The organism is Photobacterium atrarenae (assembly GCF_024380015.1).
Lineage (GTDB): Bacteria > Pseudomonadota > Gammaproteobacteria > Enterobacterales > Vibrionaceae > Photobacterium > Photobacterium atrarenae.
On the sequence record NZ_CP101508.1, the window covers coordinates 1 to 57,671 of the forward strand.

Annotated in this window: 36 protein-coding genes, 14 tRNA genes, 6 rRNA genes and 1 riboswitch (1 of these 57 running past the window's edge); of the genes, 40 read left to right on the top strand and 16 right to left on the bottom strand. The window is 53.3% G+C overall.

The features are described 5' to 3' along the window. The 5 genes from dnaA to NNL38_RS00025 all read left to right on the top strand — a co-directional run bounded on the left by dnaA (window position 1) and on the right by NNL38_RS00025 (window position 6,853). A complete protein-coding gene (dnaA, locus tag NNL38_RS00005; RefSeq protein WP_255389014.1) occupies window positions 1-1,404 on the top strand; it encodes a chromosomal replication initiator protein DnaA in 1,404 nt (467 codons plus the stop codon). 1 nt (window position 1,405) lies between these two features. Further along, window positions 1,406-2,506, top strand: coding sequence for a DNA polymerase III subunit beta (dnaN, locus tag NNL38_RS00010; protein WP_255389015.1), 1,101 nt, complete (start codon window positions 1,406-1,408; stop codon window positions 2,504-2,506). A gap of 3 nt (window positions 2,507-2,509) precedes the next feature. Continuing rightward, a complete protein-coding gene (gene recF, locus NNL38_RS00015; RefSeq protein WP_255389017.1) occupies window positions 2,510-3,589 on the top strand; it encodes a DNA replication/repair protein RecF in 1,080 nt (359 codons plus the stop codon). A 19-nt stretch (window positions 3,590-3,608) separates the two neighbouring features. Beyond that, a complete protein-coding gene (gene gyrB / locus NNL38_RS00020; protein ID WP_255389018.1) occupies window positions 3,609-6,023 on the top strand; it encodes a DNA topoisomerase (ATP-hydrolyzing) subunit B in 2,415 nt (804 codons plus the stop codon). A gap of 386 nt (window positions 6,024-6,409) precedes the next feature. After that, the gene (locus NNL38_RS00025) at window positions 6,410-6,853 is read left to right on the top strand and encodes an Hsp20 family protein (protein ID WP_255389019.1); all 444 of its coding nucleotides are present in this window, start codon (window positions 6,410-6,412) and stop codon (window positions 6,851-6,853) included. A gap of 266 nt (window positions 6,854-7,119) precedes the next feature. Here NNL38_RS00025 and NNL38_RS00030 read toward each other — a convergent pair whose 3' ends face one another. The 3 genes from NNL38_RS00030 to glyQ form a co-directional block, all read right to left on the bottom strand. Further along, window positions 7,120-8,370 (bottom strand): valine--pyruvate transaminase, encoded by a 1,251-nt coding sequence (locus NNL38_RS00030; RefSeq protein WP_255389020.1) that lies wholly within the window; start codon window positions 8,368-8,370, stop codon window positions 7,120-7,122. 308 nt (window positions 8,371-8,678) lie between these two features. Then, window positions 8,679-10,748 carry a glycine--tRNA ligase subunit beta gene (gene glyS, locus NNL38_RS00035; RefSeq protein WP_255389022.1) on the bottom strand — a complete coding sequence of 690 codons (2,070 nt, stop codon included), beginning with the start codon at window positions 10,746-10,748 and terminating at the stop codon, window positions 8,679-8,681. A 9-nt stretch (window positions 10,749-10,757) separates the two neighbouring features. Continuing rightward, complete coding sequence (gene glyQ, locus NNL38_RS00040; protein ID WP_255389023.1) at window positions 10,758-11,669, bottom strand: glycine--tRNA ligase subunit alpha; 912 nt, start codon at window positions 11,667-11,669, stop codon at window positions 10,758-10,760. 288 nt (window positions 11,670-11,957) lie between these two features. On the opposite strand from glyQ, the gene NNL38_RS00045 reads away from it, so the two are divergent. From NNL38_RS00045 to NNL38_RS00055, 3 genes are all read left to right on the top strand, one after another. Beyond that, entirely contained in the window at window positions 11,958-12,647 is a 690-nt protein-coding gene (locus NNL38_RS00045) for a YiaD family glycine zipper/OmpA-like lipoprotein (protein ID WP_255389024.1), read from the top strand. Window positions 12,648-12,771: 124 nt separating this feature from the next. After that, window positions 12,772-12,872, top strand: a riboswitch (yybP-ykoY riboswitch). Between the two features lie 90 nt (window positions 12,873-12,962). Beyond that, window positions 12,963-13,520 (top strand): TMEM165/GDT1 family protein, encoded by a 558-nt coding sequence (locus NNL38_RS00050; RefSeq protein WP_255389025.1) that lies wholly within the window; start codon window positions 12,963-12,965, stop codon window positions 13,518-13,520. 162 nt (window positions 13,521-13,682) lie between these two features. Further along, the gene (locus tag NNL38_RS00055) at window positions 13,683-13,928 is read left to right on the top strand and encodes a hypothetical protein (protein WP_255389026.1); all 246 of its coding nucleotides are present in this window, start codon (window positions 13,683-13,685) and stop codon (window positions 13,926-13,928) included. A gap of 45 nt (window positions 13,929-13,973) precedes the next feature. Here NNL38_RS00055 and tusA read toward each other — a convergent pair whose 3' ends face one another. Next, window positions 13,974-14,222: a sulfurtransferase TusA gene (gene tusA / locus NNL38_RS00060; protein ID WP_255389027.1), complete on the bottom strand. Its 249-nt coding sequence runs from the start codon at window positions 14,220-14,222 to the stop codon at window positions 13,974-13,976. Window positions 14,223-14,361: 139 nt separating this feature from the next. Here tusA and NNL38_RS00065 point away from each other — a divergent pair, with 139 nt between their 5' ends. Both NNL38_RS00065 and NNL38_RS00070 read left to right on the top strand, forming a co-directional pair. Further along, window positions 14,362-14,541, top strand: a complete 180-nt coding sequence (locus NNL38_RS00065) for a hypothetical protein (protein ID WP_255389028.1) — start codon at window positions 14,362-14,364, stop codon at window positions 14,539-14,541. Between the two features lie 114 nt (window positions 14,542-14,655). Further along, on the top strand, window positions 14,656-15,630 hold the full coding sequence (locus NNL38_RS00070; protein ID WP_255389029.1) for a LysR family transcriptional regulator: 975 nt from the start codon (window positions 14,656-14,658) through the stop codon (window positions 15,628-15,630). Window positions 15,631-15,699: 69 nt separating this feature from the next. Here NNL38_RS00070 and acuI read toward each other — a convergent pair whose 3' ends face one another. The 3 genes from acuI to fadB form a co-directional block, all read right to left on the bottom strand. Then, a complete protein-coding gene (gene acuI / locus NNL38_RS00075) occupies window positions 15,700-16,680 on the bottom strand; it encodes an acrylyl-CoA reductase (NADPH) (RefSeq protein WP_255389030.1) in 981 nt (326 codons plus the stop codon). Between the two features lie 163 nt (window positions 16,681-16,843). Beyond that, a complete protein-coding gene (gene fadA / locus NNL38_RS00080; protein WP_255389031.1) occupies window positions 16,844-18,010 on the bottom strand; it encodes an acetyl-CoA C-acyltransferase FadA in 1,167 nt (388 codons plus the stop codon). A gap of 16 nt (window positions 18,011-18,026) precedes the next feature. Continuing rightward, window positions 18,027-20,189, bottom strand: a complete 2,163-nt coding sequence (gene fadB / locus NNL38_RS00085) for a fatty acid oxidation complex subunit alpha FadB (RefSeq protein ID WP_255389032.1) — start codon at window positions 20,187-20,189, stop codon at window positions 18,027-18,029. 234 nt (window positions 20,190-20,423) lie between these two features. On the opposite strand from fadB, the gene NNL38_RS00090 reads away from it, so the two are divergent. The 18 genes from NNL38_RS00090 (at window position 20,424) to NNL38_RS00175 (ending at window position 35,082) form a co-directional block, all read left to right on the top strand. Continuing rightward, window positions 20,424-21,065, top strand: a complete 642-nt coding sequence (locus NNL38_RS00090) for a YigZ family protein (protein ID WP_255389033.1) — start codon at window positions 20,424-20,426, stop codon at window positions 21,063-21,065. Window positions 21,066-21,088: 23 nt separating this feature from the next. Continuing rightward, window positions 21,089-22,546, top strand: coding sequence for a TrkH family potassium uptake protein (locus NNL38_RS00095; protein ID WP_255389034.1), 1,458 nt, complete (start codon window positions 21,089-21,091; stop codon window positions 22,544-22,546). 9 nt (window positions 22,547-22,555) lie between these two features. Continuing rightward, window positions 22,556-23,080: a menaquinone-dependent protoporphyrinogen IX dehydrogenase gene (gene hemG / locus NNL38_RS00100; protein WP_255389035.1), complete on the top strand. Its 525-nt coding sequence runs from the start codon at window positions 22,556-22,558 to the stop codon at window positions 23,078-23,080. A gap of 310 nt (window positions 23,081-23,390) precedes the next feature. Further along, window positions 23,391-24,942: ribosomal RNA gene (locus NNL38_RS00105) — 16S ribosomal RNA — on the top strand. Window positions 24,943-25,038: 96 nt separating this feature from the next. Next, window positions 25,039-25,114 (top strand) — tRNA-Glu (locus NNL38_RS00110). 1 nt (window position 25,115) lies between these two features. Further along, window positions 25,116-25,191 (top strand) — tRNA-Lys (locus tag NNL38_RS00115). A gap of 133 nt (window positions 25,192-25,324) precedes the next feature. Next, window positions 25,325-25,400: transfer RNA gene (locus NNL38_RS00120), tRNA-Val, on the top strand. Window positions 25,401-25,489: 89 nt separating this feature from the next. Continuing rightward, a tRNA-Ala gene (locus NNL38_RS00125) sits at window positions 25,490-25,565 on the top strand. A gap of 317 nt (window positions 25,566-25,882) precedes the next feature. Then, window positions 25,883-28,767: ribosomal RNA gene (locus tag NNL38_RS00130) — 23S ribosomal RNA — on the top strand. A gap of 127 nt (window positions 28,768-28,894) precedes the next feature. After that, window positions 28,895-29,010, top strand: a 5S ribosomal RNA gene (gene rrf / locus NNL38_RS00135). Between the two features lie 361 nt (window positions 29,011-29,371). After that, a 16S ribosomal RNA gene (locus NNL38_RS00140) occupies window positions 29,372-30,923 on the top strand. Window positions 30,924-31,019: 96 nt separating this feature from the next. Then, window positions 31,020-31,095, top strand: a tRNA-Glu gene (locus NNL38_RS00145). 1 nt (window position 31,096) lies between these two features. Next, window positions 31,097-31,172, top strand: a tRNA-Lys gene (locus tag NNL38_RS00150). A 133-nt stretch (window positions 31,173-31,305) separates the two neighbouring features. Then, window positions 31,306-31,381 (top strand) — tRNA-Val (locus tag NNL38_RS00155). Between the two features lie 89 nt (window positions 31,382-31,470). Beyond that, window positions 31,471-31,546: transfer RNA gene (locus NNL38_RS00160), tRNA-Ala, on the top strand. A gap of 317 nt (window positions 31,547-31,863) precedes the next feature. Beyond that, a 23S ribosomal RNA gene (locus NNL38_RS00165) occupies window positions 31,864-34,748 on the top strand. Window positions 34,749-34,875: 127 nt separating this feature from the next. Then, a 5S ribosomal RNA gene (gene rrf, locus NNL38_RS00170) occupies window positions 34,876-34,991 on the top strand. The 16S, 23S and 5S rRNA genes sit together here with 9 tRNA genes alongside, the layout of an rRNA operon. Window positions 34,992-35,005: 14 nt before the next feature. Next, window positions 35,006-35,082: transfer RNA gene (locus tag NNL38_RS00175), tRNA-Asp, on the top strand. A 434-nt stretch (window positions 35,083-35,516) separates the two neighbouring features. Here the strand turns inward: NNL38_RS00175 and ilvY are convergent. Then, on the bottom strand, window positions 35,517-36,386 hold the full coding sequence (gene ilvY / locus NNL38_RS00180) for an HTH-type transcriptional activator IlvY (RefSeq protein WP_255389036.1): 870 nt from the start codon (window positions 36,384-36,386) through the stop codon (window positions 35,517-35,519). Window positions 36,387-36,526: 140 nt separating this feature from the next. Between ilvY and ilvC the strand changes: the two genes are divergently transcribed. Further along, window positions 36,527-38,011 carry a ketol-acid reductoisomerase gene (ilvC, locus tag NNL38_RS00185; protein ID WP_255389038.1) on the top strand — a complete coding sequence of 495 codons (1,485 nt, stop codon included), beginning with the start codon at window positions 36,527-36,529 and terminating at the stop codon, window positions 38,009-38,011. 104 nt (window positions 38,012-38,115) lie between these two features. Here the strand turns inward: ilvC and ubiK are convergent, their stop codons facing one another. The 4 genes from ubiK to NNL38_RS00205 form a co-directional block, all read right to left on the bottom strand. Beyond that, a complete protein-coding gene (ubiK, locus tag NNL38_RS00190; protein ID WP_255389039.1) occupies window positions 38,116-38,376 on the bottom strand; it encodes a ubiquinone biosynthesis accessory factor UbiK in 261 nt (86 codons plus the stop codon). A gap of 125 nt (window positions 38,377-38,501) precedes the next feature. Further along, a complete protein-coding gene (locus NNL38_RS00195; RefSeq protein ID WP_255389040.1) occupies window positions 38,502-41,621 on the bottom strand; it encodes a multidrug efflux RND transporter permease subunit in 3,120 nt (1,039 codons plus the stop codon). A 12-nt stretch (window positions 41,622-41,633) separates the two neighbouring features. Then, window positions 41,634-42,740: an efflux RND transporter periplasmic adaptor subunit gene (locus tag NNL38_RS00200; protein ID WP_255389041.1), complete on the bottom strand. Its 1,107-nt coding sequence runs from the start codon at window positions 42,738-42,740 to the stop codon at window positions 41,634-41,636. Window positions 42,741-42,764: 24 nt separating this feature from the next. Next, window positions 42,765-43,310, bottom strand: a complete 546-nt coding sequence (locus NNL38_RS00205) for a TetR/AcrR family transcriptional regulator (RefSeq protein ID WP_255389042.1) — start codon at window positions 43,308-43,310, stop codon at window positions 42,765-42,767. Between the two features lie 236 nt (window positions 43,311-43,546). Here NNL38_RS00205 and rep point away from each other — a divergent pair, with 236 nt between their 5' ends. After that, a complete protein-coding gene (gene rep, locus NNL38_RS00210) occupies window positions 43,547-45,562 on the top strand; it encodes a DNA helicase Rep (protein ID WP_255389043.1) in 2,016 nt (671 codons plus the stop codon). 99 nt (window positions 45,563-45,661) lie between these two features. Here the strand turns inward: rep and NNL38_RS00215 are convergent, their stop codons facing one another. Beyond that, a complete protein-coding gene (locus NNL38_RS00215; protein WP_255389044.1) occupies window positions 45,662-46,072 on the bottom strand; it encodes a c-type cytochrome in 411 nt (136 codons plus the stop codon). Between the two features lie 293 nt (window positions 46,073-46,365). Between NNL38_RS00215 and NNL38_RS00220 the strand changes: the two genes are divergently transcribed. From NNL38_RS00220 to NNL38_RS00260, 9 genes are all read left to right on the top strand, one after another. Next, a tRNA-Arg gene (locus NNL38_RS00220) sits at window positions 46,366-46,442 on the top strand. 29 nt (window positions 46,443-46,471) lie between these two features. After that, a tRNA-His gene (locus NNL38_RS00225) sits at window positions 46,472-46,547 on the top strand. 65 nt (window positions 46,548-46,612) lie between these two features. Further along, window positions 46,613-46,689: transfer RNA gene (locus tag NNL38_RS00230), tRNA-Pro, on the top strand. A gap of 9 nt (window positions 46,690-46,698) precedes the next feature. After that, window positions 46,699-46,774 (top strand) — tRNA-His (locus NNL38_RS00235). Between the two features lie 124 nt (window positions 46,775-46,898). After that, window positions 46,899-46,975: transfer RNA gene (locus NNL38_RS00240), tRNA-Pro, on the top strand. 970 nt (window positions 46,976-47,945) lie between these two features. Beyond that, a complete protein-coding gene (locus tag NNL38_RS00245; protein WP_255389045.1) occupies window positions 47,946-49,664 on the top strand; it encodes a dipeptide ABC transporter ATP-binding protein in 1,719 nt (572 codons plus the stop codon). Between the two features lie 92 nt (window positions 49,665-49,756). Next, the gene (locus NNL38_RS00250) at window positions 49,757-51,313 is read left to right on the top strand and encodes an ABC transporter substrate-binding protein (RefSeq protein ID WP_255389046.1); all 1,557 of its coding nucleotides are present in this window, start codon (window positions 49,757-49,759) and stop codon (window positions 51,311-51,313) included. A gap of 88 nt (window positions 51,314-51,401) precedes the next feature. After that, window positions 51,402-52,379, top strand: coding sequence for an ABC transporter permease (locus tag NNL38_RS00255; protein ID WP_255389048.1), 978 nt, complete (start codon window positions 51,402-51,404; stop codon window positions 52,377-52,379). Between the two features lie 3 nt (window positions 52,380-52,382). Next, window positions 52,383-53,324, top strand: a complete 942-nt coding sequence (locus NNL38_RS00260) for an ABC transporter permease (RefSeq protein WP_255389050.1) — start codon at window positions 52,383-52,385, stop codon at window positions 53,322-53,324. Window positions 53,325-53,765: 441 nt separating this feature from the next. Here the strand turns inward: NNL38_RS00260 and NNL38_RS00265 are convergent, their stop codons facing one another. After that, window positions 53,766-55,133 (bottom strand): YjiH family protein, encoded by a 1,368-nt coding sequence (locus tag NNL38_RS00265; protein ID WP_255389051.1) that lies wholly within the window; start codon window positions 55,131-55,133, stop codon window positions 53,766-53,768. Between the two features lie 436 nt (window positions 55,134-55,569). Here NNL38_RS00265 and NNL38_RS00270 point away from each other — a divergent pair, with 436 nt between their 5' ends. Further along, complete coding sequence (locus tag NNL38_RS00270; protein WP_255389052.1) at window positions 55,570-55,737, top strand: hypothetical protein; 168 nt, start codon at window positions 55,570-55,572, stop codon at window positions 55,735-55,737. Window positions 55,738-55,779: 42 nt separating this feature from the next. On the opposite strand, the gene gorA is transcribed toward NNL38_RS00270, so the two are convergent. Beyond that, window positions 55,780-57,135: a glutathione-disulfide reductase gene (gene gorA, locus NNL38_RS00275; RefSeq protein WP_255389053.1), complete on the bottom strand. Its 1,356-nt coding sequence runs from the start codon at window positions 57,133-57,135 to the stop codon at window positions 55,780-55,782. 157 nt (window positions 57,136-57,292) lie between these two features. After that, on the bottom strand, window positions 57,293-57,671 hold the 3' portion of the coding sequence (locus tag NNL38_RS00280; protein WP_255389054.1) for a 23S rRNA (adenine(2030)-N(6))-methyltransferase RlmJ. 461 nt of this gene lie beyond the right edge of the window; the window shows 379 of its 840 coding nt (coding positions 462-840); its start codon lies off the right edge, out of view; it ends in the stop codon at window positions 57,293-57,295.

A 57,671-nucleotide genomic window follows, 5' to 3' on the forward strand; every position in this document is an offset into this window, starting at 1 on the left:
TTGTCATCTTCGCTTTGGTTGCAGTGCCTTCAACGCCTTCAGGAAGAACTCCCTGCGACAGAATTCAGTATGTGGGTTCGACCGCTTCAGGCCGAGCTTACCGATAATACGCTGACCTTATTTGCGCCGAACCGGTTTGTCTTAGATTGGGTCCGGGATAAGTACCTCAACAATATCAACCGACTGCTCAATGAATTTTGCGGCAATGACGTGCCGATCCTGCGTTTTGAAGTCGGCAGCCGCCCGGTGACGGCGCCGCCGCCACCGCAGCCGGTTGCTGCCGCGCCTGTCGCCCAGCCGGCGCCGGCGATGGCTGACGACGCTCCGTCGCGCCACTGGGAGCCTGCCCCGTCACCGGTACAGCCGGAGTCGCAGTCCGGTTATCGCTCCAACGTCAATCCCAAGCACAACTTCAACAACTTCGTTGAAGGTAAGTCGAACCAGCTGGGGCTGGCGGCCTGTCGCCAGGTGGCCGATAATCCGGGGGCAGCTTATAACCCACTGTTTTTATATGGGGGTACCGGCCTGGGTAAAACGCACTTGCTGCACGCGGTGGGTAATGCCATTGCCGATCGCAAGCCCAATGCCCGGGTGGTGTATATGCACTCGGAGCGTTTTGTTCAGGATATGGTCAAAGCGCTGCAGAACAATGCCATTGAAGAGTTTAAGCGCTACTACCGTAGTGTTGATGCGCTGCTGATCGATGACATCCAGTTCTTCGCCAACAAAGAGCGTTCGCAGGAAGAATTCTTCCACACTTTTAATGCCCTGCTGGAAGGCAACCAGCAAATCATCCTGACTTCAGACCGTTATCCTCGGGAGATCAGCGGGGTGGAGGATCGCCTCAAGTCACGCTTCGGCTGGGGGTTGACCGTGGCCATTGAGCCACCGGAGCTGGAAACCCGGGTCGCGATCCTGATGAAAAAGGCCGAAGACCACAATATCCGCCTGGCGGATGAAGTCGCCTTCTTTATTGCCAAACGCCTGCGCTCGAATGTCCGCGAGCTGGAAGGGGCATTGAACCGGGTGATCGCCAACGCCAACTTTACCGGTCGGGCAATCACCATTGATTTTGTCCGAGAAGCGCTGCGTGATTTGCTGGCATTGCAGGAAAAGCTGGTCACCATCGATAATATTCAGAAGACGGTCGCGGAATACTATAAAATCAAGATGGCTGATATGCTGTCCAAGCGTCGCTCACGCTCAGTGGCCCGGCCGCGTCAGATGGCGATGGCCCTGGCCAAAGAGCTGACCAATCACAGCTTGCCGGAAATCGGCGATGCCTTTGGGGGCCGCGACCATACCACGGTGCTGCACGCCTGCCGGAAAATTGAGCAGCTGCGTGAAGAGAGCCACGATATTAAAGAAGATTATTCCAACCTGATTAGAACCTTGTCGTCCTGATATGAAATTTACCGTTGAACGCGAATATTTATTAAAGCCGTTGCAGCAGGTCTCTGGCGCCCTGGGCGGCCGACCTTCTCTGCCGATCCTGGGCAACATTCTGTTGCAGGTTGAAGCGGGCTGCCTGTCGATGACCGGCACCGATCTGGAAGTAGAGCTGATCGCCAAAATCGCCCTGGAAGGGGATTTTGAACCCGGAGCGGTGACCGTCCCGTCACGGAAGTTTCTCGATATCTGCCGCGGGCTGCCCGATGGCGCCCCGATTGCGATTAGTCTGGAAGGCGATCGGGTGATGATCCGCTCCGGCCGCAGTCGCTATTCCCTGACGACGCTGCCGGCAGCAGATTTCCCCAATATTGATGACTGGCAAAGTGACGTCGAGCTGACCTTGCCACAGGGCCAGTTGCGCCAGCTGATCGACAGCACCCAGTTCTCCATGGCACACCAGGATGTCCGCTATTACCTCAACGGCATGCTGTTTGAAACGGACGGCCAGCACCTGCGCTCGGTGGCGACGGACGGTCACCGGATGGCGGTGTGTGCGACGGATACCGGGCAGGCGCTGCCTGAGAAACAGATCATTCTGCCGCGCAAAGGGGTGCTAGAGCTGGTACGTCTGCTCGACACCCCGGACGCCGAAGTGGCGATCCAGATCGGTAGCTCGAACTTGCGTGCGGTGGTCCACAACTTCGTCTTTACCTCCAAGCTGGTTGATGGCCGCTTCCCGGATTATCGCCGGGTGCTGCCAAAAGGCAGCAATAAGTTTGTCGAGGCCAGCTGTGATGAGCTGCGCAAGGCGTTTTCCCGGGCGGCGATTTTGTCGAACGAGAAGTTCCGCGGGGTGCGGGTCAACCTGTCGTCGGGTGAGATGCGGATCACCGCCAACAACCCGGAGCAGGAAGAAGCGGAAGAGTTCCTGGATGTTGATTACCAAGGCGAGCCGCTGGAGATCGGCTTTAACGTCAGCTATGTGCTGGATGTACTCAATACCCTCAAGTGTGAGCAGGTCCGCTGGTCGCTGACCGATGCCACCGCCAGTGCCTTGCTGGAAGACAGTGCCCAGGACGACGCCATGTATGTCGTCATGCCGATCCGACTCTAAGGTATGGTACTGACACGGCTGATGGTCAAGGACTTCAGGAATATTGAAGATTGCGACCTGACTTTGTCACCGGGCTTTAACTTTCTGGTGGGGGCGAATGGCAGCGGCAAGACCAGTGTGCTTGAGGCGATCCACTACCTCGGCCACGGCCGCTCGTTTCGCAGTCATCTGACCGGCCGGGTGATTCGTCATGAGCAGCAAGAACTGTTTGTTCATGGCAGGATGCGGACCGATGCTGGTCTGGTGTTGCCGCTTGGGATCCAAAAAAAGCGCGACGGTACCACCGAGGTCAAAATTGGGGGCGAAGGGGGACAGAAGCTGGCCCAGCTGGCGCAAATTCTGCCGCTGCAGCTGATCACCCCGGAAGGATTTGAGCTGCTTATTGGCGGGCCCAAGTATCGCCGGGCCTTTATTGACTGGGGCGTATTTCATGTCGAGCCCCAGTTCTATCATGCCTGGAGCCGGGTCAAGCGGCTGACCAAACAGCGCAATGCCTTGTTGAAAACGGCACGCAGTTACCGTGAGCTCAGCTACTGGGATCAGGAGCTGGCGGTGTTGGCGGAAGAGATCAGCCAATGGCGCGGCCAGTACCTTGATGCCGTGAAGCAGAAGGCGGCGGAAATATGCCAGCACTTCCTGCCCGAATATGATATCCAGCTGGGTTATTACCGCGGCTGGGAAAAAGATACCCCGTATGCCGAGCTGCTCCAGCGTAATTTTGAGCGCGACTGCCAGCTTGGTTATACCGCAAGCGGCCCGCATAAGGCCGACTTGCGTTTGAAAGTGGCCGGGACACCGGTCGAAGACGTGTTATCTCGGGGGCAGCTCAAACTCATGGTCTGCGCATTGCGTCTGGCCCAGGGGCTGCACCTGACGGAATCAACCGGTAAACCGTGTCTCTATCTCATCGATGATTTTGCCTCCGAGCTTGATAGCCACCGGCGTGCGCTGTTGGCGCAACGGTTAAAGGAAACCGGCGCTCAGGTGTTCATCAGTGCTATCAGCGGCGATCAGATTGCCGATATGCATGATGAAAATGGCAAGATGTTTCATGTGGAACACGGTAAAATAACCGCAGGATAATTTAAGCGAGAGTAACTCAATGTCCAACAACTACGATTCATCAAGTATCAAGGTTCTCAAAGGCCTCGATGCGGTACGTAAGCGCCCAGGGATGTACATTGGCGATACCGATGACGGTACTGGCTTACACCATATGGTGTTTGAGGTCGTCGATAACTCCATCGACGAAGCTCTTGCTGGCCATTGTGAAGATATCATTGTCACCATCCATGAAGATGGTTCGGTGTCGGTGAGCGATGATGGCCGTGGTATTCCGACTGAAATGCACCCGGAAGAAGGGGTGTCGGCGGCGGAAGTCATTATGACCGTACTGCACGCCGGCGGTAAGTTTGACGATAACTCGTACAAGGTATCCGGGGGACTGCACGGGGTCGGGGTCTCCGTGGTGAACGCCCTGTCCGAGAAAGTCGAGTTGACTATCCACCGTGGCGGCCAGATCCATCAGCAGATTTATCACCATGGTGAGCCGCAGGCACCACTGAGCGTGATTGGTGACACCGAGCGGACCGGAACCCGGATCCGCTTCTGGCCGAGCAGCGAGACGTTCAGCAACATTGAATTCCATTACGAGATCCTGGCCAAGCGTCTGCGCGAGCTGTCATTCCTGAACTCCGGTGTGTCGATCAAGCTGATCGACGAGCGCGAGGAAGACAAGCAGGATCACTACATGTACGAAGGCGGGATCCGGGCGTTTGTCGAGCACCTGAACCGCAATAAAACACCGATCCATCCGAAAGTGTTCCACTTTGAATTTACCCGCGAAGACGGGATCGGGGTGGAAGTGGCGATGCAATGGAATGACGGGTTCCAGGAAAACATCTACTGTTTTACCAACAACATCCCACAGCGCGACGGCGGGACCCACCTGGCCGGTTTCCGGGCAGCGCTGACGCGGACCCTGAACAACTTCATGGACAAAGAAGGCTACTCGAAGAAAGCCAAGACGGCGACGTCGGGTGATGATGCCCGTGAAGGCCTGACAGCGGTGGTGTCGGTGAAAGTGCCGGATCCGAAGTTCTCCAGCCAGACCAAAGACAAGCTGGTCTCGAGTGAAGTCAAACCTGCGGTTGAATCGTCCATGGGTGAGAAGCTGAGCGAGTTCCTGCTGGAAAACCCGAATGATGCCAAAACGGTGTGTTCGAAAATTATCGAAGCGTCCCGCGCTCGTGAAGCCGCCCGTAAGGCGCGTGAAATGACCCGCCGTAAAGGTGCTCTGGACCTAGCTGGCCTGCCAGGCAAACTGGCAGATTGCCAGGAGAAAGATCCGGCGCTGTCTGAACTCTACATTGTGGAGGGTGACTCCGCAGGGGGGTCGGCCAAGCAGGGCCGGAACCGGAAAAACCAGGCGATTTTGCCGCTCAAGGGTAAGATCCTGAACGTTGAGAAAGCCCGCTTTGACAAAATGTTGTCTTCCCAGGAAGTGGCAACGCTGATCACTGCCATGGGCTGCGGTATTGGCCGTGACGAGTATGATCCGGACAAGCTGCGCTATCACAGCATCATCATCATGACCGATGCTGATGTCGACGGCTCGCACATCCGGACGCTGCTGTTGACTTTCTTCTATCGTCAAATGCCAGAGCTGATCGAGCGTGGCCACATTTTCATTGCTCAGCCACCGCTGTACAAAGTGAAAAAAGGCAAGCAGGAGCAGTACATCAAAGATGATGATGACATGATCCAATACCAGGTTTCCCTGGCGCTGGATAATGCGGCGCTGTACCCGGCTGAAGGCGTGCCGCCGATTGCTGGTCTGGCGCTGGAAGAGTTGGTGAAGCAGTTCAATGCATCATACAAGCTGGTGGAGCGAATGAGCCGCCGTTACCCGCTGCAGATGCTGAACGAGTTTGCTTACCAACCCCGACTGGCAATTGACATGCTGGCTGATGAAGCTGTGGTGAACGGCTGGACCGACACCTTGATCAATGCGTTGAATGCCAAGCAGACCGGCGAAAGCCAGTACCGCTTTGAAGTGGTGCGTGATGAAGAGCACAACGTCTGGTTGCCGAAAGTGGTGGTTCGTACCCACGGTGTCGATCATGAATACCTGTTGAGTTTTGATCTGCTGAACTCCAAAGAGTACAGCAAGCTGGCCGATCTGTCTGAAGTGCTGCATAACCTGCTGGAAGAAACGGCTTATATTCAGCGTGGCGAGCGCAAACAGCCGGTCAGCACGTTTAAAGAAGCGCTGGACTGGCTGCTGAAAGAATCCAGCCGTGGCCTGAGCCGTCAGCGCTATAAAGGTTTGGGCGAGATGAACCCGGATCAGTTGTGGGAAACCACCATGGATCCGGAAACGCGCCGGATGATGCAGGTGACTATCAATGATGCCGTGGCTGCCGATGAGCTGTTCACCACTCTGATGGGCGATCAGGTTGAGCCGCGTCGTCACTTCATTGAAGAGAACGCGCTGAATGCCAACCTGGACGTTTAAGCGATATTCCTGACACACCACGTCATCTAAAACGCCACTCGCAAGAGCGGCGTTTTTTTTGGCCAGCGATGGGGCGAGGGGAAGATTAGGTCAGCTTTTCTTTGAGGCACCTAGATATTTCGTTGCTGCTTGTCAGGGGGGGGATGGCGGTGCGCGTTTGATTGGTTTGCCCGGGGCAGTATGCGCGCGTTCAGCAGCAAGCACTTCTCAGAGAGTGACACTCCGGTTGGAAAATTTCAGCGTTGGGCCTTGAATATGTGTTGGACGACCTTATATCTATTGATGAAGCCGGAGGTGCCAGAGTTTGGGCCTTGCAACGCTTGTCCGGTTGGAGAGCAGCTTCATCGACATTTTTATAGTTATTGCTTCAAAGAAGGATAGTTATTATGCGTACATTAGATTTCACTCCTCTATATCGTTCCGCCATTGGTTTTGATCGTCTGTTTAATCAAATGGAGCAAAACCTCAACACCAATAATGGTGGATATCCTCCGTACAATATCGAGCAACGCGGTGAGAACCAGTACCGTATTACCATGGCGGTCGCCGGTTTTGCCGAAGCCCAGCTTGATATTACCCAGCAGCAAAATAAGCTGATTGTGCGCGGCACGCGTGAAACCCAGGATACTGACGAAGCGCGTGAGTATCTTTACCAGGGAATTGCCGAGCGCGACTTTGAGCGCAAGTTCCAGTTGGCTGATCATATGAAAGTGACCGGCGCTGATATGGAAAACGGTTTGCTGCATATCGAGCTTGAGCGCGAAGTACCGGAAGAAGACAAACCGCGTAAGATCGCGATCAATGGCCAGCGTCTGCTGGAAAGTGAATAAGCCGGGACTGTCTCGACTAATCATTGAATAGAGAGAGTGAAGGCCAGCATCATGCTGGCCTTTTTGTTTCACGTGAAACATGGAGTCGTAATGTTCAATGATACCCCGATCAAAATGGTGACGAGAGGAGAGAAAGGGACATACGTGATGCTGGGCACTGATCTCTCAGCGTTGTTATTACGGCATCATCAGCAGGTGTCTGGCAGTTATTTTTGAGGGTAGGTGGGCATTGAAAGCAGGACAGCCAACGGGCTGCCCTGGGAGGATTATGAGCTCTGGTAGGCTTTCATCACTTCTTCGGCAATGATCGCAATGCCGCGCCGCATGGTCTCATCGTCCTGGACATAGTTCATACGCAAACATTCGTGACCGTGGCTCCAGTCTTCATCCAGCCCGATAAAGAAATATTCGCCGGGTACGATGAGGACGCCGCGTGCTTTGAGTCGACGGTAGAGCGCCATGGTGGTGATTGGCAACTCTTTAAACCAAAGCCAGAGGAACATCGCGCCTTCGGGTTTGTGGATCCGGAAACGCTCATCGGTGATGGCATCTTGCAGCAGTTGGATCGCATGCTGAGATTTTTGCTGGTAGTACGGTTTAATTACCTGCTCACTCAGGCGCAGCAAGTCTTGCTGCTCAATCATTTTGTGCGCAATTGCCGGACCGATACTGCCTGGCGCCAAGCTGACCACGCCGTTCATGTTCGTCAGTGCGGTGGTGATTTCTTCACTGGCGACCACGATCCCGCAGCGAACACCCGGTAGCCCCAGTTTCGACAGGCTCATGCATAAGATGGTGTTCTCATTCCAAAACGGGGTGACGTCTTCGAAAATGATATCCGGGAACGGCATCCCATAGGCATTGTCGATGATCAGCGGAATCCCATGTTGCCGGGCAAGCTCATCCAGGTGATTGATTTCCTCATCGGTGAGCACGTTACCGGTTGGGTTCGTCGGGCGAGAGGCGCAGATGGCGCCGATGCTGTCATCGACCGTCAGTTGGTTAAAATCGACATGGTATTTGAACTGGCCGTTATCGAGCAGGGTGATTTCCGGGCGATAAGATATAAACATCTCCTCACTGATCCCGGCATCGCCATAACCGATATATTCCGGTGCCAGCGGCAGCAGAATTTTCTTATGGCGTCCGCCTTCAAACTCACCCGCCAGTAGGTTGAACAGGTTGAAGAAGGCACTCTGGCTGCCGTTGGTCAGCGTGATATTCTTTGCCGAAATATTCCAGCCATAAGTGGCTTTGAGCAGATCCGCCAGCGCTTGAATAAAGACGTTTTTCCCTTGTGGGCCGTCATAGTTGGTCATGGCGGCTGTCAGCTCGCCACTGGTCAGCATGGTTTCCGTGAGTTGCTTGAAATAATCGAGCATCTCCGGAATCTGGGCTGGGTTGCCGCCACCGAGCATAATGGCGTCAGGGTTACGTAAGCCGTCATTTAAGTCATCCATTAGCTGAGTGATCCCAGAATAACGGGCAAACTTTTCTCCGAATGTAGAAAACTCCATGTTTACTTCCGACCTTAGTAATTTGTTCTTCTATTTAGTTATACGCTAACTGTATAACTTGTGTGCAGTATTCAACATACCTTATTGTGCGGATGAGGGAAAGCAAGGGGATACCTGTTTCACGTGAAACCATCTCAGGGGTGTGATCCGGCAGGAGAAATTCATCGGTGATGATGTCTGTAACGGAGTGATGCGGTTCGGTTTTGCTGTCAACTGGGCAGTGCGGTCGTCGGTTGGTGAAGAAAGGTACCGGTGTACAGGGATAAAAAACCCCGTGCGAGCACGGGGTTGATTGGGGCGAAACGGGATCACTTCTGAAGCAGCGAGATATCGGCGACTTTCAGGAATTCATTTCGCAGCAGGTTCAGCATGGTCAGGCGGTTCACTTTCAGCTGCTCATCTTCTGCCATCACCATCACGTTATCGAAGAAGGTATCGACAGATTCACGCAGGGTGGATAGCTCAGACAGGGCTTGCTGGTAATCACCTTCGGCAAATACCGGTGCCAGCGCTGCCAGCTTGGCTTCGATTTGCTCTGCCAGGGCTTTCTCGGCTGATTCAACCAGCAGGCTGCTGTCGATGCTTGCTGCCAGCTCGCCGTCAAATTTCGCCAGGATATTACCGACGCGCTTGTTCGCTGCAGCCAGTGATTCCGCTGCATCGAGCGAACGAAAGTGACTGACGGCTTTCACGCGCTTGTCGAAGTCGGCAGGCTGGGTCGGGCGGCGAGCCAGGACAGCTTGGATCACGTCAACGCTGTGGCCTTCGTCCTGGTACCAGGTACGGAAACGACCCAGCATGAAGTCTAGTACATCGGCTTCGACATTGCGGTTGGTCAGCTTGTCGGCCAGCAGCTCGTGGGCTTTGGCGATCAGGTCGGTCAGATCCAGGTTGTAGCCTTTCTCGACGATGATCCGTAGCACGCCCAGGGCAGCACGACGCAGGGCAAATGGGTCACTGCCTTTTGGCGCCTGACCAATCCCAAAGATGCCGACCAGCGTGTCTAGCTTATCAGCCATGGCTACGGCGGCGGATACTCCGGTACTTGGCAGGCTGTCGCCGGCAAAGCGTGGCATGTATTGCTCGTTCAGGGCCAGGGCCACCTCTTCAACTTCACCGTCATGACGCGCATAGTGCATGCCCATCACCCCTTGGGTATCGGTGAACTCGAACACCATGGAAGTCATCAAATCACATTTTGACAGCAGGCCGGCACGTTCGGCGTGCTCAACATCGGCACCAATATGCTGGGCAATGTAGCCGGCCAGGGCCGTGATACGGTCGGTCTTGTCACGCAGGGTGCCCAGTTGCTTCTGGAACAGCACACTGTCGAGCTCAGACAGGCGCTCAACCAGCGGACGTTTGCGGTCGGTATTGAAGAAGAATTCGGCATCTGCCAAACGTGGGCGAACAACTTTTTCGTTGCCGTCGATCACTTGCTGTGGGTCGTTGGACACGATGTTGGAGACGAAGATGAACTTCGGCAACAGCTGGCCGTTGGCGTCATAGACCGGGAAGTACTTTTGATCGCCTTTCATGGTGTACACCAGGGCTTCAGCCGGAACTTTCAGGAATTCTTGTTCGAACGAGGCCGTCAGGACCACTGGCCACTCAACCAATGATGTGACTTCTTCCACCAGATCGTCTTCCAGATCGGCAATCCCGCCCACTTCCTGGGCCGCTTTCTGGGCATCCGCCAGGATTAGCGCTTTACGCGCTTCATAGTCGGCCATGACTTTGCCACGCTCTTCCAGAATCGCCGGATACTGATCAGCATGGTCAATGGTGAACTCGGCTTCGCCCATAAAACGGTGACCGCGGATCACGCGATCCGATTCAACCCCGAGAATTGTTCCCGGGATCAGCTCATCACCGAGCAGCATGGTCAGGGTTTTGACCGGGCGAATGAACTGGGTGTCTTTGTCACCCCAGCGCATTGGCTTCGGGATTGGCAGTTTGGCCAGGGCATTGGCGGCCAGCGTAGCGATCAGTGTTTGGGTCGGTTGTCCTTTCACTGCTTGCTTATACAGCAGCCATTCGCCCTTGTCCGTTTTCAGACGCTCAGCCTGCTCAACGCCGATCCCGTTACCGCGGGCCCAGCCTTGGGCTGCTTTGGTCGGGTTGCCGTCGGCATCAAAGGCGGCGCTAACCGCCGGACCACGTTTTTCAACTACTTTATCCGGTTGGCTGCCGGCCAGGGCGGTGACTTTCAGCGCCAGGCGACGTGGGGCGGCAAACCACTGGACGCCCTGGTGGGCCAGGTCCGCCGTTTGGAGCTCGGCTGCAAAGTTGTCTGCAAAGGCTTCGGCCAGTGTGCGTAGTGCTGTTGGTGGCAACTCTTCGGTGCCAAGTTCAATCAGGAAATTTTTATCGCTCATGCCACTTCCTTACGGGTTCTTTTTGCACATTGGGAAGCCCAGCGCTTCACGGGAGGCGTAGTAGGCTTCGGCAACTTGTTTGGTCAGGTTGCGAATTCGCAGGATGTAACGCTGACGCTCAGTCACGGAGATGGCTTTGCGGGCATCCAGCAGGTTAAAGGCATGGCCGGCTTTCAGAATACGCTCATACGCTGGCAGCGGCAGGGGTTTCTCCAGCGCCAGCAGATCCTGACACTCTTTCTCGCACTGGTCGAAGAAAGTAAACAGGAAGTCTACGTCCGCATGCTCGAAGTTGTAGGTTGATTGCTCCACCTCGTTTTGGTGGAAGATATCGCCGTAGGTGACTTTACCCAGCGGGCCATCGGTCCACACCAGATCGTAGACGGAGTCAACGCCCTGGATGTACATCGCCAGACGCTCGATACCATAGGTGATTTCACCGGTGACGGGTTTACACTCCAGGCCACCAACCTGCTGGAAGTAAGTGAACTGAGTCACTTCCATACCGTTGAGCCATACTTCCCAGCCCAGACCCCAGGCACCCAGCGTCGGGTTTTCCCAGTTATCTTCCACGAAACGGATGTCATGGATCTTTGTATCAACGCCCAAAGCTTCCAGCGAACCAAGGTACAGTTCCTGGATATTGTCCGGTGACGGCTTGATGATCACCTGGAACTGGTAGTAGTGCTGCAGGCGGTTCGGGTTTTCACCATAACGGCCATCAGTCGGGCGACGGGAAGGTTGCACATACGCTGCTGCAATCGGCTCTGGACCCAGCGCACGTAAACAGGTCATCGGGTGAGAAGTACCTGCACCGACTTCCATGTCTAGGGGTTGCACAATGGTACAACCTTGCTGGCCCCAGTAATCCTGCAGCGCGAGGATCATGCCTTGAAAGGTTTTAATATCGTATTTCTGCATTGTCAGCTTCGCGAGATTAGTGGATGAATGAATTCAATGTAACAATCCAGTATACCCTGCATGGCTTTAGCCGAGTAGGGGCCTTGCATGTTTTTTGGTCGTGTTTCCTCTATTCCTGCCAATTGATAGGGCTTATCTGTGGTGAGGTGAAAAATCATCATAATTTTACATTGCTCTGAAGTTCTTATCGGCTAGCTTTATACAATAACCTTGCGCAGCTGCATCGCCTGAGGCGGTGGGGCGAGAACAATCACATCGATCAGAAATCGAGTAGAGATGGAAACCACGATGGATAGCAAAATCACACAGACACCAAGCAAGTGGGTGCGAAATGTCATTTTTGCCACGGCAGCGGCTGTAACGGCAACAGGTTGTAGTACGGTCAACCCTTACACTGGGGAAGAGCAAACGGCGAAAGCTTCCAGCGGTGCCTTGATTGGTGCACTGGCCGGTGCAGCGATTGGTGTTGCTTCTTCGAGCAAGAGCGATCGCGGTAAAGGTGCCCTGATTGGGGCGGCTGGTGGCGCAGCCTTGGGCGGCGGTGTCGGTTACTACATGGATGTGCAGGAAGCGAAATTGCGTCAGCAACTACAGTCAACCGGGATCAGCGTGACCCGTGATGGCGACAATATTGTCCTCAATATGCCCAATGCAATCACTTTTGGTTTTGATCAGACCGATCTGAGCGCCGGTGCGATGAGCGCCCTGAAGAATGTGGCGCTGGTGGTGAAAGAGTATGACAAGACCATGCTAAATGTGTACGGATTCACCGACAGCTCAGGTTCGGAGTCTTACAACCAGCGGTTGTCCCAGGTCCGCGCCAGTGAAGTCAGCAATTATCTGGTGCGCGAAGGGGTTACGGCGAACCGGTTGATCACCAAGGGGATGGGCGAGTCGCATCCGATTGCATCCAATAGCTCAGAGCAGGGCCGGGCCCAGAACCGCCGGGTTGAAATTGTGCTGTCCCCAACCTCTTAATTTCCTTTCCGTTTGGATTGCTGCCGCCGAAGTCTCGGCGGCAGTATGTTTGCACGCGCGCTTGTGATCGGCCCCGACATTTCCTGGCTTGATCTGGCTCAGGCTTCTGTTTATCATGCTTGCTCCTTTGGGGAGTAGCCTCTCTATTTACCGAGATAATCGTCAACATAATTGAAGCAAAATCTTCATGGCGATTGTGACTCACAGTTCCCTACGTGTGAGTTTGGCGAGACCATAGGCAAACCAGCATGAACCGGGGTGGGGCATGTGCGTTTGCTCATGGTTGATAAAAATCCTCACCCCCAAGAGCGTGTCGTGAGCATTTTAGCTGTTTCTATTACTACGGTTGCCCTGGCAGAAATCGGGGATAAGACCCAGTTACTGTCCTTGTTGCTGGCCAGCCGCTATCGCAAACCTGTTCCTATTATTCTGGCGATTTTTCTCGCCACTATCGCCAATCATGCCCTGGCCGCTTGGCTTGGTGTTGTCGTCGCGGACTATCTGACCCCGGAAGTGCTGAAATGGGTTCTGGTGGTGAGTTTCATCCTGATGGCTGGCTGGATTTTGGTGCCGGACAAACTCGATGACGATGAAACTATTTCTAATCGCGGCCCCTTTATTGCCAGCTTTATCGCTTTCTTTATTGCCGAGATTGGCGATAAAACTCAGGTGGCGACGACTATGTTAGGGGCGAAGTTTCACGACGGATTGTTGTTGGTGATTGTCGGAACTACTATCGGAATGCTGCTGGCCAATGTGCCGGTTGTCCTGCTGGGTAAGTTGTCAGCTGATCGAATGCCATTGGGATTGATCCGACGGGTGACGGCGGCGTTGTTTGCCAGCTTAGCATTGGCTGCGGTCTTTGGCCTTTAAGGGGAGCTTGGCGTTATCTGATGTTTCACGTGGAACGATATCCCGCGCCTGGGGTGTGACAGCCCAATGACATCATTGTAATTTGTGAGGCAAACTACAATCTGTTTGCCTGGCTCATGCTAAGGTGAAACTAGTTGATATAGGCTGTTCGTGGAGGAAGGTATGGAGCGATTTCTCGCAATCTCACCACAAAGTCAGTTCTGGCTGTTTCACGTCGCGCTGGCGCTCAATATATTGGGGATGGTGCTGACGGATATGTGGCTGCCGATGGTCGTCGGGGCGATTGTCACGACTTACCTGTCGGTGGATGCCCTGATTCGGTTGCGCTATGTGCAGCCGTTAAAAAAGGAAATTCGCGAATTGCGCCACGAACTGGAACGTGCGAGTCAGGCCAGGCGTGATCAGTAACGCTAAGATAGCATTAGAAAAAGGCAGCTCCTGGAGCTGCCTTTTTTAATGGGCGCCTTTGCGGATCAGATACCGGTATGGCAGCTGATCGGTCTCCGCGGCCAGCAGGGTATGATCCATAAAGCGGCAAAAGCTTGGAATATCCCGGGTGGTTGAGGGATCATCTGCGGTGATCAGAAGGGTTTCTCCTTCGGCCATCTTCCGAACCGTCTTCCGGACCATCATCACAGGCTCAGGACAGCGTAGTCCAAGGGCTTCCAGGCTGTGGGTCGGGTTGTCAAAAATTGCTGTCATAATTCATACGGGTGGTTGCGAAGCCTCAAATCATACTTATGGATAAGAATTAATCAATAACACTTGGCAAATCAAACGAAAGCGTGTAACGTATTTAACAAGTCATTAACGTTCGTCTTCTCAGGGATTAGGAGGAACTATGTTGACTCAGATGGATCGCTTAACCATTTACTGCCTGCTGTGCTTCATTACGTTCTGTACATTAGTGCTCCGCGGGCCGGACAATACCAGTATTTTTGCGCTAGGGGGCCTGATTGCCGCCGCGTTAGGACTTTGGTTCGAGCTCAGCAATACCAATGAGCTCGAGGAAGAAAATTAACGAAATTGCACATCAACTACACTCCCAGTTTTCTTGGGCTTCCCCGCTTATATAGCGGGTTTTTTTTTATGGGTCGGGTGATAATGGCAGCTTCGTATTCGATACAGGTGTGATATGGAGCTGGAAGATATCTATCGCCGTGATCTCAATTTGCTGGTGGCGCTTCAGGTTCTGGTGGAAGAAGGGAGTGTCAGCAAAGCAGCGGTACGGCTGAATTTAAGCCAATCAGCAATGAGCCGGGTGCTGGGCCGGTTGCGAGAGCTGTTGGGCGATCCCTTATTTACCCGCCAGGGCCAGCGGTTGATCCCGACCAACCGGGCGCTGGAGCTGAGTGAGCAGCTTAATGCGCCGCTGGAAGCGATGCGCAGCTTGTTGACCCCGAGTGACTTCCGGCCCGAGGCGTGCGAGCAGCAGTTTGTCATCGCCACCACTGACTATGCGATGCAAACCATTTTGCCTTTTGCTTTGCCCCGAATTTATCAGGAAGCGCCGCAGATCTCGCTGGAGTTCGCTCCCCTGCAACATGACCATATTCTGACGCAGCTCACCACGGACGGCTGTGATATGGCGATTTGTCGCCCGACCGGGCCGGTGGCGCCGTTGTGCCGTGAGCATCTCGGCCGGGTCGGCGTCTCTTGTTTGCTGTCACAGCAGCACCCGCTGGCAACCCGGGCGCTGAGTATGACTGATTACCTCAGTTATCCCCATGCGATGATTGCGATTAGTGACGGCGTCAAGGCGCTGATTGATGAGGCGCTGCGCGGCTATCCGGAGCGGAAACTGGTGCTGCGGGCTTACCACCTGGAAGCGGCGTTGGCGATCATGGATGCGATACCGCTGATCATGACGGTACCGGCCGATCTGGCTTATTTGGTGGCCGCAAAGCACAACCTGGTCGTTAAACCGCTGCCGTTTGCGTTTGAGCCCTTTGATTATTCGCTGATTTGGCATCCGCGCTGTGAACATTCGGCTGCGCAAATTTGGTTGCGGGATTTAATCAAGGAAGAGTGCGGGAAGTTGATCGCCCGCCGTGTTGATGAGATGGGGCTGTTGAGCCCGGCTGACGAGGAGGTTGATGGCCAGGGCTGATCGCGACAAAAAAAGGCCAGCAGGGTGCTGGCCAAGGTAGTCATTCTTTTTGTTATGGTTGGTCTTTGCTTACGGCTTGATCACCACCCGTCCGGTGATCTGACCCTTGGTGATGGCTTCGGCGCATTCAGCCACTTCATCTAAGCTCACTTCACGGCAAGCCTGCTCAAAGTAGCTCGCTGGCAGCAGCTCGCCCAGGCGTTGCCAGGCTTGCTGACGCTTCTCAAACGGACACATGACCGAATCCACGCCTTGCAAACGCACATTACGCAGGATAAATGGCATCACAGTTGTCGGCAGATCGAATCCGCCCGCCAGGCCACAGGCGGCGACGGCGCCGTTATAGTCGACCTGGGCCAGGACTTTTGCCAGTACCTTGCTGCCGACGGTATCAACAGCGCCGGCCCAGAGCTGTTTCTCCAGCGGGCGGGCTGGCTCTTCCAGCTCATGGCGTTCGACAATGCGTGTCGCGCCGAGGGATTTGAGCCATCCACTGTTCTCTTCGGCACGGCCGGTCACGGCAGCAACCTGGTAACTGAGTTGGGCCAGCAGGGTGATGGCCACGGAGCCGACGCCACCGCTGGCACCGGTGACCAGGATTTCGCCGGATTCCGGGGTGATACCGGCATCGACCAGTGCCTGGACACACAGCATCGCGGTTAAACCGGCAGTACCGATCATCATTGCCTGCTTGCCGTTGAAGTGTTTTGGCAGCGGGACCAGCCAGTCGGCATTGAGACGGGCTCTTTCTGCCATGCCGCCCCAGTGGGTTTCACCCACGCCCCAGCCGGTCAGGACCACCTGATCGCCCGGCTGGTAGCGCTCATCGCCGGATTCCACAACGGTGCCGGCCAGATCAATGCCCGGAACCATCGGAAACTGGCGGATAATTTTGCCTTTGCCGGTGATCGCCAGACCGTCTTTATAGTTCAGGGAGGAGTAGTCGACATCAATCAGGACATTGCCTTGCGGCAGCTGGCTGTCATCCAGTTGCTCAATCGTGGCAATCGTCTGCTTTTCTTGTTGGTTGAGTAGCAAAGCTTTAAACATAGGGATGCTCCGAGTTCATCAAGCGTCTTTAACTGATTTTGAGTGTAGACGCCAAGTCATGATGAAAAAAATGAAACTTAATCATTTGATCTATGTGGCAAGTGCATAGTTAATCCAGATCAAAAAAAGCCCGCAACTGCGGGCTTTGTTGACAGGTTTTGGGTTATTCCACGCGCTCAAACACGGTGGCGATCCCCTGGCCTAACCCGATACACATGGTGGCCAGGCCAAACTGAGCATCCTGGTGCTCCATCAGGTTGATCAGGGTGGTCGAGATCCGCGAGCCGGAGCAGCCCAGCGGGTGACCCAGGGCGATAGCGCCACCGTTGAGGTTCACTTTCTCATCGACGTGATCCAGCAGGCCAAGATCTTTGGCGCATGGCAGTGACTGGGCCGCAAAGGCTTCGTTCAGCTCGACCAGATCGATATCGCTCATGTTCAGGCCGGCCCGCTGCAGTGCTTTTTGGGTGGCCGGAACCGGACCGTAACCCATGATGGATGGATCGCAGCCGGCAATCGCCATGGATTTCACTCGGGCGCGGATTGTCAGGCCCAGGGCTTTCGCTTTGGCCTCGCTCATGACCAACATCGCCGAGGCGCCGTCAGACAGTGCCGAGGAAGTCCCGGCCGTCACGGTGCCATTGACCGGATCGAAGACCGGGCGCAGGCCGGACAGGGTTTCAACCGTGGTTTCCGGACGGATCACCTCATCATAATCGAACAGTTTCAGTGCGCCGGTTTGGTCATGGCCTTCGGTCGGCAGGATTTCATTTTTGAAGCGTCCTTCCAGCGTTGCTGCGTGGGCACGCTGGTGGGAGCGAGCGGCAAAGCTGTCTTGCATTTCGCGACTGATCCCGTGCATCCGGCCCAGCATTTCTGCGGTCAGGCCCATCATCCCGGCGGCCTTGGCCACGGACTTGGACAGGCCCGGGTGGAAGTCGACGCCGTGGTTCATCGGCACGTGGCCCATGTGCTCTACACCGCCAATCAGGCAGATCTCAGCATCGCCGACCATGATGGTGCGCGCAGCATCGTGCAGGGCCTGCATGGAAGAGCCACACAGGCGGTTGACGGTTGTCGCGCCGACGGTGTGCGGGATGCCGGCCAGCAGGGAAGCATTGCGGGCGACATTGAATCCTTGTTCCAGGGTCTGTTGCACACAGCCCCAGTAAATATCTTCAATTGCGGTCGGATCGACCTGCGGGTTACGGGCCAGCAGCCCCTGCATCAGGTGCGCAGACAGATCCTCGGCCCTGACGTTGCGATACGCGCCGCCTTTCGAGCGTCCCATCGGGGTACGGATACAATCAACAATTACGACGTTATTCATTTCTTATCCCTCATCCTTAAGCGTTGGTCTGCACGTGGTAATAGGTTTCACCCTTGGCGGCTTTCTCTTTCAGGCCGGCCGGAACTTCATAGACTGCGCCCAAGTGCACGTACTGCTCAGCCATGGCGACATAGTTGGCCAGTCCCAGGGTATCGAGGTAGCGGAACACACCGCCGCGGAAAGGAGGGAAGCCCAGACCGTACACCAGCGCCATGTCAGCTTCTGCCGGGCTGGCAATAATGCCTTCTTCCAGGCAGCGGACGACTTCGTTGATCATCGGGATCATCATCCGGGCGATGATGGCATCGGCTTCAAACTCAGCAGCATGACTGACGACCGGCGCCAGCAGGTCGGCAGTTGCCGGATCAACGGTTTTCTTCGGTTTGCCTTTGCGATCGAGGGTGTAGGCATAGAAGCCCTTGCCGTTTTTCTGGCCGAAGCGCTCGGCGTCATACATTACATCCACCGCGTCACGGTAGTCTTTGCCCATGCGATCCGGGAAGCCTTCGGCCATTACGGCCTGGGCATGGTGCGCGGTATCAATGCCGACCACATCCAGCAGGTAAGCCGGGCCCATCGGCCAGCCGAACTGTTTCTCCATCACCTTGTCGATTTTGGTGAAATCGGCACCGTCGCGCATCAGCAGGCTGAAACCGGCAAAGTACGGGAACAGGACGCGGTTGACGAAGAATCCCGGGCAGTCATTGACGACAATCGGTGATTTACCCATCTTGGCGGCATAGGCCACAACGCGGGCAATGGTTTCATCCGAGGTGTGCTCGCCACGAATGATCTCGACCAGCGGCATCCGGTGGACCGGGTTAAAGAAGTGCATGCCGCAGAAGTTTTCCGGGCGTTTCAGCGATTTGGCCAGTTGGTTGATCGGGATGGTGGATGTATTGGAGGCAATCACGGTCTCTTCGCCGACCTGATCTTCGACTTCGGCCAGCACTGCAGCTTTGACTTTCGGGTTCTCGACCACCGCTTCCACCACCACGTCGGTTTCTTCAATGCCGGCATAGTGCAGGCTCGGATGGATAGCTGAGAGGACTTTGGCCATCTTCAGGCCATCGATGCGGCCGCGCTCGAGTTGCTTGTTCAGCAGTTTTGCCGCTTCGCCCATGCCTAGCTCCAGTGATGCATCGGCGATATCCTTCATCAGCACCGGCACGCCTTTGAGGGCGGACTGGTAGGCGATCCCGCCACCCATGATCCCGGCGCCCAGCACGGCTGCTTTGTGGGTTGCTTTGCCGGCCTTGGCCGCTTGTTTGGCATTGCCTTTGAGCAGCTGATCATTGAGGAAGATACCAACCAGGGCTTTGGCGACATCGGACTTGGCCAGCTTGACGAAGTGTTTGTTCTCAATGGCCAGCGCTTCATCGCGGCTGCTGCGGACAGCTTCTTCAATGGTGATCACGGCGGTGATCGGAGCCGGGTAGTGCGGGCCGGCGACCTGGCTGACCATGCCTTTGGCCATGGTAAAGCTCATGGTCGCTTCAATTTTGTTCAGGGCCAACGGCGCTTTTTTCTGCTCGCGGCGGCGCTGCCAGTCAAGTTTGCCGGCAATCGCATCTTTGATCATGGCCAGGGCGGCTTCTTTCAGGGCTTCCGGTGCGACAACACCATCGACCAGGCCCAGCTTGAGGGCATCAGCCGCTTTTTTGTCTTTGCCGGCGGTGATGATTTCCATCGCGGAGTCGGCACCAATCAAGCGTGGCAGGCGTACGGTGCCGCCGAAGCCGGGCATGATCCCCAGCTTGGTTTCCGGCAAGCCGATCCGGGCAGTGTTGTCCGCCAGGCGGAAGTCGGTCGCCAGCACACACTCGCAACCGCCGCCCAGGGCATGGCCGTTAATTGCCGACAACGTCGGGACCGGCAGGTCTTCGAGTTTGTTGAAAATGTCATTGGCGTAGCTCAGCCACTGCGACAGCTCGTCCGCAGGCTTGGCAAACAGGCCGAGAAACTCTTTGATATCAGCACCGACAACAAATGCATCTTTACCGGAAGTTAGCAGCAAGCCTTTGAGTTCTGGCTGTTGGTATAGGGCATTCAGGGCTTCGTTGAAGCATTCCAGGGTTTTTAAATCGAACTTGTTGATAGGGCCTGGGGCGTTGAGGTTAAGCTCCGCAATGCCATCTTCCAGATAGCTTACGGATAGGGTTTCACCTTGGTAAATCATGTTCTATCTCCGTGAATTCCGGTTCTGTGCCGAATTGATTTAACTGGTTTGACCTGTTGTCAGGCTAAATAATAGTCTGAACCCGTCCAAAAACAATTACAACACTTATTTTAAACAAATGTTTAACTTTTTCGGGTGCATAAGAAAGTTGCATGCCGGATTGTGAGTTTGCTCAGGGCTTTGTTGTGTTATCCTGAGCGACTATTTTTTCCGCTTGGCAGTGTGTTCACAAAGATGGAATCGAAACCTTATCCGGTCCCGGCAGCGCCGGTGATATTTGAGGAAGAGATCAAAAAGAGCCGCTTTATTACTTACCTGGCGCACACGCCGGGTATTGATGCAGCCAAAGCTTTCGTGCAGCAGATCAAAAGCAAGCATAGTGATGCCCGGCATAATTGCTGGGGCTTTGTCGCCGGGCGGCCGTCTGATTCGATGCAATGGGGGTTCAGTGATGACGGCGAGCCGTCGGGCACGGCCGGCAAGCCGATCCTGGCGCAATTGAGCGGCTCGGGCGTCGGCGAGATCACCGCGGTGGTCACCCGCTATTCCGGTGGGATTAAACTCGGCACCGGCGGGTTGGTGAAAGCGTATGGCGGTGGTGTCCAGCAAGCGCTAACTGTGCTGCAAACCAAAGAAAAAGTAATCACTTCGGTACTTCGCCTGCGCTGTGCGTATAATCAGATGTCGCTGGTCGAGTCGCTCTTGGCCGAGTATGCAGGCCATCAGCTCAGTGCTGACTTTGGCCAGGAGATAGAGATGACCATGGAAGTCGATAACCGTTGTGTGGCGGCCTTGGTTGCCAAGTTGATCAATCGCAGCGGCGGGCAGATCTGTCCGGTTGTATTACCTCATGTATCGACATCAGAACCCGAATAACCAGATGAGAGCCGGCTAAGGCGATGCAATTTCGTTCTATTATCAGAATTGTCGGGCTGTTGCTGGCCCTGTTCAGTGTCACCATGCTGGCCCCGGCGCTGGTGGCATTCATCTACCGTGACGGGGCCGGTTTTCCGTTCGTCGTCACGTTCTGCTTATTATTAGCCGGCGGCGGCTTGCTGTGGCTGCCGAACCGCCATTCCCGCCGTGAACTGAAAGCCCGAGATGGCTTTTTAATCGTCGTGCTGTTCTGGACGGTGATCGGCAGTGCGGGGGCGATCCCGTTTCTGCTGTCAAAAACCCCGGACTTATCGGTCACGGATTCTTTCTTTGAATCTTTCTCAGCCTTGACTACCACGGGTGCCACGGTGATCGTGGGGCTCGATGAACTGCCCAAAGCAATCTTGTTTTATCGCCAGTTGCTGCAGTGGTTCGGCGGGATGGGGATCATCGTCCTGGCGGTTGCTATCTTGCCGGTACTTGGTATCGGGGGAATGCAGCTATACCGGGCGGAAATCCCGGGGCCGGTAAAAGACAGTAAAATGACGCCGCGGATTGCCGAGACGGCCAAAACCCTGTGGTATATCTACCTGACCCTCACCGTTTGCTGTGCGGTCGCTTTCTGGCTGGCTGGGATGAGCGTCTTTGATGCCATTTCCCATAGCTTTTCGACCATCGCCATCGGCGGCTTTTCGACCCATGATGCCAGTATGGGCTATTTCAATAGCCAGGCTATCAATATGATCACTGTGGTGTTTTTGCTGATCTCGGCCTGTAACTTCTCGCTGCACTTTGCTGCGTTTGCTAATGGTGGGGTGCACCTGCGCACTTACTGGCGGGATCCGGAGTTTCGCACATTCCTCGGTATTCAGCTGATTCTGTTTCTGATCTGCTTTGGCTTGTTGATTAAGCATCAGTCTTACGGCTCGACTTTCGATACCTTTGATCAGGCGTTGTTCCAGACCGTGTCGATTTCCACCACGGCCGGCTTTACCACCACCGGTTTTTCGGAGTGGCCACTGTTTCTGCCAGTGTTGTTGCTGTTTTCTTCTTTTATTGGCGGATGCGCCGGTTCGACCGGGGGCGGGATTAAAGTGATCCGGATTTTGCTGCTGATGCTCCAGGGAGAGCGTGAGCTGAAGCGGCTGGTTCACCCCCGCGCGGTCTATACCATTAAAGTCGGTCGCAAGGCATTACCGCAACAGGTGGTCGATGCGGTGTGGGGCTTCTTTTCTGCCTATGCGCTGGTATTTGTTATTTGCATGCTGGCGCTGATCGCTACAGGTCTCGATGAGCTGACGGCATTTTCGGCGGTCGCAGCGACCCTCAATAACCTCGGACCGGGGTTAGGAGAGGTCGCGGTGCATTTTGGTGAGATCAATGATGCGGCGAAATGGGTTTTGGTGATCTCCATGCTGTTTGGCCGCTTGGAAGTGTTTACATTATTGGTGTTGTTTACGCCGACGTTCTGGCGTAGCTAAGGAGATAGAGTGGAAAAGGTCTTACTTCTTCATTCAAGCAGCGATGGACAGACCGTGAAGATCTTACGGCACATTGAACAGACGCTGGGGGAAGGTTATCAGTGCGAGCTGATGGATTTGAATACGCTGCCGGTGATCGATTTCAATGGTTATCAGAAAGTCCTGATTGGGGCCTCGATTCGGTATGGTCATCTGAATAAGAAACTGTATCAATTCATCGAGATCCACCAAAAAGTCTTGGAAGCGCATAAAGTTGGCTTTTTCTGTGTCAATCTGACAGCCCGCAAAGAAGGGAAGAATACGCCGGAAACCAGCGTTTATATGAAGAAGTTTCTGCAGAAATCGCCGTGGCACCCTAAATTGCAGGCGGTCTTCGCTGGTGCCTTGCGCTATCCGCGTTACGGTTGGTTTGATCGGATGATGATTCAGTTCATTATGCGCTTAACCGGTGGGGAAACCGATACCCGAAAAGAAGTGGAATACACGGACTGGGATAAGGTTTCACAGTTTGCCCTGCGTTTTAAGCAGTTTTAAGTGCGATTTATCACGTTTTTGGGTGTTTTTTGTTCGCTTGGTGGCTTTTGATGAAAAAAATTAAAATCACCCCTTGCGCCGATGAAATATCTCCCTATAATGCGCCTCCGTTGTCACGATAAACGGTTCGCAAGAAACGTTGTGAAAACAAGTTCTTTAACAATTTGACCATGCAATCTGTGTGGGCACTCGTGAAATGATAGTCAAAAAAGATTTATCAGTGAGCTGAGTGACCAAATCGATACTTAGGTATCGGCACAGTCAATTTATCAGTAATCACTGAGCCGTTTCTTCGGAAACAACAAAACTTTAATTGAAGAGTTTGATCATGGCTCAGATTGAACGCTGGCGGCAGGCCTAACACATGCAAGTCGAGCGGCAGCGACTTAACTGAACCTTCGGGGAACGTTAAGGGCGGCGAGCGGCGGACGGGTGAGTAATGCCTGGGAATATGCCCTGATGTGGGGGATAACCATTGGAAACGATGGCTAATACCGCATAATCTCTTCGGAGCAAAGAGGGGGACCTTCGGGCCTCTCGCGTCAGGATTAGCCCAGGTGAGATTAGCTGGTTGGTGAGGTAACGGCTCACCAAGGCGACGATCTCTAGCTGGTCTGAGAGGATGATCAGCCACACTGGAACTGAGACACGGTCCAGACTCCTACGGGAGGCAGCAGTGGGGAATATTGCACAATGGGGGAAACCCTGATGCAGCCATGCCGCGTGTGTGAAGAAGGCCTTCGGGTTGTAAAGCACTTTCAGTCGTGAGGAAGGCGGCCAGGTTAATAGCCTGGTTGTTTGACGTTAGCGACAGAAGAAGCACCGGCTAACTCCGTGCCAGCAGCCGCGGTAATACGGAGGGTGCGAGCGTTAATCGGAATTACTGGGCGTAAAGCGCATGCAGGCGGCTTGTTAAGCCAGATGTGAAAGCCCGGGGCTCAACCTCGGAATCGCATTTGGAACTGGCAGGCTAGAGTCTTGTAGAGGGGGGTAGAATTTCAGGTGTAGCGGTGAAATGCGTAGAGATCTGAAGGAATACCGGTGGCGAAGGCGGCCCCCTGGACAAAGACTGACGCTCAGATGCGAAAGCGTGGGGAGCAAACAGGATTAGATACCCTGGTAGTCCACGCCGTAAACGATGTCTACTTGGAGGCTGGGGTCTTGAATTCTGGCTTTCGGAGCTAACGCGTTAAGTAGACCGCCTGGGGAGTACGGTCGCAAGATTAAAACTCAAATGAATTGACGGGGGCCCGCACAAGCGGTGGAGCATGTGGTTTAATTCGATGCAACGCGAAGAACCTTACCTACTCTTGACATCCAGAGAACTTAGCAGAGATGCTTTGGTGCCTTCGGGAACTCTGAGACAGGTGCTGCATGGCTGTCGTCAGCTCGTGTTGTGAAATGTTGGGTTAAGTCCCGCAACGAGCGCAACCCTTATCCTTGTTTACCAGCACTTCGGGTGGGAACTCCAGGGAGACTGCCGGTGATAAACCGGAGGAAGGTGGGGACGACGTCAAGTCATCATGGCCCTTACGAGTAGGGCTACACACGTGCTACAATGGCGCATACAGAGGGCGGCGAGCTAGCGATAGTGAGCGAATCCCAAAAAGTGCGTCGTAGTCCGGATTGGAGTCTGCAACTCGACTCCATGAAGTCGGAATCGCTAGTAATCGTGGATCAGAATGCCACGGTGAATACGTTCCCGGGCCTTGTACACACCGCCCGTCACACCATGGGAGTGGGCTGCACCAGAAGTAGATAGCTTAACCTTCGGGAGGGCGTTTACCACGGTGTGGTTCATGACTGGGGTGAAGTCGTAACAAGGTAGCCCTAGGGGAACCTGGGGCTGGATCACCTCCTTAACGATATGACACATTGTTTGATGCAGTGTCCACACAGATTGCCTGGTCGAAATAGAAAGAACATGTTTTTCTAAGTGCCCAAACTTAGAAACCAAAGTCCCATTCGTCTAGAGGCCTAGGACACCGCCCTTTCACGGCGGTAACAGGGGTTCGACTCCCCTATGGGACGCCACGGGTCGTTAGCTCAGTTGGTAGAGCAGTTGACTTTTAATCAATTGGTCGCAGGTTCGAATCCTGCACGACCCACCATTTTCTGATTCATTTCTAGCTTGTTCACTAGATTTGATACCTGCGATGCTCATGTGCGATTGCACACTGCGCTTCTCGGTTCAAATCTCGCGTCACCGCTAACGAAATGAAGCTGGAAAATACCACTTTATGTGGGCGATTAGCTCAGTTGGGAGAGCACCTCCCTTACAAGGAGGGGGTCACTGGTTCGAGCCCGGTATCGCCCACCATTCTTTCCTAATACTTCGTTATGAAGCTCGTCGTTTAGTGAACTAAACGTCCTCACTTCATGCCTTGTCTTAGAAAAGAACAAGCTTTTGGGGCTATAGCTCAGCTGGGAGAGCGCTTGCATGGCATGCAAGAGGTCGGCGGTTCGATCCCGCCTAGCTCCACCACTTTCTAAACACACTTGCGAGTGTCGTTAGAAAGTGTTTTATCTCTGCGGAGATAACGAAACACATGCTCTTTAACAATCTGGAAAGCTGACTAGTAAATTCGATTGGTTCGTCATCACGGCGAATGAATTGAAATTATTGTTTCACCGCAAGGTGGAACGAGTTCTCAAGCAATACACATTCAAGTGTCTTGGCTTTTGTCTTCACTTTTTCAAAAAGTGAAATAAAAGAGAGAAGAGTCCGGCAAAACAAACTAATCCGTCAAGTCATTGATGGAAACCTTGGTTGTTTGCGATACAGACCCCTTGGGGTTGTATGGTTAAGTGACTAAGCGTACACGGTGGATGCCTGGGCAGTCAGAGGCGATGAAGGACGTACTAACTTGCGATAAGCGTAGATGAGGCAGTAAGAGCCACTTGAGTCTACGATTTCCGAATGGGGAAACCCAGCTGCAGCAGCAGTTATCAATACGTGAATTCATAGCGTATTGAGGCGAACCGGGGGAACTGAAACATCTAAGTACCCCGAGGAAGAGAAATCAACCGAGATTCCGGCAGTAGCGGCGAGCGAAACCGGATTAGCCCTTAAGCTTTTTATGCGTCAGGTGAAGGCTCTGGAAAGTGCCGCGAGACAGGGTGATAGCCCCGTAGCCGACAACGCATTTAAGGTGAAAACGAGTAGGACGGGACACGTGTTATCTTGTCTGAAGATGGGGGGACCATCCTCCAAGGCTAAATACTCCTGACTGACCGATAGTGAACCAGTACCGTGAGGGAAAGGCGAAAAGAACCCCTGTGAGGGGAGTGAAACAGAACCTGAAACCGTGTACGTACAAGCAGTAGGAGCACCCTCGGGTGTGACTGCGTACCTTTTGTATAATGGGTCAGCGACTTAATTTCAGTAGCAAGGTTAACCGTATAGGGGAGCCGTAGGGAAACCGAGTCTTAACTGGGCGTGCAGTTGCTGGGATTAGACCCGAAACCAGGTGATCTAGCCATGGGCAGGTTGAAGGTGCGGTAACACGCACTGGAGGACCGAACCGACTAATGTTGAAAAATTAGCGGATGACTTGTGGCTAGGGGTGAAAGGCCAATCAAACCTGGAGATAGCTGGTTCTCCCCGAAAGCTATTTAGGTAGCGCCTCGGACGAATACTACTGGGGGTAGAGCACTGTTAAGGCTAGGGGGTCATCCCGACTTACCAACCCTTTGCAAACTCCGAATACCAGTAAGTACTATCCGGGAGACACACGGCGGGTGCTAACGTCCGTCGTGGAGAGGGAAACAACCCAGACCGCCAGCTAAGGTCCCAAAGTTATCGCTAAGTGGGAAACGATGTGGGAAGGCTCAGACAGCCAGGATGTTGGCTTAGAAGCAGCCATCATTTAAAGAAAGCGTAATAGCTCACTGGTCGAGTCGGCCTGCGCGGAAGATTTAACGGGGCTAAGCGATACACCGAAGCTGCGGCAATGCATTTTATGTATTGGGTAGGGGAGCGTTCTGTAAGCCGTTGAAGGTGTGCTGTAAGGCATGCTGGAGGTATCAGAAGTGCGAATGCTGACATGAGTAACGATAAAGGGGGTGAAAAACCTCCTCGCCGGAAGACCAAGGGTTCCTGTCCAACGTTAATCGGGGCAGGGTGAGTCGACCCCTAAGGCGAGGCCGAAAGGCGTAGTCGATGGGAAACGGGTTAATATTCCCGTACTTCTTGCTATTGCGATGGGGGGACGGAGAAGGCTAGGTGGGCCTGGCGACGGTTGTCCAGGTTCAAGGGTGTAGGCTGTAATCTTAGGCAAATCCGGGATTACAAGGCTGAGACCTGATGTCGAGGCACTACGGTGCTGAAGTCATTGATGCCATGCTTCCGGGAAAAGCCTCTAAGCTTCAGATAGCAAGGAATCGTACCCCAAACCGACACAGGTGGTCGGGTAGAGAATACCAAGGCGCTTGAGAGAACTCGGGTGAAGGAACTAGGCAAAATGGTACCGTAACTTCGGGAGAAGGTACGCTGCCGGCGGTAAAGAGACTTGCTCTTGGCGCTGCTGGCAGTCGCAGATACCAGGTGGCTGCAACTGTTTATTAAAAACACAGCACTGTGCAAAATCGAAAGATGACGTATACGGTGTGACGCCTGCCCGGTGCCGGAAGGTTAATTGATGGGGTTATCTTCGGAGAAGCTCTTGATCGAAGCCCCGGTAAACGGCGGCCGTAACTATAACGGTCCTAAGGTAGCGAAATTCCTTGTCGGGTAAGTTCCGACCTGCACGAATGGCGTAATGATGGCCACGCTGTCTCCACCCGAGACTCAGTGAAATTGAAATCGCAGTGAAGATGCTGTGTACCCGCGGCTAGACGGAAAGACCCCGTGAACCTTTACTACAGCTTGGCACTGAACATTGACCCTACATGTGTAGGATAGGTGGGAGGCTTCGAAGCAGGTACGCCAGTATCTGTGGAGCCGACCTTGAAATACCACCCTTGTAGTGTTGATGTTCTAACGTCGGCCCCTTATCGGGGTTGCGGACAGTGCCTGGTGGGTAGTTTGACTGGGGCGGTCTCCTCCCAAAGCGTAACGGAGGAGCACGAAGGTGGGCTAATCACGGTCGGACATCGTGAGGTTAGTGCAATGGCATAAGCCCGCTTGACTGCGAGAATGACGGTTCGAGCAGGTGCGAAAGCAGGTCATAGTGATCCGGTGGTTCTGAATGGAAGGGCCATCGCTCAACGGATAAAAGGTACTCCGGGGATAACAGGCTGATACCGCCCAAGAGTTCATATCGACGGCGGTGTTTGGCACCTCGATGTCGGCTCATCACATCCTGGGGCTGAAGTCGGTCCCAAGGGTATGGCTGTTCGCCATTTAAAGTGGTACGCGAGCTGGGTTTAGAACGTCGTGAGACAGTTCGGTCCCTATCTGCCGTGGGCGTTGGATGATTGAGAGGGGCTGCTCCTAGTACGAGAGGACCGGAGTGGACGAACCGCTGGTGTTCGGGTTGTGTCGCCAGACGCATTGCCCGGTAGCTAAGTTCGGAATCGATAACCGCTGAAAGCATCTAAGCGGGAAGCGAGCCTCAAGATGAGTCATCCCCAAGGCTTCAAGCCTTCTGAAGGGTTGTCGTAGACTACGACGTTGATAGGCAGGGTGTGTAAGCGCTGTGAGGCGTTGAGCTAACCTGTACTAATTGCCCGTGCGGCTTAACCATACAACACCCAAGGGGTTTTGTTTACGAAGTACGGACTCCGCAAGCACTTGAATGGAGTGTTTGAGAATACTGGTCAGATTTTCCGAGATTGTATCTTCCGCCGAAGGCGTAAGATAAACAGAATTTGCTTGGCGACCATAGCGTTATGGACCCACCTGATCCCATGCCGAACTCAGCAGTGAAACGTAACAGCGCCGATGGTAGTGTGGGGCCTCCCCATGTGAGAGTAGGACATCGCCAGGCTTCCAATTGAGAGAGCCCGCTGGATACAGCGGGCTTTTCTTTCGCTCCGACTGGTTGCAATGTGAGCGACGTCAACAGAAGGTTTTTACTGTTTCGCCAACCGCGAAAAAAGATGAAAATTTTGTCTTGACTGGATATCAGAAAAGCGTATTATACGCCTCCTGACTTGCTGAAGCGGAAATCGCCAAGGCACTGAAAGTCAACGTTCTTTAACAATTTGACCATGCAATCTGTGTGGGCACTCGTGGAATGATAGTCAAAAGATTTATCAGTGAACTGAGTGACCAAATCGATACTTAGGTATCGGCACAGTCAATTTATCAGTAATCACTGAGCCGTTTCTTCGGAAACAACAAAACTTTAATTGAAGAGTTTGATCATGGCTCAGATTGAACGCTGGCGGCAGGCCTAACACATGCAAGTCGAGCGGCAGCGACTTAACTGAACCTTCGGGGAACGTTAAGGGCGGCGAGCGGCGGACGGGTGAGTAATGCCTGGGAATATGCCCTGATGTGGGGGATAACCATTGGAAACGATGGCTAATACCGCATAATCTCTTCGGAGCAAAGAGGGGGACCTTCGGGCCTCTCGCGTCAGGATTAGCCCAGGTGAGATTAGCTGGTTGGTGAGGTAACGGCTCACCAAGGCGACGATCTCTAGCTGGTCTGAGAGGATGATCAGCCACACTGGAACTGAGACACGGTCCAGACTCCTACGGGAGGCAGCAGTGGGGAATATTGCACAATGGGGGAAACCCTGATGCAGCCATGCCGCGTGTGTGAAGAAGGCCTTCGGGTTGTAAAGCACTTTCAGTCGTGAGGAAGGCGGCCAGGTTAATAGCCTGGTTGTTTGACGTTAGCGACAGAAGAAGCACCGGCTAACTCCGTGCCAGCAGCCGCGGTAATACGGAGGGTGCGAGCGTTAATCGGAATTACTGGGCGTAAAGCGCATGCAGGCGGCTTGTTAAGCCAGATGTGAAAGCCCGGGGCTCAACCTCGGAATCGCATTTGGAACTGGCAGGCTAGAGTCTTGTAGAGGGGGGTAGAATTTCAGGTGTAGCGGTGAAATGCGTAGAGATCTGAAGGAATACCGGTGGCGAAGGCGGCCCCCTGGACAAAGACTGACGCTCAGATGCGAAAGCGTGGGGAGCAAACAGGATTAGATACCCTGGTAGTCCACGCCGTAAACGATGTCTACTTGGAGGCTGGGGTCTTGAATTCTGGCTTTCGGAGCTAACGCGTTAAGTAGACCGCCTGGGGAGTACGGTCGCAAGATTAAAACTCAAATGAATTGACGGGGGCCCGCACAAGCGGTGGAGCATGTGGTTTAATTCGATGCAACGCGAAGAACCTTACCTACTCTTGACATCCAGAGAACTTAGCAGAGATGCTTTGGTGCCTTCGGGAACTCTGAGACAGGTGCTGCATGGCTGTCGTCAGCTCGTGTTGTGAAATGTTGGGTTAAGTCCCGCAACGAGCGCAACCCTTATCCTTGTTTGCCAGCACTTCGGGTGGGAACTCCAGGGAGACTGCCGGTGATAAACCGGAGGAAGGTGGGGACGACGTCAAGTCATCATGGCCCTTACGAGTAGGGCTACACACGTGCTACAATGGCGCATACAGAGGGCGGCGAGCTAGCGATAGTGAGCGAATCCCAAAAAGTGCGTCGTAGTCCGGATTGGAGTCTGCAACTCGACTCCATGAAGTCGGAATCGCTAGTAATCGTGGATCAGAATGCCACGGTGAATACGTTCCCGGGCCTTGTACACACCGCCCGTCACACCATGGGAGTGGGCTGCACCAGAAGTAGATAGCTTAACCTTCGGGAGGGCGTTTACCACGGTGTGGTTCATGACTGGGGTGAAGTCGTAACAAGGTAGCCCTAGGGGAACCTGGGGCTGGATCACCTCCTTAACGATATGACACATTGTTTGATGCAGTGTCCACACAGATTGCCTGGTCGAAATAGAAAGAACATGTTTTTCTAAGTGCCCAAACTTAGAAACCAAAGTCCCATTCGTCTAGAGGCCTAGGACACCGCCCTTTCACGGCGGTAACAGGGGTTCGACTCCCCTATGGGACGCCACGGGTCGTTAGCTCAGTTGGTAGAGCAGTTGACTTTTAATCAATTGGTCGCAGGTTCGAATCCTGCACGACCCACCATTTTCTGATTCATTTCTAGCTTGTTCGCTAGATTTGATACCTGCGATGCTCATGTGCGATTGCACACTGCGCTTCTCGGTTCAAATCTCGCGTCACCGCTAACGAAATGAAGCTGGAAAATACCACTTTATGTGGGCGATTAGCTCAGTTGGGAGAGCACCTCCCTTACAAGGAGGGGGTCACTGGTTCGAGCCCGGTATCGCCCACCATTCTTTCTTAATACTTCGTTATGAAGCTCGTCGTTTAGTGAACTAAACGTCCTCACTTCATGCCTTGTCTTAGAAAAGAACAAGCTTTTGGGGCTATAGCTCAGCTGGGAGAGCGCTTGCATGGCATGCAAGAGGTCGGCGGTTCGATCCCGCCTAGCTCCACCACTTTCTAAACACACTTGCGAGTGTCGTTAGAAAGTGTTTTATCTCTGCGGAGATAACGAAACACATGCTCTTTAACAATCTGGAAAGCTGACTAGTAAATTCGATTGGTTCGTCATCACGGCGAATGAATTGAAATTATTGTTTCACCGCAAGGTGGAACGAGTTCTCAAGCAATACACATTCAAGTGTCTTGGCTTTTGTCTTCACTTTTTCAAAAAGTGAAATAAAAGAGAGAAGAGTCCGGCAAAACAAACTAATCCGTCAAGTCATTGATGGAAACCTTGGTCGTTTGCGATACAGACCCCTTGGGGTTGTATGGTTAAGTGACTAAGCGTACACGGTGGATGCCTGGGCAGTCAGAGGCGATGAAGGACGTACTAACTTGCGATAAGCGTAGATGAGGCAGTAAGAGCCACTTGAGTCTACGATTTCCGAATGGGGAAACCCAGCTGCAGCAGCAGTTATCAATACGTGAATTCATAGCGTATTGAGGCGAACCGGGGGAACTGAAACATCTAAGTACCCCGAGGAAGAGAAATCAACCGAGATTCCGGCAGTAGCGGCGAGCGAAACCGGATTAGCCCTTAAGCTTTTTATGCGTCAGGTGAAGGCTCTGGAAAGTGCCGCGAGACAGGGTGATAGCCCCGTAGCCGACAACGCATTTAAGGTGAAAACGAGTAGGACGGGACACGTGTTATCTTGTCTGAAGATGGGGGGACCATCCTCCAAGGCTAAATACTCCTGACTGACCGATAGTGAACCAGTACCGTGAGGGAAAGGCGAAAAGAACCCCTGTGAGGGGAGTGAAACAGAACCTGAAACCGTGTACGTACAAGCAGTAGGAGCACCCTCGGGTGTGACTGCGTACCTTTTGTATAATGGGTCAGCGACTTAATTTCAGTAGCAAGGTTAACCGTATAGGGGAGCCGTAGGGAAACCGAGTCTTAACTGGGCGTGCAGTTGCTGGGATTAGACCCGAAACCAGGTGATCTAGCCATGGGCAGGTTGAAGGTGCGGTAACACGCACTGGAGGACCGAACCGACTAATGTTGAAAAATTAGCGGATGACTTGTGGCTAGGGGTGAAAGGCCAATCAAACCTGGAGATAGCTGGTTCTCCCCGAAAGCTATTTAGGTAGCGCCTCGGACGAATACTACTGGGGGTAGAGCACTGTTAAGGCTAGGGGGTCATCCCGACTTACCAACCCTTTGCAAACTCCGAATACCAGTAAGTACTATCCGGGAGACACACGGCGGGTGCTAACGTCCGTCGTGGAGAGGGAAACAACCCAGACCGCCAGCTAAGGTCCCAAAGTTATCGCTAAGTGGGAAACGATGTGGGAAGGCTCAGACAGCCAGGATGTTGGCTTAGAAGCAGCCATCATTTAAAGAAAGCGTAATAGCTCACTGGTCGAGTCGGCCTGCGCGGAAGATTTAACGGGGCTAAGCGATACACCGAAGCTGCGGCAATGCATTTTATGTATTGGGTAGGGGAGCGTTCTGTAAGCCGTTGAAGGTGTGCTGTAAGGCATGCTGGAGGTATCAGAAGTGCGAATGCTGACATGAGTAACGATAAAGGGGGTGAAAAACCTCCTCGCCGGAAGACCAAGGGTTCCTGTCCAACGTTAATCGGGGCAGGGTGAGTCGACCCCTAAGGCGAGGCCGAAAGGCGTAGTCGATGGGAAACGGGTTAATATTCCCGTACTTCTTGCTATTGCGATGGGGGGACGGAGAAGGCTAGGTGGGCCTGGCGACGGTTGTCCAGGTTCAAGGGTGTAGGCTGTAATCTTAGGCAAATCCGGGATTACAAGGCTGAGACCTGATGTCGAGGCACCACGGTGCTGAAGTCATTGATGCCATGCTTCCGGGAAAAGCCTCTAAGCTTCAGATAGCAAGGAATCGTACCCCAAACCGACACAGGTGGTCGGGTAGAGAATACCAAGGCGCTTGAGAGAACTCGGGTGAAGGAACTAGGCAAAATGGTACCGTAACTTCGGGAGAAGGTACGCTGCCGGCGGTAAAGAGACTTGCTCTTGGCGCTGCTGGCAGTCGCAGATACCAGGTGGCTGCAACTGTTTATTAAAAACACAGCACTGTGCAAAATCGAAAGATGACGTATACGGTGTGACGCCTGCCCGGTGCCGGAAGGTTAATTGATGGGGTTATCTTCGGAGAAGCTCTTGATCGAAGCCCCGGTAAACGGCGGCCGTAACTATAACGGTCCTAAGGTAGCGAAATTCCTTGTCGGGTAAGTTCCGACCTGCACGAATGGCGTAATGATGGCCACGCTGTCTCCACCCGAGACTCAGTGAAATTGAAATCGCAGTGAAGATGCTGTGTACCCGCGGCTAGACGGAAAGACCCCGTGAACCTTTACTACAGCTTGGCACTGAACATTGACCCTACATGTGTAGGATAGGTGGGAGGCTTCGAAGCAGGTACGCCAGTATCTGTGGAGCCGACCTTGAAATACCACCCTTGTAGTGTTGATGTTCTAACGTCGGCCCCTTATCGGGGTTGCGGACAGTGCCTGGTGGGTAGTTTGACTGGGGCGGTCTCCTCCCAAAGCGTAACGGAGGAGCACGAAGGTGGGCTAATCACGGTCGGACATCGTGAGGTTAGTGCAATGGCATAAGCCCGCTTGACTGCGAGAATGACGGTTCGAGCAGGTGCGAAAGCAGGTCATAGTGATCCGGTGGTTCTGAATGGAAGGGCCATCGCTCAACGGATAAAAGGTACTCCGGGGATAACAGGCTGATACCGCCCAAGAGTTCATATCGACGGCGGTGTTTGGCACCTCGATGTCGGCTCATCACATCCTGGGGCTGAAGTCGGTCCCAAGGGTATGGCTGTTCGCCATTTAAAGTGGTACGCGAGCTGGGTTTAGAACGTCGTGAGACAGTTCGGTCCCTATCTGCCGTGGGCGTTGGATGATTGAGAGGGGCTGCTCCTAGTACGAGAGGACCGGAGTGGACGAACCGCTGGTGTTCGGGTTGTGTCGCCAGACGCATTGCCCGGTAGCTAAGTTCGGAATCGATAACCGCTGAAAGCATCTAAGCGGGAAGCGAGCCTCAAGATGAGTCATCCCCAAGGCTTCAAGCCTTCTGAAGGGTTGTCGTAGACTACGACGTTGATAGGCAGGGTGTGTAAGCGCTGTGAGGCGTTGAGCTAACCTGTACTAATTGCCCGTGCGGCTTAACCATACAACACCCAAGGGGTTTTGTTTACGAAGTACGGACTCCGCAAGCACTTGAATGACGTGTTTGAGAACACTGGTCAGATTTTCCGAGATTGTATCTTCCGCCGAAGGCGTAAGATAAACAGAATTTGCTTGGCGACCATAGCGTTATGGACCCACCTGATCCCATGCCGAACTCAGCAGTGAAACGTAACAGCGCCGATGGTAGTGTGGGGCCTCCCCATGTGAGAGTAGGACATCGCCAGGCTTCCAATTTAGTGCGGAGTGGTAGTTCAGTTGGTTAGAATACCGGCCTGTCACGCCGGGGGTCGCGGGTTCGAGTCCCGTCCACTCCGCCAATTATCAAGTCCCTAGCAGGAATGCTGGGGATTTTTGTATGCACAGTACAAGAGCGGTAGTTCAGTTGGTTAGCTTCTTTACCTTGAAAGCAGCGGCCTGTCACGCTGCCGAAGGCAATCGCGGGTTCGATTCCCGTCCGCTCCGCCATTTACACTAAACCCAAGCAGAAATGCTTGGGGTTTTTATACCTGTCATACCATTCTGGAAAATTAATAGGTCAGGTCAATTCATTCCCGTGAGCACATCTGTTTGACCTGTTATACCAATCGCAGTAAATAACTGCTCATCCTAGCTTGTTCAAACGCTCGATAACTGCGCTAGAATTTTTGATTGTAGAATAACTACTTATCTAAAAATTCCGCCTTGTTCTCAAACATTTTTCCAGCGCTATTTCTGATCACTTATTTACTTTGATTGGCTAAACAGCGTTGTCTTAGCCAACGAGTTCAAACATGGCTTTGAGCAGGGGCTCTGCAGCGCGGTTTTTCAGGCAACACAGCCCCAGCTCCATGGCTGCAATGGACTCGGACTTCAGGCGATCAACTTTCTCTTTCACCGGACTGTTATCGATCACTACATCGGGTGCGACCCCGATACCGTATCCAAGCGCGACCATACTGACAATAGCTTCATGGCCGGAAATCTGGGCGTAAATATTTGGCCGGATATGCTTGGCAGCCAACCATTGGTTGGCCAGGGTACGGGCGGTACCGGATTCTGGCAGGATCAGGGGGGTGTGGGCCCAGTCGACTTGTTCACCGAGAAAGCTTGTCCCGGTCGGGTTAAATTTTGGCGCGATCACGGACAAAGAGACGTTGTCGATGGGTTTGAAGGCCAGAGAGGTAGCCATTCTGTCCTCTTTGGCAGCAATGGCAATGTCTGCACTGCCATCTAACACCTTTTCAATCGCCTGGGCCGGGTCGCCGGTGATCAGCTGAATTTCGATATTGGGATATTGCTGGCGAAATCGCGCCAGGAGATCGGGCAGGTGGCTGTAACTGGCGGTGACAGAGCAGAACAGGGTCAGTTTGCCTTTGAGCAAAGTTGCATCATCGCGCAATGTCGTCTTGATGGTTTGCCACTCGGTGACAATTTGCATCGCCACCGGCAATAAGGTTTCGCCGGCCGGCGTCAGGGTCACGGCTTTATTATTGCGGATAAACAGTGCCTGGCCGATCTCATCTTCCAGCCGCTGAATGATCCGGCTCAGCGCCGAGGGACTGATATGGACTGCGGTGGCCGTTTTGCTGAAATTCCGGCTGTCACACAAATGCAGAAAATAGTTGAGATGCTTAATATCCATTGCTCATCCATGTTGCAATAAACGCAAGTAGTGATTGTTAATATATCACTTTAGGCAATTTATACCCTGATCTATTATCAAATCAATGCAAAGGAAAACGCTTTCTTTGCCACGGAATTAAGTCTTGATGGAGCATAAAAATGGCGAATTACTTCAATACCCTAAACCTACGCCAGCAGTTAGATCAGCTGGGCCGCTGCCGCTTTATGGATCGCGCTGAGTTTGCAACGGAAGCCGATTACCTGAAAGGCAAAAAAATTGTGATTGTCGGCTGTGGTGCCCAAGGTCTGAACCAGGGGCTGAACATGCGTGACTCAGGTCTCGATGTGGCGTATGCACTGCGCCAGGCGGCGATTAATGAGCAGCGTCAGTCGTACAAGAATGCCAAAGAAAACGGTTTTGAAGTAGGGAGCTATGAGCAACTGATCCCGCAAGCGGACTTGGTGGTGAACTTGACCCCAGACAAACAGCACACCAACGTGGTGGAGACGGTGATGCCGCTGATGAAACAAGGGGCAGCACTGGGTTACTCACACGGTTTCAACATTGTTGAAGAAGGAATGCAGATCCGTCCGGATATTACCGTGGTGATGGTGGCGCCGAAGTGCCCGGGCACTGAAGTCCGTGAAGAATACAAACGTGGTTTCGGCGTACCGACTTTGATTGCGGTTCACCCGGAAAATGATCCACAAGATGAAGGGTTGGAGATTGCCAAAGCCTGGGCGGCGGCAACCGGTGGTCATCGTGCCGGTGTTCTGGAGTCATCTTTCGTTGCGGAAGTAAAATCTGACCTGATGGGCGAGCAGACCATTCTGTGTGGCATGCTGCAAGCCGGCTCGATTGTCTGCTATGAGAAAATGGTCGCCGAAGGCGTCGACCCGGGCTACGCTGGTAAATTGCTGCAATTTGGCTGGGAAACCATTACCGAGGCACTGAAGTTTGGTGGCATCACCCATATGATGGATCGCCTGTCGAACCCGGCTAAAATCAAAGCCTATGAGTTGTCTGAAGAACTGAAAACCCTGCTGCGCCCGCTATACAACAAGCACATGGATGACATCATCGAGGGTGAATTTTCTGCCACCATGATGGCGGACTGGGCCAATGATGATACGAACCTGCTGGGTTGGCGTGCTGAAACGGCGGAAACAGCGTTTGAGAACTACCCGGAATCGGATGTGAAGATTGCCGAGCAGGAGTACTTTGATAACGGTATTCTGATGATTGCCATGGTTCGTGCCGGGGTGGAGTTAGCGTTTGAAGCCATGACGGCTTCCGGGATTATTGATGAGTCGGCGTACTATGAGTCGCTGCATGAGCTGCCGCTTATCGCCAACACCATCGCTCGTAAGCGTCTGTACGAAATGAACGTGGTGATCTCCGATACGGCGGAGTACGGCAACTACCTGTTTGCCAATGTGGCGACGCCACTGCTGCGCGAGAAGTTCATGCCGTCTGTGAAAACCGATGTGATCGGCAAAGGTCTGGGTGAAACCTCGAACCAGGTGGACAACCAGCAGTTGATTGATGTCAATGAAGCCATACGTAACCATCCGGTAGAGTGGATTGGTCAGGAGCTGCGCGGCTACATGACTGACATGAAGCGCATTGCCGTGGGTGACTAAATCCATCGTGTTGTGGCTGACGGACAACGTTGGCCACGGTACAGAGATGAAAAAGGCTTGGTGGAGACACCAAGCCTTTCTTATGTTAGGCATGTTGAACAGGGTTAGTCCTGATCTTTTTCATCGAGCTTGGCTTCAAGCACTGCCAGTTTCTGCTCCATTTCCGTCAGTTTCTGGCGGGTGCGCAGCAGCACCTGAGTTTGGACATCAAACTCTTCGCGGCTGACCATGTCTAGTTTACTTAGCTGTCCCTGGATGACCTGACGCACTTTGTGCTCAACATCATTGCCCAGCTCTTTGACCGGCTGTGGCATAGAATCGTGGATCTGTTTGGCGACCTGCTCAAGTTTCTTTGGATCAAACATCGCGGTGTTAACTCCGTAACGGCTTTCAATTTGTTGTCGTTATTTTATGCAAATCTGTTAGGGTTGTCGTCGATAATCGAAAATAAAAAAGGCCGCACGCGGCGGCCTCGTGAGATGGATGTCGATTAAACAACGTCCTGGGCTTTCAATGCATTACGCGCTTCGTCAGCCCGCTTAAGCTTTTCCAGATCTTTGTCCTCGACAAAAATTGGCAGTGGCTTGTGAACGCTGGCCAGATAAGTGTAAATCACCGGCAGGACGAACAGAGTAAACAGGGTCCCAATCGCCAGGCCGGAGACAATCACGATCCCGATACTAAAGCGCTGCGCAGCCCCGGCGCCGGTGGCGTACAGCAGTGGGATCAGACCAGCAATCATCGCTGCCGTGGTCATCAGGATCGGACGCAGACGGACTTTGGCTGCTTCCATAACGGCCGCCATGCGATCTTTTTGATGATGCAACTGCTCTTCCTTGGCGACCTCACAGATCAGGATTCCGTGTTTGGTGATCAGGCCAATTAGGGTGATGAGACCGACTTGTGAGTAGATGTTCATCGATGCTGCGCCCCAAGACAGCGCAATCAGTGCGCCACAGATTGCCAGCGGCACCGAGACCATAATTACCAGCGGATCACGCAGGGACTCGAACTGGATCGCCAGGACTAGGAAGATGATCGCCAGCGCCAAGCCAAAGGTGACGAACAGTGCGTTACCTTCGGTAACGAACTGGCGTGACTCTCCCATGAAGTCGTATTGGTAACCTGCCGGTAGTTTCTCTGCGGCATCGCTGATGAACCAGTCGATCGCCGAGCCCATTGCCGTGCCTGGTGCTGGTACGGCACCAATGGTCGCTGAGTTGAGCTGGTTGAAGTGCGGCAGTGCACGTGGCTCCGCAATGACATCGATGGTCACAAGGCTGCCCAGCGGAATAGATTTGCCATCGGCGGCACGAACATAGAAGCCATTCAGAGATTCCGGGTTGAGGCGGTACTTGCGCTCGACCTGCGGGATCACTTCATAGGAGCGGCCGTCTAGGTCAATCCGGTTGACGTAGCCATCTGCCATCATGGTGCTCAGGGTGATCCCGATATCCTGCATGGTGACGCCGTACGCACCGGCCTTGTCTTTGTCGATGCGGATCTTCATCGTCGCCGAATCATAGTTCAGATCCAAATCGGAGTAGACAAACATCGGGTTGCTTTTTACATCCGCCAGAATGTCAGTTGCGACCTGGAACAGGCTCTCGAAGTGGTTCGGCGTGGTGATGACGAACTGCAGCGGCAGACCTGAGCCGGCACCCGGTAGCTCCGGCATCTGGAAGGCTGTGATCGCCATCTCCGGCACATCTTTGACCAGCCCGGTGACGCGCTCAACTACTTCCGCCTGACTGGCTTCGCGCTCACTCCAAGGTACCATAGAGGCGATACCAAACGCCTGGTTGGAGGCTGGAACGCCGGAGAAAACCTGGGAGAAAGCCACTTCCGGTTGATCGGCCAGCATTTGGTTGACCTGGGCCATGGAGTTCTGGATGTAGTCCAGGTTGGCATTGGATGGGGCGGTACCCATCAGCATCAGTACCCCTTTGTCCTCCGCCGGTGCCAGCTCACTTGGAATAAAGCGGAACAACATCGGCAGACTGGCAAATACGATCACTGCAAATACAATCACCACCGGGCGCATTTTCATGATCCCGCTCAGCATCTTGGTATAGCGGTTGGTCATTCGATCAAGGAAGTCGTGCACGGATGATTCAAACTTGCTTGGCTTTTCATGGGCTTTGAGCATTTTTGAACACATCATCGGCGACAGGGTCAGGGCCACAATCCCAGAGACGAAGACCGCACCGGCCAGGGTCAGGGCAAATTCCTTGAACAGGGAGCCGGTGATCCCGCCCATCATCGCAATCGGCGCATATACCGCACCCAGGGTCAGGGTCATCGCAATCACCGGTACGGCAATTTCCCGGGTGCCTATAATCGCAGCCCGGAACGGTGATTCACCCAGTTTGATGTGACGGTCGACGTTTTCCAGTACCACGATTGCATCATCGACCACCAAACCGATGGCCAGTACCATCGCCAGCAGGGTCATCAGGTTCCAGGAGAAACCGAAGCTCTGCATCACCATGGCAACGCCGATCAGCGACAGCGGAATGGTAACAATCGGGATAATCACGGCGCGGAATGAGCCGAGGAACAGGGTGATCACCACCAGAACGATCAGCGCTGCTTCGGCGATGGTCTTGATTACCTCGTTGATTGACTCATTGATCGCGATGGTGGAGTCATACAGGATGTCCATCTGGATGTTGCTTGGCATGTTCCGTTGCAGCTCAGGTAGCAGTTCGCGGATATCCGCAGCGATGTTGATCGGGTTGGCGCTTGGTGTCGCATTAATCGCAGCTACCACAGCTTCCCGGCCGTTGGCTGAAGCCCGGTAGGCATCATGACTTTTCTCCAGGGTGACCTTGGCAATGTCGCCGAGGCGGATCACCTGGCCATCCTGGGTCGAGACGACCAGCTTTTCCAGATCATCGGTGTTCGTCACCTGGGTTTCTGCGGTGCCGTTATAGAGTACGTATTCGCCAATTGCCTGACCGGTCGCCGACTGGTAATTGTTGGCATTCAGGACGTTCATCACGTCTGATGCAGTCAGGTTATAAGCAGCCATTTTAGCCGGGTCTAACCAGACGCGCAGGGCATATTTCATTCCGCCGTACAAGTCGACTTTGGATACCCCGTTGACGGTGAAGAACTGCGGGTTGATTACTCGTTCCATGTAGTCAGTGATCTGGCTTGAGGCCAGTTCGTCACTGGTAAAGCCGATATACATCACTGCCGTTGTCGAGCCGGTCGACATGGTGACGGTTGGATCCTCAGCCTCTTTCGGCAGTTGGGAGCGTACCGAGTTGGTCTTGGCCAGAATATCCGCCAGGGCGGCATTCGGATCTGTATTGAGCTTCATGGTGACCGTGATAGTCGAGCTTCCCAGCACCGAAGATGAGGTCATGAAGTCGATGTTATCGGCCTGTGCAATGGCCTGCTCCAGCGGCTGGGTAATAAAGCCCTGGATCAGGTCAGCACTGGCCCCGTAGTAGCCGGTTGTGACGGTGACAACCGTATTGGTCATGTCCGGGTATTCTCGTACCTGCATTTTGAAAATGGCTTGCAGGCCGAGCAGGGCAATCAGAAAACTGATCGAGACTGCCAGGACAGGACGTTTAATAAAAACATCAGTAAAACGCATTAATCCTCCGGATTATAGCATTGGGGTTTCAGCAGGCACTTCCAGGGCATTGCTTTCGACAATGCGCACTTTGGCGTTATTACTCAGGCGAACCTGACCTGACGTGACCACCATATCACCGGCTTGGACACCTTCAAGTACATGTACGCTCGCTCCTTTCCGCTCGCCGGTTTTGACGACGGACTGACGAACGCGCAGCTCACCCTGATCACCTTTGTTCACCAGGTAGACATTATCGCCGTACAAGGTGAAGGTGATTGCGGTCTGTGGCAGGATCACCTGGTTTTCCTGGGTCGGCAGGATGATATTTGCCCGGGCGAACATCCCGCTGCGCAGCTGGCCGTTGTTATTCGGGATATCAGCTTGTACCTGAACCAGGCCACTCTGGAAGTTGACTGCCGGTTCAATTGCGCTGATTTTGCCGTTGAACGGGGTTTCCGGGTATGCGTCGACAAAAATCTCCACATCCTGACCGAGGTGGATATCTGAGATATCGGTTTGCGGCACAGTAAAGCGCAGGCGCATCAGGGTGGTATCTTCGAGGCGAACAATGTCATCGGCTGGCTGGATATACTGGCCCAGATAGACGTTGCGCAGGCCGACCACACCGTCGAACGGCGCTTTGATGGTCCGGCGACCGATGGTTGCTTTCAGGCTTTCAATATCGGCTGACAGAGAGAAGTAGGATGCTTCTGCATCATCATACGCTTCTTTCGAGATCGACCCTTTTTTGTACAGACCCTGGTAGCGAATATATTTGGCCTTGGCTGCTGGCAGGCGAGCCTCGGAACTTTTCAGGTTGGCTTTTTCCACCGAGGAGTCCAGGTAGACCAGTGGTTGACCGGCTTTCACGGTCGCCCCGGATTCAAAGTCAATTTTGTCGATCACGCCGGAGACTTCCGTGGTGATGGTGACCCCTTGATTTGGTTCGATAAAGCCGATGGCTTCAATCGCCGGCACCCAGTCAGCAGGCATCGCTTCCATCACCGTGACCGGAAATTCCGGCTCCGGCATATTGGCCATGTATTCCGCTATCTTTTGCTGCTTAAACAGGTTGAAACCGATAACGGTTCCAAACAGCAGCAGTGCGAGAAATAGCATTACTATCCATTTTTTCATTGTGTGGTGTGCTCCGGAGTTGCTTTAGTCATGCTGTGTTATGGCATCCCAGCAGGCTTCGAGAGCCGCCTCTCGGCTTTTCTCATCAACATGCAGGACACCGGTTAGGTGTTTACGTGCCAGACATGCACTGGGCTCAAGGCCGAGTACACTGAGTATTTCGTTGTCGAGCGGTTTCAACAGCCCCTGGGCTTTGCCTTCTTCAAACAGGCGATGCACTTTGGAAAACAGTTTTTGTTCGAGCTGTTGCTGCTCCAGGGTGTTACGCCGGGGCAGGTTCTCGAACTGACCACGATTGATCAGCGGGGCATCTTCCTGATACGCCATTGCCCAGATATTCAGCCACATGGTACGGAAACGTTCTTTCAGTGGCATGTCATCGGTAACGTTCTGGGTGACCAACTGGGCCACCCGGGACAGAATATGGTCGTAGAGCTGGTGCAGCAGGTCTTGTTTATCTTCGAAGTAGCGATAAATCGTCCCTGTTGCGACCCCGGCTTCTCTGGCGACCATCTGCATTGACAGGCCGTGAAACCCATAGTCCGCCAATAATTTTTCGGTTGCGCGCATGATGCGGGCTTTCTTATCACACATACGTGGTCACAAATGTAAAAAAAAGTGGTGAATGAACGTTCATTCATTATTTTAAGCAGCAAAGTATCTTATGCAAGCCATTTCTTACTTGTTGTTTGCGCCACCTTGTGGGTTCTTGTGCCGAGTTTCCGGACTGAATAGACAAGCTGTGATAACTCGCTACAATGCGCCTGCTGATCTTTTAATGACCAACGATGACACAGGATACGCCGATGAAACTGAACCCAAGGCAAACCGAAGCAGTAAAATACGTGTCTGGCCCCTGTTTGGTGCTGGCCGGTGCCGGTTCGGGAAAAACCCGGGTGATCACCAATAAAATTGCGTACCTGGTTCAGCAGTGTGATTATAAAGCCCGCAATATTGCGGCGCTGACCTTTACCAACAAGGCGGCGCGGGAAATGAAAGAGCGGGTCGGGCAGACGTTGGGCCGCCAGGAAGCCAAAGGACTGATGGTGTCGACTTTCCATACCCTGGGGCTGAATATGATCCGTCGCGAATACAAAGCTCTGGGTCTGAAGGCCGGATTTTCCCTGTTTGACGATCAGGACCAGATGGCGCTGCTCAAAGAGCTGACCGAGAAGCAGATCGATGGTGACAAAGATCTGCTCAAACAGCTGTTGTCGACCATCTCCAATTGGAAAAATGACATGCTATCGCCGGCGGATGCTAAATCGCATGCCAAATCTGAGAAAGATCAGCTGTTTGCCTTTTGCTATGAGATGTATCAGAAGCAGATGAAGGCCTATAACGCGCTGGATTTTGATGATCTGATCCTGATGCCGGTGCTGCTGCTGCGGGATAATCAGGAAGTACGTCAGCGCTGGCAGAACCGGATTCGTTATCTGCTGGTGGACGAATACCAGGATACCAACACCAGCCAGTACCTGTTTGTGAAGTTGTTGGTGGGTGAGCGCTCACGTTTTACCGTGGTTGGAGATGACGATCAGTCGATTTATTCCTGGCGGGGCGCTCAGCCGGAAAACCTGGCGCTGCTGAATCAGGACTTTCCGTCACTGAAAGTGATTAAGCTGGAGCAGAACTATCGTTCGACCAGCAGGATCCTGCGTACCGCCAATATTCTGATTGCCAACAACCCGCACATCTTCGAGAAAATCCTGTTCTCGGAAATTCCCGATGGCGAGCTGCTCAAAGTGATCACCGCCAAGAATGAAGAGCATGAAGCGGAGAGAGTGGTCGGGGAGCTGATTGCCCACCGCTTCCTCAATAACACTGCTTATAAAGACTATGCGATTTTGTATCGCGGTAACCACCAGTCTCGGCTGTTTGAAAAAGCCCTGATGCAAAACCGGATTCCGTACAAAATCTCCGGCGGGACCTCATTTTTTGCCCGGGCTGAAATCAAAGATATCATGGCCTATTTGCGCTTGCTGACCAATCAGGATGACGATAATGCATTTCTGCGTATTGTGAACACCCCGCGCCGTGAGATCGGCCCGGTCACCCTGGAAAAACTCGGTACTTATGCCAATATGCGGGGCAAGAGTTTGTTCGAAGCCAGTTTCGAGATCGGGTTGGAGCAACATCTGGGCGGACGCGGGCTGGAGTCTCTGCGCCGGTTTACCCGTTGGGTGGTTGAGCTGAGTGATAATGCCGAGCGTGGCGATACGGTGGCCGCGGTGCGGCAGCTGATCCGGGATATTAATTATGAAGACTGGCTCTACGAGAGCTCGGCCAGCCCGAAAGCCGCCGAGATGCGGATGAAGAATGTCTCCGATCTGTACAGCTGGATCACAGCTGACCTGGAGGGAGACAATTATGATCAGGAAGCCAAGAGCCTCAAAGAAGTGGTTCAGCGCCTGACCCTGCGCGATATGATGGAGCGGGGCGAGGACGATGATGATGCCGATCAGGTCCAGTTGATGACGCTGCATGCCTCCAAGGGGCTGGAGTTCCCGTATGTCTACTTGATCGGGACGGAAGAGGGGATCCTGCCGCACCAGACCAGTATCGATGAAGACAATGTCGAGGAAGAACGTCGCCTGGCGTATGTCGGGATCACCCGGGCCCAGAAGGAGTTGACTTTTACCCTGTGTAAGGAGCGGCGTCAGTTCGGTGAATTGCTCAAGCCGGAACCGAGCCGGTTCCTCTATGAACTGCCGCAGGACGACCTGGACTGGGAGACCGAGAAAAAACCGCTGAGCCAGCAAGAGCGGATGCAAAAAGGCCAGGCACATATTGCCAATATCCGGGCGATGTTTAACAAGTAGCGCCAAATTGCATGCGCGAGCAATAGGCGTTTTGATCAAAAAGGGTTGGCACTGAGCCAACCCTTTGTCGTTTAGGACCTTCGTGAATTGAGTACTGGCTTACAGCCCTTCAATCATATGATCGATTGCGGCAATGATTTCATCATCGCTACAGTCCATACAAGACCCTTTGGCCGGCATTGCATTGAAGCCGTTGATCGCGTGGTCGGCCAGCACATCTTTTCCTTTTGTCAGGCGTGCGGCCCAATCATCGGCGCTGCCTTTCTTCGGCGCTCCCATCACACCGCTGCCGTGACAGGCGACACAGAAGGTGCCATAGACGGCATCGCCGCTGCGAGGGCCCGCTGCGACGGCATCACCTGCCGGGGCATCGCCTTCCAGATAGACAGAGCCAACCGGCTTGATACGTTCTGCAATAGCTTCGTCTGACATATCAGCGGCCACGGCAGAGCCGGCAAAGGTCATTGCTGCTACTGCGGCTACGATTAGTTGTCGAAGAGATAATTCCATTGAGCTCACCTTACACTTCCAGATTCTTATGTGCGATTGCCACAGTCGTATTGCAAAAGTTGTTGTTAATCGTACTGTTGGGACAAGGCAGTGATTATGTAAAAGTTGTTTAAAATGTAAAAACCCGGTAATTATATCCCCTATTTTTCATGTGATAAACCAGATGGCTGTGTTTGTATGATGCGAATCAATAGTTATTTGGCTAGATTTACAGCGAACAATAAAAAAATTAAAAAAAAGACTAGACGAGGCAGGGCGTGATCCGTAATATTCACCTCCGCCGATAGGGCGTGGCGCCCGTAGCTCAGCTGGATAGAGCGTTGGCCTCCGGAGCCAAAGGTCGAAGGTTCGAATCCTTTCGGGCGCGCCATTCCGGTCTAGGACGGCAAAGAAATATTGGTGGCTATAGCTCAGTTGGTAGAGCCCCGGATTGTGATTCCGGTTGTCGCGAGTTCAAGTCTCGTTAGCCACCCCATTTTATAGTGGTATTGATTTATACTGATCAGTATCCAGGGGTGAAAACTCCATGCAGAACAAAGTCGGTGAATAGCGCAGTTTGGTAGCGCATCTGGTTTGGGACCAGAGGGTCGGGGGTTCGAATCCCTCTTCACCGACCACTAACAGCGGTGGCTATAGCTCAGTTGGTAGAGCCCCGGATTGTGATTCCGGTTGTCGCGAGTTCAAGTCTCGTTAGCCACCCCATTAATACAAGTCTTCGATAACGAAGCACTGTCGGTGAATAGCGCAGTTTGTAGTGCATCTCCGGCTCTTGGGAGTAGCGGACCAGAGGCGACCCTCTGGAGAGCTGACCAAGCAAAAAATTTATCGGTGAATAGCGCAGTTTGGTAGCGCATCTGGTTTGGGACCAGAGGGTCGGGGGTTCGAATCCCTCTTCACCGACCACTATTAGAAACCCTAGCTTTCGAGCTAGGGTTTTTTTCTATCTGGTGTTTGTTGTTTGGTTACGGTACGCGCTGGGCCGGGTACGGAAGGCCGCCCCGTCCGAATCTTGCTTCACCGACTACCATTGAAATCCCGGCTCGAAAGAGCTGCTGCTTTTTACCGGTTTCTCCCTTCTCTTCGGCGTATCGCACCACCTGATCTGCGATAGATACCGGAGCGCTGTATGACCCATATCCTGTTTCCGATCTTTCCAGTTTTTCGCCATCTGTTGTGCACTGATGTTCGGCCCGCAGATGATCTGGCCTGTTGAGCAATTTCGTACTGGATTAACCTTTATTGATGATATTCACAATAGTAAGTGCTTTGCCCTGATTTTTGTTGATTGCCTGGGATAAACGGATGACGGAAGGTTAAAGAATCGCGCTTCTTCACACTTGTTGGGTTTCGGCGGCGGATTGCTTGTGATCTTTGTCAAAACACGACATTTCATTTCACTACAAGTTTGGTTTTATATTGGTGAATCACGCTATGAATATTAGTTGTTGATATTTCTATACCCTGAATTTTTTATGAAATGGCAAATAAATGGGTTGTTGGGAGGTTGTTATGTGGTTCTTTGTGTTGTATTTGTTAAATTAACCAATTGTTGCTTTGCTGTTTTATGCAAACTGAATGCGCAGGTAGGAATAGCTTATAACCACGCTGTTAGTGTGTTTCACTGATGATAACACGTGATTATTATAAGCTAGTTGCTTGTTCATACTTGTCTTGTTTGCTTTATAAATATCCTTTGATTGATTATTTATTCGTAAAATATTCATTATTTCAGATTTTCAGCATGTTTTGTTGATTTTTTGTGAAATGTTTGCCAAATTGTCTTCTGAACATATATTCAGCAAATTGTGCTGATTTCGAAAGGATTCACTTTTTCAGACAGGGCAGAGCACTGCCGAGCAGTTGGGGTCTGGTAATGGCACTATTAGAAGTTAAAAATCTCCGTATCGAATATCCTTCCCGCCATGGGGTCCATGCTGCGGTGAAATCACTGTCGTTTTCGATTGAGCGCGGTGAAATTGTCGGTGTGGTCGGTGAATCGGGCGCGGGGAAATCGACGGTGGGTAACGCCGTGATCGATCTTCTGAGTCCGCCGGGGCAGATCGCCAGTGGCGATGTATTCTTGGATGGTGAAAAAATATCGGGTTTGACCCCGGAAGAGATGCGCAAGGTACGCGGCTCTAAGATTGGGTTTATTTTCCAGGATCCGATGACGTCATTGAATCCGCTGTTCACGGTGGAGCAGCAGCTGACCGAAACTATTATCACCAATCTGGCTGTTAGTAAGGAAGAAGCCTATACCCGTGCGGTTAACCTGATGGCGCAGGTCGGCATTCCGCAGCCGGAATTGCGGATCAAGCAATTTCCACATCAATTTTCTGGCGGGATGCGTCAGCGGGTGGTGATTGCTATTGCGCTGGCTGGCGAGCCGGATCTGATCATCGCTGATGAGCCGACCACCGCACTCGATGTCTCCATTCAGGATCAAATTCTGAATTTGATCCGTGAGCTGTGCGTGAAGAAAAACGTCGGCTGCATGCTGGTGACCCATGATATGGGGGTTGTTGCCAATGTCACGGATCGGGTCGCCGTGATGTATCGCGGCGATCTGGTCGAAATCGGCAAGACGGCGCAGGTACTGGGCCAGCCTTCACATCCTTATACTCAAAGCCTGATCTCAGCCGTGCCACGCTCGGATGTGAAGCTGGAGCGTTTCCCGCTGGTGAGTTATATCGAAGAAGCCGGAGAGATGAGCCAGCTGGATGTAAAAAACCACTGGCTGGGCCAGAGTCAGGATCAGCGCAGCTACACCGGGGCGCTGTTGCAGGTAGATAACGTCAACCTGCGCTTTGTCACCAAACACTCGTTCTTTGAGAGTCGCCGGGAGTACGTGCAGGCCTCGAATAACGTCAGTTTTGAGATCTTTGAAGGGGAAACCTTCGGCCTGGTCGGGGAGTCCGGCTCCGGGAAATCAACCATTGCCCGGGTGATTGCCGGTTTATATCCGCCGAACTCCGGTAAAGTGGTGTTTGAAGGCATTGATTTGACCGGGTTGAAGAGCGAGGCCGAGCGGCGCCCACTGCGTCGTCAGATGCAGATGGTGTTCCAGAACCCTTACTCATCGATGAACCCGCGGATGAAAATCGCCGACATTATCGCTGAACCGATCCGCTTTCATCAGCTAACCGAGAATGATGCGCAAACCCGGCAAATCGTCAACGACCTGCTCGATCATGTCGGCCTGGGGCGTGCAGCCGGGGTGAAATATCCCCATGAATTTTCCGGCGGGCAGCGGCAGCGAATTTCCATTGCCCGTGCACTAGCCACCCGTCCGCGCCTGCTGATCTGCGATGAGCCGACCTCAGCGCTGGATGTGTCGGTACAGGCTCAAATTCTCAACCTGCTCAAAGATCTGCAAGACGAGCTAAACCTGACTATGTTGTTTATCAGCCATGACCTGCCGGTGATTCGCCAGATGTGTGACCGCATTGGTGTGATGCAGATGGGAACCCTGCTGGAAGTGTCACCGACCGAGCAGCTGTTCAACTCGCCGCAACATGAATACAGCAAACAACTGATCTCACTGATGCCGGAATTTAAAGGCATGAGCCAGGAAGGATTGAAATTAGCCTAACCCTGCTGCCCTGCCCGCAATCGGGCGGCAGGGAGCATAACCTAGCAAACACAAGACAAAGGGAGTGACCTCCCGCATAAAGGAGCTATGCAATGAAAACCATCAAGACCAAGCTGGCTGTGGCGCTCATGGCCGCAGGCCTGAGCTTTAGTGCTGCTGCTGCAGATATCAAGGTTGCTTATGACGCGGATCCGGTCTCGCTTGATCCCCATGAGCAGCTGTCCGGCGGTACACTGCAAATGTCTCATATGGTCTTTGACCCGCTGATCCGTTTTACCCAGGATCTGGATTTTGAGCCGCGTCTGGCTGAGAGCTGGGAGCGTGTCGATGATACAACATTTCGCTTTTCACTGCGCAAAGGGGTGAAATTCCACTCCGGCAACGAGCTGACAGCCGACGATGTGGTTTGGACTTTTGATCGCCTCAAGCGCTCCGCTGACTTCAAAGCGATCTTTGAACCTTACACCGAGATGAAGAAGGTTGATGCCTACACGGTTGAGCTGAAATCCAAAGGTCCTTATCCGCTGGTGCTGCAAACCGCGACCTACATTTTCCCGATGGACAGCAAGTTCTACAGCGGTAAAACCGCGGACGGCAAAGATAAATCTGAGCTGGTCAAGCACGGCAACTCTTTTGCATCGACGAATGTTTCCGGGACCGGTCCGTTTATTGTGACAGCCCGTGAGCAGGGCGTTGAAGTGATCTTTGAGCGTTTTAATGACTACTGGGATCAGGACTCGGAAGGCAATGTCGACAAGCTGACTCTGGTGCCGATCAAAGAAGATGCCACCCGGGTGGCAGCCTTGCTGTCCGGTGGCGTGGATATGATTTATCCGGTGGCACCGAATGACCATCGCCGGGTGAAAAACACCAAGGGGATTGAGCTGGTGACCCTGCCCGGGACTCGGATCATCACGTTCCAGATGAACCAGAACAGCAATGAAGCGCTGAAAGATGTCCGCGTTCGCCAGGCGATTGTCCATGCGATCAATAACGAAGGGATCGTGAAGAAAATCATGAAGGGCTTCGCGACAGCTGCTGGCCAGCAAGGTCCGGAAGGCTATGCCGGCTATGATGCGAACCTGGTACCACGCTATGATCTGAAGAAAGCCAAGCAGCTGATGAAAGAAGCAGGCTACGAGAAAGGCTTTAAGCTGACCATGATGGCGCCGAACAACCGTTATGTGAATGATGCCAAAGTCGCACAGGCTGCTGCGGCCATGCTGTCGAAAATCGGCATTAAGGTTGATCTGAAAACCATGCCGAAAGCACAGTACTGGCCTGAGTTTGATGTCTGTGCGGCGGACATGATGATGATTGGCTGGCACTCAGATACGGAAGATTCCGCAAACTTCTCAGAGTTCCTGACCATGACCCGCAACGAAGAAACGGGTAAGGGCCAGTACAACTGTGGCCACTACTCGAATCCGGAAGTAGACCGCCTGGTTGAAGCTTCGAATGTGGAAACTGATCCGGCCAAACGTGCGCAGATGCTGCAGAAAGTGGAGGCGACCCTGTATAACGATGCCGCGTTTGTCCCGCTGCACTGGCAGAACCTGGCCTGGGGTGCCAGCGAGAAGCTGAACATCAAGCCGATTGTGAATGCGATGAACTATCCGTACTTCGGCGATCTGGTGGTTGAAGAGTAAAACGGAAAATATTGGCGGTCTCGCCAATCAGATTCGGTGCCGGGGGAAACGCCGGCACCGATTTTCAGGATGATAGAAGGGGCAAGGAATGTTTACGTTTCTGGTCAAGCGCCTGTTTCAGGCACTGATAGTGATGTTTGTGATCAGTCTGGTGGCGTTTGCCATTCAGGACAACCTGGGAGACCCGCTGCGCGAATTGGTGGGCCAGTCGGTATCAGAAGCTGAACGTCAACAACTGCGTGATGAGTTGGGTCTGAACGATCCGTTTATTACCAAATATACCCGTTTTCTGGGCAATGCGATCCAGGGCGATCTGGGCACCTCTTACTTTTACAAACGCCCGGCCACGGATGTGATCCTCAGCAAGCTGGTAGCCACTCTGGAGCTGGTGTTCGGTGCGACGCTGATCATTATATTCGTTTCGATCCCACTTGGGGTCTATTCGGCGATCCACCCGAAAAGTTTCTTTACCAAAGTTGTGATGGCCTTCAGTAGTATCGGGATCTCAATTCCTGTCTTTCTGACCGCGATCATGCTGATGTACATTTTCTCGATTGAGCTGGGCTGGCTGCCCTCTTATGGACGCGGCGAGACCAGTGATTTGCTGGGATGGGAGTCCGGTTTCTTTACCTTGGACGGCCTGAGCCACCTGGTGCTGCCGTGTATCGCACTGGCCTCGATCATGCTGCCGCTGTTTATCCGTTTGGTGCGATCTGAGATGCTCGAAGTGCTGAGTTCTGAATATATTAAGTTTGCCAAGGCCAAAGGCCTGGCAATGAATAAAGTGTATTACCAGCATGCCCTGAAAAATACCATGCTGCCGGTGCTGACGGTAGGCGGGGTCCAAATCGGCACTATGGTGGCTTACACCATTTTGACCGAAACGGTCTTTCAGTGGCCGGGGATGGGCTTTCTGTTCCTGGAGGCGATTAACCGCTCCGATACGCCGTTAATCACCGCATACGTTATATTTGTCGGCCTGATCTTTGTGGTCACCAACACCATTGTTGACCTGCTGTATGGCCTGGTGAACCCGACTGTCAATCTGACTGGCAAAGGAGAGTAAGTCATGAGTAGTACGACAGTGACCACACCGAGCCGCTGGGAGCGGTTTAAAAAGTCGGATATTTTGTATTATTTCCTCAGAGATAAAGTCGCAATGACCAGCTTTGCGGTCTTTCTGGTCTTTGTGGTAACCGCGTTATTCGCGCCTTTGATTTCGCCGACCGACCCTTATGATCTCTCATCCATTGATATTATGGACTCTGAGTTACCGCCTTCCTGGATGGAAGACGGCGACGGCCGGTTTTTGCTCGGCACTGACGATCAGGGCCGTGATATTTTCTCGACCATTCTCTACGGCTCACGCCTGTCGCTGACCATCGGCCTGCTGGCAGTCGGCTTGCAGTTGATCCTCGGGGTGATTATCGGCCTGAGTGCCGGTTACTTTGGCGGCCGGGTGGACAGCTTCCTGATGCGGGTTGCCGATGTGCAGCTCTCTTTCTCGACCATGATGGTAGCGATTATCGTCTCGGCAATTTTCCGTACTGCGCTGGGCGCTGAGTTGTATGCCCAATATGCGGTGATCATGCTGGTGGTGATTATCGGGGTGGCGGAGTGGCCGCAGTACGCCCGGACCGTCAGGGCATCCGTATTGGCCGAGAAGAAGAAAGAATATGTGGAAGCCGCGCGGGTGATGGGCTTTAAGGCGCCGCGGATCATGTTCCGCCATATCCTGCCGAACTGCCTGTCGCCAATTCTGGTGATCTCCACCGTGCAGGTGGCCAATGCCATCATGTCGGAAGCTGCGCTGTCTTTCCTCGGGCTGGGCCTGCCGGTCGATCAGCCGTCGCTTGGCTCGCTGATCAGCATCGGCTTTAACTACATCTTCTCCGGCTCCTGGTGGATCACCGCCTTTCCGGGTCTGGTGCTGGTGGCACTGGTGCTGGTCATTAACCTGCTGGGTGACTGGCTGCGGGATGTCTTCAACCCGAAAATCTATAAAGGGTAAGTGAACACTTCGCATGAAAAAGCGGCCGGATGGCCGCTTTTTTGTTTCAGGTTTCTTGGGAATAGCCCTGGGTGGTCATCTTTTCATCCAAGCGGGACAAATACTGCAGTCGTCGATTTTGTCACCAAACGGCTTGCGGGGTTGTCATTCCTTGGGCGCTGCTGAGCCCTGTCTTTATGACACCCCACCATGAAGTCTATGTGTTGTCAGTTTCGACGTGTCGACCCTACGTCGTTCAGGGCGGTTTGACCGGGATTCATACATCCCCTTGGCGCCGAACCGGCCACTCCCGCTGGTTATATCTCTGCCCGGTCAAAATTAAGGGATACGGACTGTGCCCGCGGTCGTTGTGGCTGGATCTATTGGGGCTGGATGTGTGTCGTGGAAAACACAAAGCCAGCTGTGGGCAGCTGGCTTTGAATGGGAGAAAGTGCGGCGGGTTTAGAAGATCAGGTGGCCCATCAGCGCGATGACTGGCAGGGTGATCAGGGTCCGCAGGATGAAGATCAGGAACAGCTCCCATGGTTTGACCGGGATTTTACTGCCGATCAGCAGGGCACCGATTTCTGACATATAAATCAGCTGGGTCACTGACATGGCTGCAATCACGAAGCGAGTCAGGTCGCTCTCAATCCCTGAAGCCAGGATTGATGGCAGGAACATATCGGCAAAACCAACCACAATGGTTTCAGAGGCCGCTGCCGCTTCCGGGATCCGCAGGAGTTCCAGGAACGGGATAAATGGCTGACCCAGAATGCTGAATACCGGGGTGTTTTCGGCAATCACCAGCGCTATGGTACCAATGGCCATCACTACCGGCAGGACGCCAAACACCATATCAACTGCATTGTGTACGCCTTCTTTGAATACTTTGCGCAGGCTGGTCACTTCACTGGCTTTTTCCAGTGCTTGTTCCAGTCCAAAGCCAATTACACTTTTACCGGCCGGCACCGCTTCTAAATCTTCGGTTGGCGCGGTGTCATCGATGAAGCGATCCTTTTTCCACGATAGCGGCGGCAGGCGCGGCACAATCACTGCGGCGACAAAACCAGCCAGACACACGGTCAGGTAAAACGGAACAAACATATGCTCCAGGTTGACCTGGGCAATGACCACCAGGCTGAAGGTGATGGAGACGGCGGTAAATGTCGTGCCGATCACTGCGGCTTCGCGCTCGGTGTAAATTTTGCTTTCGTACTGCTTGCTGGTCATCAGCACGCCAACACTGCCGTCGCCCAGCCAGGACGCGATACAGTTGACCGCAGAGCGACCCGGCAGGTTAAACAGCGGACGCATAATGCGGGTAAACAGTGCGCCAACAAATTCCAGCAGACCAAAATTCAGCAATAGCGGCAGCAACAGGCCGGCAAAGATGAAGACTGACAGCAGGACCGGCAGCAGATCATTCAGCACCAGACCGCCGGTCGCACCATCGTGGATCATCGCTGGACCGACTTTGAAGAAGGTCATCAGGACGAAGATAGCGCCAAGCTGCTGGACCACAAACCAAGGCAGGCTTGGGTTGAGCAGGCCACTGAGAAAACTGTTATTGAGAATGACGCGTGGCTTGAAGAGTTTGGTGAAAAGGGTGGCCACAGCTGCCAGGCTGATCACAAAGGTAACCATGGCGGTCAGCATGCCGTCAAACACGGTTTGGACGGACTTGGCCAATACCGCAATCGGAATTGTCAGCGCATCCTGATATTGGATGGGCGCCATAAAGAGAAATACTCCCAGAAAAGAGGGAATAAAGAACATCAGCCAGTTCGCTTTGCTCGGGGATGATGTTGTAAGTGCCTGTTCCTGCATATTCGACCTTTAACGTTTAACGTATTGTTTTCGTTCAGAGTGGTGGCTGTAGTTATTATTGGTGGAATAAATATTCACTGATTATCCATAATCAAGTAGTAGAAGATTACATTTTTTAGCGTTGAAATGGAATAGTTCACGGTGTTTTCTGTGTTTCTATTCACTTTATGCTAAATTTGACTGTAATCACGCCGCGATAATCTTGACCTTTTGGTAACAAATGATCAACAAGAATTTTATTTTCGAATCCAACCTTGATCATAGTTTTGATAACTTTGTCGTTATGTTTACGACTGCTGATGTTCATTCACCCCGCCTGTTGAGGAGCGCAGCAAGGTGGGGGAGAGGTGGATGAAAGCGAAAACTTGCATCAAGGCATATTCAGTGATGGCGTATTCACTGAGAGTGGATGTTAAGGGGCTGGCTGGTGAACAGCATGACAACTGCCAAAGGAGCCATGGGGGCAGGGGACATGGCTGCATATTTTGATGATCAGGACAAACTTGGCAGCGTCGTGGGTGAATCATCAGGTCCGGCAATAAAAACTGGCTATATCCAGGGATATAGCCAGTGGTCATTCGGGCTGTTTGGCGTGGCGTGCTAAGCGGTGTCCGGCATGGTCTCACGCTTGCCTTTACGCGTTGCCTTAGCGCATGGTCACGAACTCTTCCGAGCCGGTCGGGTGAATCGCTACCACGCTGTCGAAGTCCGCCTTGGTGGCGCCCATTTTCATTGCCACGCCGAAGCCCTGGATCATCTCATCCACGGTAAAGCCGATGCCGTGCAGGCCGACTACAGTTTCTTCCGGCCCGGCACACACCAGCTTCATCTTACATGGCTGACGGTTGCTGGTGACCGCGGTGTACATCGCGGTAAAGCCGGATTTGTACACCTTCACGTTATCTTCGCCGTACTGGGCAATAGCTTGTGGCTCGGTCAGGCCGATGGTGCCGATTGGCGGGTGGCTGAAGACCACGGTCGGCACCAGGTTGTAATCCATCTTGGCGTCCGGCTTGTTGTTGAACAGGCGCTCAGACAGCTGGCGACCGGCTTTGACCGCGACCGGCGTCAGCTCGATCCCGCCTTCCATGATGTCGCCGACACAGTAGATCCCCTCGATATTGGTTTGTTGGTATTCGTCCACTTTGATGTAGCCGTGATCGTTGGTTTCTACGCCGGCTGCCGCCAGGTTGATCTTGTCCGTGGTCGGGTTGCGGCCGATGGCCCAGATCAGCAGATCGGTATTGTGGGACTCCCCGTTTTCAAAATGCAGCGTGGTGGTGCCGTCGGCTTCTTTGACCACTTCTTTCGGCACGGAGTGGGTGTGCAGCGTCGGACCTTCGTTGTCCATCACTTCAATCAGGGTCTCGACGATCATCGGATCAAAGCTGCGCAGCGGTGATTCTTTACGCACGAACAGATGCGTTTCAGTGCCCAGCGCGTGCAGTACGCCGGCAATTTCAACGGCAATATAGCCGGCGCCGATCACGGCGGTGCGTTGCGGCTGCTCGTTCAGGGCAAAGAAGCCGTCGGAGTCGATCCCGTGCTCGGCACCCGGAATATTCGGGATGGTCGGCTCGCCGCCCACGGCGATCAGGATGTGATCGGCCGTGTAGTGTTCGCCGTTGACTTCGACGGTTTTCTCATTAACGAACTTGGCAAACCCATTGATCACTTCAATTTTGTTGTTGCCCAGTACGTTGTCGTAGGCGGTGTGGATCCGGCTGATATAGGCCTCGCGGCTTTCAACCAGCTTGCTCCAGTCGAACTTTTTCACGTCGACATCGAAGCCGTAATCTTTCGCGTACAGGTGCATGGCTTCAGCAATCTGAGCGCCGTGCCACATGACCTTTTTCGGCACGCAACCGACATTGACACAGGTACCGCCCAGTGCTTTGGCTTCGATCAGCGCGACTTTGGCGCCATACATTGCCGCCCGGTTTGCCGATGCAATACCGCCGCTCCCACCACCGATACAAATGTAATCAAAATGCTTCGCCATGACTTTCTCCGCTTGGATTGTACGATTTATTAGCTGGCCCTAGTGTAATCAAGAACGGTAAGAGTTACGAGCACCGGGCAGGAATAACTCATTGCCGAAAAAAGCGGGCCGGAGCCCGCTGTTTCTGGAGATTGTTGATGATAACGTTGGCCGCAGGTTACTCCGGTACGATCCAGGCGACTTTGTAGAAGCCGTGGGTCGGGGCGATGGCCTGTTGTAGCCACGGTAGGATCGCCTGCATCTGGCTCTCCAGCTTCCATGGCGGGTTGATGACTATCATCCCCGAGGCTGTCATGCCGCGCTCGGTGGTATCGGGCTCAACGCCCAGCTCAATTTGCAGGATTTTGCGGATCCCCAAACCTTCCAGACCGGCAATCATCTGGTCGATATTTTCCCGGTACACCACCGGATACCAGATTGCGTAGGTGCCGGTGGCCCAGCGCTTGTAGCTTTCTTTGATCGCTTTCACCACGTCCATGTACTCATGTTTGAGTTCATACGGCGGGTCAATCAGCACCACCCCGCGGCGCTCTTTC

Bases quoted from the DNA above. Each gene is read 5' to 3' on its own strand.
- dnaN (WP_255389015.1), top strand. From the start codon at position 1,406: ATGAAATTTACCGTTGAACGCGAATATTTATTAAAGCCGTTGCAGCAG.
- recF (WP_255389017.1), top strand. From the start codon at position 2,510: ATGGTACTGACACGGCTGATGGTCAAGGACTTCAGGAATATTGAAGAT.
- gyrB (WP_255389018.1), top strand. From the start codon at position 3,609: ATGTCCAACAACTACGATTCATCAAGTATCAAGGTTCTCAAAGGCCTC.
- NNL38_RS00025 (WP_255389019.1), top strand. From the start codon at position 6,410: ATGCGTACATTAGATTTCACTCCTCTATATCGTTCCGCCATTGGTTTT.
- NNL38_RS00030 (WP_255389020.1), bottom strand. From the start codon at position 8,370: ATGGAGTTTTCTACATTCGGAGAAAAGTTTGCCCGTTATTCTGGGATC.
- glyS (WP_255389022.1), bottom strand. From the start codon at position 10,748: ATGAGCGATAAAAATTTCCTGATTGAACTTGGCACCGAAGAGTTGCCA.
- glyQ (WP_255389023.1), bottom strand. From the start codon at position 11,669: ATGCAGAAATACGATATTAAAACCTTTCAAGGCATGATCCTCGCGCTG.
- NNL38_RS00045 (WP_255389024.1), top strand. From the start codon at position 11,958: ATGGATAGCAAAATCACACAGACACCAAGCAAGTGGGTGCGAAATGTC.
- NNL38_RS00055 (WP_255389026.1), top strand. From the start codon at position 13,683: ATGGAGCGATTTCTCGCAATCTCACCACAAAGTCAGTTCTGGCTGTTT.
- tusA (WP_255389027.1), bottom strand. From the start codon at position 14,222: ATGACAGCAATTTTTGACAACCCGACCCACAGCCTGGAAGCCCTTGGA.
- NNL38_RS00065 (WP_255389028.1), top strand. From the start codon at position 14,362: ATGTTGACTCAGATGGATCGCTTAACCATTTACTGCCTGCTGTGCTTC.
- NNL38_RS00070 (WP_255389029.1), top strand. From the start codon at position 14,656: ATGGAGCTGGAAGATATCTATCGCCGTGATCTCAATTTGCTGGTGGCG.
- acuI (WP_255389030.1), bottom strand. From the start codon at position 16,680: ATGTTTAAAGCTTTGCTACTCAACCAACAAGAAAAGCAGACGATTGCC.
- fadA (WP_255389031.1), bottom strand. From the start codon at position 18,010: ATGAATAACGTCGTAATTGTTGATTGTATCCGTACCCCGATGGGACGC.
- fadB (WP_255389032.1), bottom strand. From the start codon at position 20,189: ATGATTTACCAAGGTGAAACCCTATCCGTAAGCTATCTGGAAGATGGC.
- NNL38_RS00090 (WP_255389033.1), top strand. From the start codon at position 20,424: ATGGAATCGAAACCTTATCCGGTCCCGGCAGCGCCGGTGATATTTGAG.
- NNL38_RS00095 (WP_255389034.1), top strand. From the start codon at position 21,089: ATGCAATTTCGTTCTATTATCAGAATTGTCGGGCTGTTGCTGGCCCTG.
- ilvY (WP_255389036.1), bottom strand. From the start codon at position 36,386: ATGGATATTAAGCATCTCAACTATTTTCTGCATTTGTGTGACAGCCGG.
- ilvC (WP_255389038.1), top strand. From the start codon at position 36,527: ATGGCGAATTACTTCAATACCCTAAACCTACGCCAGCAGTTAGATCAG.
- ubiK (WP_255389039.1), bottom strand. From the start codon at position 38,376: ATGTTTGATCCAAAGAAACTTGAGCAGGTCGCCAAACAGATCCACGAT.
- NNL38_RS00195 (WP_255389040.1), bottom strand. From the start codon at position 41,621: ATGCGTTTTACTGATGTTTTTATTAAACGTCCTGTCCTGGCAGTCTCG.
- NNL38_RS00200 (WP_255389041.1), bottom strand. From the start codon at position 42,740: ATGAAAAAATGGATAGTAATGCTATTTCTCGCACTGCTGCTGTTTGGA.
- NNL38_RS00205 (WP_255389042.1), bottom strand. From the start codon at position 43,310: ATGCGCGCAACCGAAAAATTATTGGCGGACTATGGGTTTCACGGCCTG.
- rep (WP_255389043.1), top strand. From the start codon at position 43,547: ATGAAACTGAACCCAAGGCAAACCGAAGCAGTAAAATACGTGTCTGGC.
- NNL38_RS00215 (WP_255389044.1), bottom strand. From the start codon at position 46,072: ATGGAATTATCTCTTCGACAACTAATCGTAGCCGCAGTAGCAGCAATG.
- NNL38_RS00245 (WP_255389045.1), top strand. From the start codon at position 47,946: ATGGCACTATTAGAAGTTAAAAATCTCCGTATCGAATATCCTTCCCGC.
- NNL38_RS00250 (WP_255389046.1), top strand. From the start codon at position 49,757: ATGAAAACCATCAAGACCAAGCTGGCTGTGGCGCTCATGGCCGCAGGC.
- NNL38_RS00255 (WP_255389048.1), top strand. From the start codon at position 51,402: ATGTTTACGTTTCTGGTCAAGCGCCTGTTTCAGGCACTGATAGTGATG.
- NNL38_RS00260 (WP_255389050.1), top strand. From the start codon at position 52,383: ATGAGTAGTACGACAGTGACCACACCGAGCCGCTGGGAGCGGTTTAAA.
- NNL38_RS00265 (WP_255389051.1), bottom strand. From the start codon at position 55,133: ATGCAGGAACAGGCACTTACAACATCATCCCCGAGCAAAGCGAACTGG.
- NNL38_RS00270 (WP_255389052.1), top strand. From the start codon at position 55,570: ATGACAACTGCCAAAGGAGCCATGGGGGCAGGGGACATGGCTGCATAT.
- gorA (WP_255389053.1), bottom strand. From the start codon at position 57,135: ATGGCGAAGCATTTTGATTACATTTGTATCGGTGGTGGGAGCGGCGGT.